At 59.9% G+C, this 52,254-nt stretch carries 45 protein-coding genes and 1 tRNA gene; 26 read left to right on the top strand and 20 right to left on the bottom strand.

Features of this window, described 5'->3' with window-relative positions; translation table 11 throughout:
- Positions 1 to 50: 50 nt before the first annotated feature.
- Positions 51 to 126 (top strand) — tRNA-Val (locus tag GWQ29_RS20315).
- 48 nt (positions 127 to 174) lie between these two features.
- Here GWQ29_RS20315 and GWQ29_RS20320 read toward each other — a convergent pair.
- A complete protein-coding gene (locus tag GWQ29_RS20320; RefSeq protein WP_275920196.1) occupies positions 175 to 2,280 on the bottom strand; it encodes a methyl-accepting chemotaxis protein in 2,106 nt (701 codons plus the stop codon).
- A 141-nt stretch (positions 2,281 to 2,421) separates the two neighbouring features.
- Here GWQ29_RS20320 and nadA point away from each other — a divergent pair, with 141 nt between their 5' ends.
- Positions 2,422 to 3,495, top strand: a complete 1,074-nt coding sequence (nadA, locus tag GWQ29_RS20325) for a quinolinate synthase NadA (protein ID WP_005313257.1) — start codon at positions 2,422 to 2,424, stop codon at positions 3,493 to 3,495.
- Between the two features lie 87 nt (positions 3,496 to 3,582).
- On the opposite strand, the gene GWQ29_RS20330 is transcribed toward nadA, so the two are convergent.
- Positions 3,583 to 4,449 (bottom strand): D-hexose-6-phosphate mutarotase, encoded by an 867-nt coding sequence (locus tag GWQ29_RS20330; RefSeq protein WP_275920197.1) that lies wholly within the window; start codon positions 4,447 to 4,449, stop codon positions 3,583 to 3,585.
- Positions 4,450 to 4,565: 116 nt separating this feature from the next.
- A complete protein-coding gene (gene gap / locus GWQ29_RS20335; RefSeq protein WP_005313250.1) occupies positions 4,566 to 5,561 on the bottom strand; it encodes a type I glyceraldehyde-3-phosphate dehydrogenase in 996 nt (331 codons plus the stop codon).
- Between the two features lie 345 nt (positions 5,562 to 5,906).
- On the opposite strand from gap, the gene malQ reads away from it, so the two are divergent.
- From malQ to msrB, 4 genes are all read left to right on the top strand, one after another.
- Positions 5,907 to 8,096 carry a 4-alpha-glucanotransferase gene (gene malQ / locus GWQ29_RS20340; RefSeq protein WP_275920198.1) on the top strand — a complete coding sequence of 730 codons (2,190 nt, stop codon included), beginning with the start codon at positions 5,907 to 5,909 and terminating at the stop codon, positions 8,094 to 8,096.
- An 82-nt stretch (positions 8,097 to 8,178) separates the two neighbouring features.
- A complete protein-coding gene (gene glgB, locus GWQ29_RS20345) occupies positions 8,179 to 10,356 on the top strand; it encodes a 1,4-alpha-glucan branching protein GlgB (protein ID WP_275910131.1) in 2,178 nt (725 codons plus the stop codon).
- Entirely contained in the window at positions 10,356 to 12,497 is a 2,142-nt protein-coding gene (glgX, locus tag GWQ29_RS20350; protein ID WP_275920199.1) for a glycogen debranching protein GlgX, read from the top strand. Before glgB ends, glgX begins: the two co-directional genes overlap by 1 nt.
- A 56-nt stretch (positions 12,498 to 12,553) precedes the next feature.
- Positions 12,554 to 12,940 (top strand): peptide-methionine (R)-S-oxide reductase MsrB, encoded by a 387-nt coding sequence (msrB, locus tag GWQ29_RS20355; RefSeq protein ID WP_059113056.1) that lies wholly within the window; start codon positions 12,554 to 12,556, stop codon positions 12,938 to 12,940.
- A gap of 166 nt (positions 12,941 to 13,106) precedes the next feature.
- Here the strand turns inward: msrB and GWQ29_RS20360 are convergent, their stop codons facing one another.
- Positions 13,107 to 14,357: a methyl-accepting chemotaxis protein gene (locus tag GWQ29_RS20360; RefSeq protein WP_159165617.1), complete on the bottom strand. Its 1,251-nt coding sequence runs from the start codon at positions 14,355 to 14,357 to the stop codon at positions 13,107 to 13,109.
- A gap of 100 nt (positions 14,358 to 14,457) precedes the next feature.
- Here GWQ29_RS20360 and GWQ29_RS20365 point away from each other — a divergent pair, with 100 nt between their 5' ends.
- The 5 genes from GWQ29_RS20365 (at position 14,458) to hemE (ending at position 21,603) form a co-directional block, all read left to right on the top strand.
- Positions 14,458 to 15,210 carry a potassium channel family protein gene (locus GWQ29_RS20365; protein WP_169046745.1) on the top strand — a complete coding sequence of 251 codons (753 nt, stop codon included), beginning with the start codon at positions 14,458 to 14,460 and terminating at the stop codon, positions 15,208 to 15,210.
- 152 nt (positions 15,211 to 15,362) lie between these two features.
- The gene (locus GWQ29_RS20370) at positions 15,363 to 15,968 is read left to right on the top strand and encodes a TIGR04211 family SH3 domain-containing protein (RefSeq protein WP_275920200.1); all 606 of its coding nucleotides are present in this window, start codon (positions 15,363 to 15,365) and stop codon (positions 15,966 to 15,968) included.
- A 268-nt stretch (positions 15,969 to 16,236) separates the two neighbouring features.
- Positions 16,237 to 19,401 (top strand): bifunctional proline dehydrogenase/L-glutamate gamma-semialdehyde dehydrogenase PutA, encoded by a 3,165-nt coding sequence (gene putA, locus GWQ29_RS20375; RefSeq protein WP_111587961.1) that lies wholly within the window; start codon positions 16,237 to 16,239, stop codon positions 19,399 to 19,401.
- Positions 19,402 to 19,592: 191 nt separating this feature from the next.
- Positions 19,593 to 20,372, top strand: a complete 780-nt coding sequence (gene nudC, locus GWQ29_RS20380) for an NAD(+) diphosphatase (RefSeq protein WP_265452475.1) — start codon at positions 19,593 to 19,595, stop codon at positions 20,370 to 20,372.
- A gap of 163 nt (positions 20,373 to 20,535) precedes the next feature.
- Positions 20,536 to 21,603 (top strand): uroporphyrinogen decarboxylase, encoded by a 1,068-nt coding sequence (gene hemE, locus GWQ29_RS20385; RefSeq protein WP_275920201.1) that lies wholly within the window; start codon positions 20,536 to 20,538, stop codon positions 21,601 to 21,603.
- Between the two features lie 88 nt (positions 21,604 to 21,691).
- On the opposite strand, the gene ppa is transcribed toward hemE, so the two are convergent.
- Positions 21,692 to 22,222, bottom strand: coding sequence for an inorganic diphosphatase (gene ppa, locus GWQ29_RS20390; RefSeq protein WP_005313216.1), 531 nt, complete (start codon positions 22,220 to 22,222; stop codon positions 21,692 to 21,694).
- Positions 22,223 to 22,456: 234 nt separating this feature from the next.
- Between ppa and mpl the strand changes: the two genes are divergently transcribed.
- Positions 22,457 to 23,827, top strand: coding sequence for a UDP-N-acetylmuramate:L-alanyl-gamma-D-glutamyl-meso-diaminopimelate ligase (mpl, locus tag GWQ29_RS20395; RefSeq protein ID WP_265431270.1), 1,371 nt, complete (start codon positions 22,457 to 22,459; stop codon positions 23,825 to 23,827).
- 58 nt (positions 23,828 to 23,885) lie between these two features.
- Positions 23,886 to 24,497 carry a flavin prenyltransferase UbiX gene (locus GWQ29_RS20400; RefSeq protein WP_275920202.1) on the top strand — a complete coding sequence of 204 codons (612 nt, stop codon included), beginning with the start codon at positions 23,886 to 23,888 and terminating at the stop codon, positions 24,495 to 24,497.
- Positions 24,498 to 24,579: 82 nt separating this feature from the next.
- Here GWQ29_RS20400 and GWQ29_RS20405 read toward each other — a convergent pair whose 3' ends face one another.
- Positions 24,580 to 25,194 (bottom strand): TetR/AcrR family transcriptional regulator, encoded by a 615-nt coding sequence (locus GWQ29_RS20405; RefSeq protein WP_011898368.1) that lies wholly within the window; start codon positions 25,192 to 25,194, stop codon positions 24,580 to 24,582.
- 200 nt (positions 25,195 to 25,394) lie between these two features.
- On the opposite strand from GWQ29_RS20405, the gene hpt reads away from it, so the two are divergent.
- The 3 genes from hpt to GWQ29_RS20420 all read left to right on the top strand — a co-directional run bounded on the left by hpt (position 25,395) and on the right by GWQ29_RS20420 (position 27,724).
- On the top strand, positions 25,395 to 25,925 hold the full coding sequence (gene hpt, locus GWQ29_RS20410; RefSeq protein WP_005313207.1) for a hypoxanthine phosphoribosyltransferase: 531 nt from the start codon (positions 25,395 to 25,397) through the stop codon (positions 25,923 to 25,925).
- A gap of 111 nt (positions 25,926 to 26,036) precedes the next feature.
- Positions 26,037 to 26,954, top strand: a complete 918-nt coding sequence (locus GWQ29_RS20415; RefSeq protein ID WP_005313204.1) for an ABC transporter ATP-binding protein — start codon at positions 26,037 to 26,039, stop codon at positions 26,952 to 26,954.
- Positions 26,951 to 27,724, top strand: coding sequence for an ABC transporter permease (locus GWQ29_RS20420; protein ID WP_005313201.1), 774 nt, complete (start codon positions 26,951 to 26,953; stop codon positions 27,722 to 27,724). The genes GWQ29_RS20415 and GWQ29_RS20420 overlap by 4 nt, the downstream gene beginning before the upstream one ends.
- A 50-nt stretch (positions 27,725 to 27,774) precedes the next feature.
- On the opposite strand, the gene GWQ29_RS20425 is transcribed toward GWQ29_RS20420, so the two are convergent.
- From GWQ29_RS20425 to thpR, 9 genes are all read right to left on the bottom strand, one after another.
- A complete protein-coding gene (locus GWQ29_RS20425) occupies positions 27,775 to 28,128 on the bottom strand; it encodes a putative quinol monooxygenase (RefSeq protein WP_275920203.1) in 354 nt (117 codons plus the stop codon).
- Between the two features lie 23 nt (positions 28,129 to 28,151).
- Entirely contained in the window at positions 28,152 to 29,006 is an 855-nt protein-coding gene (gene panC / locus GWQ29_RS20430) for a pantoate--beta-alanine ligase (RefSeq protein WP_059168926.1), read from the bottom strand.
- A gap of 127 nt (positions 29,007 to 29,133) precedes the next feature.
- Positions 29,134 to 29,928, bottom strand: coding sequence for a 3-methyl-2-oxobutanoate hydroxymethyltransferase (panB, locus tag GWQ29_RS20435; protein WP_087756443.1), 795 nt, complete (start codon positions 29,926 to 29,928; stop codon positions 29,134 to 29,136).
- Between the two features lie 15 nt (positions 29,929 to 29,943).
- A complete protein-coding gene (folK, locus tag GWQ29_RS20440; RefSeq protein ID WP_111588076.1) occupies positions 29,944 to 30,441 on the bottom strand; it encodes a 2-amino-4-hydroxy-6-hydroxymethyldihydropteridine diphosphokinase in 498 nt (165 codons plus the stop codon).
- 11 nt (positions 30,442 to 30,452) lie between these two features.
- Positions 30,453 to 31,928, bottom strand: coding sequence for a polynucleotide adenylyltransferase PcnB (gene pcnB, locus GWQ29_RS20445; protein WP_275920204.1), 1,476 nt, complete (start codon positions 31,926 to 31,928; stop codon positions 30,453 to 30,455).
- 121 nt (positions 31,929 to 32,049) lie between these two features.
- Entirely contained in the window at positions 32,050 to 32,961 is a 912-nt protein-coding gene (gluQRS, locus tag GWQ29_RS20450) for a tRNA glutamyl-Q(34) synthetase GluQRS (RefSeq protein WP_169046742.1), read from the bottom strand.
- 113 nt (positions 32,962 to 33,074) lie between these two features.
- On the bottom strand, positions 33,075 to 33,524 hold the full coding sequence (gene dksA / locus GWQ29_RS20455; RefSeq protein ID WP_005313182.1) for an RNA polymerase-binding protein DksA: 450 nt from the start codon (positions 33,522 to 33,524) through the stop codon (positions 33,075 to 33,077).
- A gap of 119 nt (positions 33,525 to 33,643) precedes the next feature.
- The gene (gene sfsA / locus GWQ29_RS20460) at positions 33,644 to 34,387 is read right to left on the bottom strand and encodes a DNA/RNA nuclease SfsA (RefSeq protein WP_275920205.1); all 744 of its coding nucleotides are present in this window, start codon (positions 34,385 to 34,387) and stop codon (positions 33,644 to 33,646) included.
- Between the two features lie 46 nt (positions 34,388 to 34,433).
- A complete protein-coding gene (gene thpR / locus GWQ29_RS20465) occupies positions 34,434 to 34,961 on the bottom strand; it encodes an RNA 2',3'-cyclic phosphodiesterase (RefSeq protein ID WP_275920206.1) in 528 nt (175 codons plus the stop codon).
- Positions 34,962 to 35,116: 155 nt separating this feature from the next.
- On the opposite strand from thpR, the gene hrpB reads away from it, so the two are divergent.
- The 3 genes from hrpB to GWQ29_RS20480 all read left to right on the top strand — a co-directional run bounded on the left by hrpB (position 35,117) and on the right by GWQ29_RS20480 (position 40,495).
- A complete protein-coding gene (gene hrpB / locus GWQ29_RS20470) occupies positions 35,117 to 37,582 on the top strand; it encodes an ATP-dependent helicase HrpB (RefSeq protein ID WP_275920207.1) in 2,466 nt (821 codons plus the stop codon).
- A gap of 153 nt (positions 37,583 to 37,735) precedes the next feature.
- Complete coding sequence (gene mrcB / locus GWQ29_RS20475; RefSeq protein WP_275920208.1) at positions 37,736 to 40,051, top strand: penicillin-binding protein 1B; 2,316 nt, start codon at positions 37,736 to 37,738, stop codon at positions 40,049 to 40,051.
- Between the two features lie 45 nt (positions 40,052 to 40,096).
- A complete protein-coding gene (locus GWQ29_RS20480) occupies positions 40,097 to 40,495 on the top strand; it encodes a VOC family protein (protein WP_275920209.1) in 399 nt (132 codons plus the stop codon).
- An 83-nt stretch (positions 40,496 to 40,578) separates the two neighbouring features.
- Here the strand turns inward: GWQ29_RS20480 and GWQ29_RS20485 are convergent, their stop codons facing one another.
- Complete coding sequence (locus GWQ29_RS20485) at positions 40,579 to 40,899, bottom strand: SMR family transporter (RefSeq protein ID WP_058395897.1); 321 nt, start codon at positions 40,897 to 40,899, stop codon at positions 40,579 to 40,581.
- Entirely contained in the window at positions 40,896 to 41,300 is a 405-nt protein-coding gene (locus tag GWQ29_RS20490) for an SMR family transporter (protein WP_063639046.1), read from the bottom strand. Before GWQ29_RS20490 ends, GWQ29_RS20485 begins: the two co-directional genes overlap by 4 nt.
- A 158-nt stretch (positions 41,301 to 41,458) precedes the next feature.
- Between GWQ29_RS20490 and GWQ29_RS20495 the strand changes: the two genes are divergently transcribed.
- Together GWQ29_RS20495 and GWQ29_RS20500 are read left to right on the top strand one after the other, a co-directional pair.
- Positions 41,459 to 42,340: a LysR family transcriptional regulator gene (locus GWQ29_RS20495; RefSeq protein ID WP_005313161.1), complete on the top strand. Its 882-nt coding sequence runs from the start codon at positions 41,459 to 41,461 to the stop codon at positions 42,338 to 42,340.
- 126 nt (positions 42,341 to 42,466) lie between these two features.
- Positions 42,467 to 44,047: a DUF3369 domain-containing protein gene (locus GWQ29_RS20500; protein ID WP_275920210.1), complete on the top strand. Its 1,581-nt coding sequence runs from the start codon at positions 42,467 to 42,469 to the stop codon at positions 44,045 to 44,047.
- An 83-nt stretch (positions 44,048 to 44,130) separates the two neighbouring features.
- On the opposite strand, the gene GWQ29_RS20505 is transcribed toward GWQ29_RS20500, so the two are convergent.
- Positions 44,131 to 44,658, bottom strand: coding sequence for a DUF2937 family protein (locus GWQ29_RS20505; RefSeq protein ID WP_275920211.1), 528 nt, complete (start codon positions 44,656 to 44,658; stop codon positions 44,131 to 44,133).
- 210 nt (positions 44,659 to 44,868) lie between these two features.
- Between GWQ29_RS20505 and GWQ29_RS20510 the strand changes: the two genes are divergently transcribed.
- Together GWQ29_RS20510 and GWQ29_RS20515 are read left to right on the top strand one after the other, a co-directional pair.
- The gene (locus tag GWQ29_RS20510; protein WP_275920212.1) at positions 44,869 to 45,579 is read left to right on the top strand and encodes a phosphatase PAP2 family protein; all 711 of its coding nucleotides are present in this window, start codon (positions 44,869 to 44,871) and stop codon (positions 45,577 to 45,579) included.
- A 262-nt stretch (positions 45,580 to 45,841) separates the two neighbouring features.
- Complete coding sequence (locus tag GWQ29_RS20515; RefSeq protein ID WP_275920213.1) at positions 45,842 to 46,744, top strand: sulfite exporter TauE/SafE family protein; 903 nt, start codon at positions 45,842 to 45,844, stop codon at positions 46,742 to 46,744.
- On the opposite strand, the gene GWQ29_RS20520 is transcribed toward GWQ29_RS20515, so the two are convergent.
- Together GWQ29_RS20520 and hemL are read right to left on the bottom strand one after the other, a co-directional pair.
- Entirely contained in the window at positions 46,659 to 47,474 is an 816-nt protein-coding gene (locus tag GWQ29_RS20520; protein WP_275920216.1) for a hypothetical protein, read from the bottom strand. The genes GWQ29_RS20515 and GWQ29_RS20520 overlap by 86 nt on opposite strands.
- A gap of 208 nt (positions 47,475 to 47,682) precedes the next feature.
- Entirely contained in the window at positions 47,683 to 48,969 is a 1,287-nt protein-coding gene (hemL, locus tag GWQ29_RS20525) for a glutamate-1-semialdehyde 2,1-aminomutase (RefSeq protein WP_275920214.1), read from the bottom strand.
- A gap of 235 nt (positions 48,970 to 49,204) precedes the next feature.
- Here hemL and clcA point away from each other — a divergent pair, with 235 nt between their 5' ends.
- The 3 genes from clcA (at position 49,205) to erpA (ending at position 51,808) form a co-directional block, all read left to right on the top strand.
- Positions 49,205 to 50,599: a H(+)/Cl(-) exchange transporter ClcA gene (clcA, locus tag GWQ29_RS20530; protein WP_275920215.1), complete on the top strand. Its 1,395-nt coding sequence runs from the start codon at positions 49,205 to 49,207 to the stop codon at positions 50,597 to 50,599.
- Positions 50,600 to 50,686: 87 nt separating this feature from the next.
- A complete protein-coding gene (locus GWQ29_RS20535) occupies positions 50,687 to 51,367 on the top strand; it encodes a DUF6776 family protein (protein ID WP_265463083.1) in 681 nt (226 codons plus the stop codon).
- A gap of 90 nt (positions 51,368 to 51,457) precedes the next feature.
- Positions 51,458 to 51,808 (top strand): iron-sulfur cluster insertion protein ErpA, encoded by a 351-nt coding sequence (erpA, locus tag GWQ29_RS20540; RefSeq protein ID WP_005313135.1) that lies wholly within the window; start codon positions 51,458 to 51,460, stop codon positions 51,806 to 51,808.
- Positions 51,809 to 52,254: the final 446 nt, after the last annotated feature.

Consider the following 52,254-nt stretch of genomic DNA (forward strand, 5'->3'; position numbering starts at 1 on the left):
TGGTCGCTGGTTCGAATCCAGCACGACCCACCATCATTTCCAGAATCCCAGGTCGTTTAGCTCAGCTGGGAGAGCACCTCCCTTACAAGGAGGGGGTCACTGGTTCGATCCCAGTAACGACCACCAGATCAAAAAGCCCGCAACGACGCGGGCTTTTTTTATGGTCGTTTGTCATCAGGTTCTCAAGCGGTCCAGCTGGGTTGCCAGTGCGGTTGAGGCCTGCTCCAGCTCTTCGCTCAAGCGATGGCTGGCACTGGCCTCCTGGCCAATGGTGGTGGCAGCATCACCAATGCGCATCAGATTCTGGTTGATGTCGTCGCTGACCGCACTCTGCTGCTCGGCGGCAGTGGCCACCTGGCTGATGTGATCGTGGATCTGCTGGATCTGGGCGACCACCCGGTTGAGGGCCTCGAACGCCTGTTCCGTGCCCTCGACCGTGCTGGCCGAGCGGGTGATGCCTGTGCTCATCAGTTGCTGGCTGCTGCTCACCTCGGTTTGCAGGCTGCCGATGAGCTGGCCTATCTCGTCGGTGGACTCCCGGGTCTTGTTGGCAAGGGCCCGTACTTCGTCTGCCACCACCGCAAAACCTCGTCCCATGTCTCCCGCCCTTGCTGCCTCTATGGCGGCGTTCAGTGCCAGCAGGTTGGTCTGCTCGGCAATGGCCCGGATCACATCCAGAATACGGCTGATATTGGTGCTGCGCTGGGCCACCAGCGCCACCGCCTTGTCAGCCTGATGCATGTCTTCAACCAGGGTATGGATCTCGTTGCGGGCATTGCTCAGGGTCTGCTGGGCGGTATTGATGTGATGGGTGGCGGCTTCTGACTCCTGGGCGGCCTGTTCCGCGTAACCCGCCACGCTGACCGCAGTGGTGCTCATCTGGTGCATGGCGCTGACCACGCTCTCCAGTTCTATGCTCTGCTCATCCAGACTGGTGCGCATGGTGTCGGCCGTCTGCTTCATGCCCTGTGCCTGCTGGTGTACCTGCTGGCCTATCAGTTTGCTGCCCTGCACCATGCCGCGCAGCTTGCCGAGAAAGGCATTGAGATGTCCTGCCAGCTCGATCAGCTCCTGGTGGGTGTCGATCTGCATCTGCTGGGTCAAATCTCCCTCGTTGCTGGAGAGGTGGGAGACATGGCGGCTGATGAGCGACAAGGGGGCCGTGATGGTCTGGATGAACCAGATGAGCAGACCCAGTGCCAGCAGGGTGATGAGTGTCACTGTGATCAGCTGCTGTCGCTGCGCCGCCTGCATCAGATCCCCCAGCTGAGTGCTGATGGTGTTGGCCTGACTCAGTGCCAGCGCCTTGGGTACCTTGATCAGCAGCCACCACTGGGTATCGGCCGCCTCGATCCGTACAGGTTGTTGCAGGATGAAGTCGGTATCGGTATCCAGGGTTTGTCCTGTGGGGGCGCTCAGCCCGACCTCCGTCAGCGGACGGCCCAGCTTGTCGGCATGGCGGTTGCTGCCGACGATGAGACCCATCTTGCTGACCAGGGTCACGTCGGCCTGATTGTCATACAGGCTTTTACCCAGGCTTTCTGCCAGTTGCTGGAAAATGGGCAAGTTCATGTCGACACCGGTTATGCCAACGAACTTGCCCTCCTTGAGGATGGGTACCGTCAGGCTGGTCATCAACATCTGGTTGCCCGGGCTTATCTCGTAGAGGTAGGGCTCCATCAGGCAGGGGCGACGAGTATCCCGGCCGCACAGGTACCATTCGCTGTTGCGAATACCGAATTCGTTGACCGAGGTGTCGTACTTGGCTTCGCTGGAGGCAGCGTCCACTTGCTGTTGCGAGACCTGGCCACCCTGGTCCCGGACGAAGTAGATCTCCAGACTGCCCTTGTCGGGCACTGAGTGGGATGCGCCGGACTGCCAGCTGGCATCCTGGCCATCATAGCCATCGGCTTCAAACTGGGCATAAATGGAGCTGATCCCGCTCGCCTGCTGCAAGCGGCTGCCCAGCAGGGTTTCGACCTGGGGACGGGAGAGGGCGCGATCAGGCTGAGCCATGCTGCCCTCGAGCTGGGCGGCGATCCCCAGCGGCACCTGATAGGACTGTTGCAACAGGGCCCCTATTTGTACTGCGTAGCGCTCGGCCTGGAACTGCAGAGTGTGAGAGACCTCCTGCTCCAGCGCACTGCGGGTCTGGGCCATGATGTCGCTGCGCAGGGATTGCAAGGAGGAGGATTGCATCAGTGTCATGGCCAGTCCACTGGACAGAAAGAGGCCCATGGTGAGCAACAGCAGCTTGGTTTTGAGAGAGCGTTGTTTCATTCGACAACTCCTTTTGGCAAGAATGACAACGAATTACTTGAGTATATTCGGACACTTGCGTATCACCGGATTTGTTGATGGGTTTGTGGCCGGCTTCTGGTTATAATTTTTGCCTTTCCGAGCCTTGATGGAACAGTCGCAATGAGCAATGCACTGAGCAATATCCCTCCGGTGGTCGAGATGGACTACCCGTTCCCGGTCAAACCGGCCCCGCTGACCGCCGAGCAGAAAACGACCCTGATCGCAGACATCAAGGCACTGCTGAAAGAGCGTCAGGCCGTGCTGGTTGCCCACTACTACACGGATCCCGAGATCCAGGCGCTGGCCGAGGCCAGTGGCGGTTTCGTCGGTGACTCTCTCGAGATGGCCCGCTTTGGTCGGGATCATGCCGCGCAGACCCTGATCGTCGCCGGGGTGCGCTTCATGGGGGAGACCTCCAAGATCCTGAGCCCTCACAAGCGGGTACTGATGCCGACTCTGGAGGCCGAGTGTTCCCTCGATCTGGGTTGTCCCATCGATAAATTCTCGGCCTTCTGCGATGCCCACCCCGACCACATAGTGGTGGTCTATGCCAATACCTCGGCTGCGGTGAAGGCACGGGCTGACTGGGTGGTGACGTCCAGCATTGCGCTTGAGATAGTCGAACACCTCGACAGCCAGGGCCACAAGATCATCTGGGGCCCGGACAGGCACCTCGGTGCCTATATCGAGAAGAAGACGGGGGCCCAGATGCTGCGCTGGCAGGGCCACTGCATCGTCCATGACGAATTCAAGGCCAAGGCCCTGCGCGAGCTCAAGGAGCAGAACCCGGATGCGGCCGTGCTGGTGCACCCGGAATCTCCGGCTTCCGTCATCGAGCTGGCCGATGCGGTGGGCTCCACCAGTCAGCTGATCAAGGCGGCCAAAGAGCTGCCCCAGCAGAAGCTGATAGTGGCGACCGATCGCGGCATCTTCTACAAGATGCAGCAGGCTTGTCCGGACAAGGAGATGGTCGAGGCGCCGACCGGTGGCGATGGTGCCACCTGCCGTAGCTGCGCCCACTGTCCCTGGATGGCGATGAACGGCCTGGTGGCGATCAAGGAGGCGTTGACCGATGGCGCCGAGCGTCACGAGATCCTGGTGGATGAAGCCCTGCGGGTGAAGGCGCTGATCCCGCTGGATCGCATGCTGGACTTCGCTGCGGAACTCAAGCTAAAGACTCGGGGTAACGCCTGAGTGCGCGAAGAGTTGAATAGAAAGGCTGAATAGAAGAGGGCACCCGTTGGGTGTCCTCTTTCGTTATGGGGTTCGCGAAGACGAAGATCAGATGATCACGGTAGAGAGGCTGTGCTCCTCATCCGGTGCGATAACGACGCCAGCCTCGGCCGTGATGGCCGCTTCGACGCAGAGCATGGTGCGGTAGCCATCGTCGCTCATGTCCGCCATGGCGGTGGCCCCTTCCAGCCAGGGGGTCCAGACCACGACGCTGTCGTTGTTGCCGCTCACCACTTTAGTTGTGCGATCGCCATCCTTGACCATCACCATGGCCTCGGCTTGGTGGTAGACCCGATCAATGGCAGCTGTGAGCGTCAGAGCGCCCTGCTGCTGCCCATCCTGACCCGTCAGCTTGTCGGCGTAAGGCTCACCCAGCCCGATCACGCTGACAGCCTCTGGGGTGCTTATCTGCAGATAGGTGTGCAAGGCGGCATTATAGGCGACGGGGGCTTTACCCGTATTGCGGGTAGTCAGCACCAGCGAGAGTTCCTTGCCTATCAGCACGTCCAGTTCCAGCTCGAAAGGGTGCGGCCAGAGGGCACGGGTTGACTCATTGTCACGCAGAGAGAGATGTACCAGGGTGCCATCGCCGTGATCGGAGACGCCGTCCAGGGTCCAGAGGGTAGTGCGGGCAAAGCCATGGGAAGGCTTGCCACTGCCAACGCGGGCTGGCGCCGGGCCAAACCAGGGCCAGCAGACGGGGATACCGCCGCGGATGGGCTTGCTGCCATCCAGCACTGCCTTGTCGCTGAGCCAGATCGAGGCGGGTTCACCGTGACGCTGGTAGCGCAACACATGGGCGCCAAACAGGCTGATCTCGGCCTTGGCATCGCCATTGTCGATGGTGAGCAGGGGTTGGCCAGCTGCGTTGTGGCTGAGGGTACAGTGGGCAGTCAGAGAGCGTATCGGTTGCATGAGGACTCCTGTGCTCGCGCACATTCATGAAGAGAGGGTCGGAAAATCCAGGGGCCGAAATACAAAAAGGCGGCCAATGGCCGCCTTTTTCAAGCTACTTGATTGCGCATCCCAAATTACTTGGAGATGTGAGCGATCAGGTCCAGAACTTTGCTGGAGTAGCCCATTTCGTTGTCGTACCAGGATACAACTTTAACGAATTTGTCGTTCAGTGCGATACCGGCTTTGGCATCGAACACGGAAGTCTGACGCTCACCCAGGAAGTCAGTGGAGACCACTTGATCTTCGGTGTAGCCCAGCACACCCTTCATGGAGCCTTCAGAGGCTGCTTTCATGGCTGCACAGATTTCGGCGTAGGTAGCGGCTTTCTTCAGGTTGACGGTCAGGTCAACAACGGACACGTCCGGAGTCGGTACGCGGAAGGCCATGCCGGTCAGCTTGCCGTTCAGTTCCGGGATAACAACGCCAACAGCTTTGGCAGCACCGGTAGAGGACGGGATGATATTCTGAGCCGCACCGCGGCCACCGCGCCAGTCTTTGGCAGACGGACCATCAACGGTCTTCTGGGTAGCAGTGGTAGCGTGGACAGTGGTCATCAGGCCGGATTCGATACCGAAGGTATCGTTCAGAACCTTGGCGATCGGAGCCAAGCAGTTGGTGGTGCAGGAAGCGTTGGAAACGATGTCCTGGCCAGCGTAGGTAGCGTCGTTGACACCCATGACGAACATAGGAGTGGCGTCTTTGGACGGGCCAGTCAGAACGACTTTCTTGGCGCCGGCAGCGATGTGCTTGCGAGCAGTTGCGTCGTCCAGGAACAGACCGGTGGCTTCGGCAACAACGTCAACACCGATGGCATCCCATTTCAGGTTGGCCGGGTCACGCTCAGCGGTAACACGTACGGTTTTGCCGTTAACAACCAGGTTGCCGTCTTTAACTTCAACGGTACCGTTAAAACGACCGTGAGTTGAATCGTACTTCAGCATGTAAGCCATGTAGTCAACGTCGATCAGGTCGTTGATGCCAACCACTTCGATGTCAGCACGCTCAGCGGCCAGACGGAACACGAAACGACCGATGCGGCCAAAACCGTTAATACCTACTTTGATAGTCATATTTGGTTACCTAACTGTTCAGTAGTCAAAGAAAATTCCGTTTGTAAATTTACTAGAACTCCCCTGTGAGTCAACCAACAATCTGTCTGAAATTGCGCTATATCATGAAAAACTGTGAAATTTATTTTCTGTTTATGTAACTGACTACCAGTTTTTGTCGAAATAACTATCTATTGGTCAGCGTCACAGAGATCAACAATAGTGCCTGCTCTGTCACACAACCAGCCCGGCAGATGTGTAAAAATGTGCGCGGTTTAGCATGGCCACAGAGCCACTGTTCAAGTACCACCCATAAAAATTAATCAAAATAGTATAGATAGAATCCACAGCGGGAATTCTCAAACTATGACCACCCTGATTGAACAGCTGGCTGCCGCCAAAGGTATCGCCAGCGAGTATGTTGATGCCTGGGGCCACCCGGCCCAGGTATCCGAAGAGAGCAAGTCTGCCATGCTGGGCGCCATGGGTTACCGCGTCGATGACGAGGCCGCCCTGACCGAGCAGTTGGAAGAGGAGCACCGTCAGCATTGGCTGCGCGCGCTGGATCCCGTCATGGTGGTCCGCAGCGGTGAGCCCATCACTCTTGAAGTCCGTCTGCCCATCGATTTCGTCAATGACGCCCTTACCTGGCAGCTTGCGCTGGAGCAGGGGACTGTGTTGTCCGGCCAAATCACCCCCATTGAGGGTGAGCTGGTTGGCGTGGCTGAATTCGAAGAGATGGAGTGTCAGGCCTACCAGGTTGCGCTGGATGTACAGCCAGCGCTTGGCTATCACCAGCTGACCCTGCTGGAAGAGGGCAATGATGAGCCGCTCGCCAGTATGCGTCTTATCGTCGCGCCCAAATCTTGTTACAAACAGGCTCCCATTGCCGATGGCCGCAAGGTGTGGGGGCCGAGCGTGCAGCTCTACTGCCTGCGCAGCCGTCACAACTGGGGGATCGGTGATTTCAGCGATCTCGGCCAGCTGGTCGAGAAAGCGGCCGCCTGGGGCGCCCACTTCGTGGGTCTGAACCCCATTCATGCCCTCTATCCGGCCAACCCCGAGAGTGCCAGCCCTTACAGCCCCTCTTCCCGTCGCTGGCTCAACGTGGCCTATATCAACGTGGAAGCCGTGCCCGAGTTTCTGGCCAACGATCGCCTCAAGGCGGAGGTTGCCAATCCGGCCTTCCAGCAGCACCTCAATGAACTGCGTGCCAAGAGCAACGTGGATTACACCGGGGTCATCGAGACCAAGATCGGCATGCTGCGTCAGGTATTCGACCAGGCCAGTTTCAGTGCCGAGCGCCAGGCAGGCTTCGATGCCTTCGTGGCGGCCGGTGGTGACAGCCTGCAACAGCAGGCGGCGTTTGATGCCCTGCAGGCCCACTTCTATGCCAAGGGCGAAAATGCCTGGGGCTGGCCGGTATGGCCGGAAGAGTTGCGCGATTACCACAACCCCGAGGTGGCTGCCTGGATGGCCGCGCACAGCCAGGATGTGAACTTCTATCTCTACTTGCAGTTCCTGGCCGATGAGCAGCTGGCGCAAGCCGATGCTCGCGCCAAGGCCGCTGGCATGGTGATGGGGATCTATCGTGATCTGGCGGTCGGCGTCTCCGAAGGCTCCACCGAGATCTGGGCCAACCGGGATCTCTACTGCCCGAAAGCCTCGGTCGGTGCACCGCCTGACATTCTGGGCCCGCTTGGTCAGAACTGGGGCCTGCCCCCCATGAACCCGAACCAGCTGTTTGAAGCGGCCTATCAGCCCATGGTGGATCTGTTCCGCGCCAACATGCGCTCCTGCGGCGCGCTGCGCATCGACCATGTAATGGCCTTGCTGCGCCTGTGGTGGGTGCCGCCCGGAGAGTCTGCCGCCAAGGGGGCTTACATTTACTATCCGGTCAACGATCTGCTGGGGATCCTGGCGCTCGAATCCCACCGCAATCAGTGTCTGCTGATTGGTGAAGACCTGGGGACTGTGCCGGAAGGCATAGACGTCACGCTCAAAGAGAACGGAGTTCACTCCTACAAGGTGTTCTTCTTCGAGCGATCCAAGGCCGATGGCGGTTTCATCTCTCCCGCTCACTACACCGAGCAGGCGATGTCGGCCCTGACCACCCACGACATGCCGACCCTGAAGGGCTTCTGGCATTGCGATGATCTGGCGCTGGGTCGCGAGTTGGGATTGTATCCGGATGAAGACGTTCTCAAGACACTGTATGCTGATCGCCACCAGGCAAAACAGCGGATCCTCGACAGCCTGCATGCCCATGGGGTCATCTCTGACGACATCAGTCATGACGTGAACTGGGTCGGCATGAATACCGAGCTCAACCATGGTCTGCAACTGCATATGTCCCGCGGCAGCTGTGCCCTGTTCAGCACCCAGCTGGAAGACTGGCTGGAGATGGACAAGCCGGTCAACGTGCCGGGCACCAGTTACGAATACCCCAACTGGCGTCGCAAGCTGTCCACCGATCTGGAGGATATTTTTGCCAATGAAGCGCTCAAGGCGCTGGCAGGCAAGATGAGCCAGGCCCGTGATGAGGCCAGTCGTTGAGCCACTGCCGACAAAACGTGACTCACTTACATCCGCTTCGGCCCTGGCCGGAGCGGATGCTCAGCTATGAAAGGAAATCTCGATGCTCGTTGAACGTTTGGTTGCTGCCCGCTGTGCCGATCCCTTCTCTCATTTAGGCCTGCAGGCCAATCCGGATGGGCCTGGCCTCAAACTGACCGCCTGGTTGCCGGATGCCCTTGAGGTGCGCGTCAAGGATCTCAAGTCGGGCAAAGTCGTTGCCACCCTGGCACCCACCGATGAATCGGGCCTTTTTGAAACTGTTTTCACCCGCCGTAAAAATCCCTTTCCCTATCAGCTGCTCGCCAGCTATCCCGATGCCAGTACTGAATTTGTCGACCCTTATCAGTTTCAGGATGCGGGTTGGGCCGGTCTGGCGGAACTGACCTCACAGCCGGAAAATATCTACCACACCCTGGGTGCGCAACTGCGCAGCGTGGAGCATCTTGGCGTGCAGGTGGAAGGGGTGCGTTTTGCCGTCTATGCGCCGAGCGCCACCGCCGTGAGCCTGATCGGTGATTTCAACTTCTGGGACGGCCGTCGTCACCCCATGCAGCGCAGCCAGTGCGGTCACTGGGTGCTGTTCGTGCCGGGCCTCAAGGCCGGGGATCGCTACAAGTTTGAACTCAAGGATCCTGCCGGTCATCGTCTGCCTCACAAGAGCGACCCTGTCGGTTTCTACTGCGAACAGTATCCGTCGTTCGCCTCAGTGGTGTATGACCACGATCAATACCAGTGGCAAGATGCCGCCTGGATTGCCAGCCAGCACAATGACAAGCGGGATCAGCCCCTCTCCATCTATGAACTGCATGTCGGCTCCTGGAAGCGCCACCCCAACGGCGACAGCCTGAGCTGGCGCGAGCTGGCGGTGGATCTGGTGTCCTACATCAAGGAGATGGAGTACACCCATATCGAATTGCTGCCAGTCTCCGAGCATCCGTTCAGCGGTTCCTGGGGCTATCAGCCGGTGGGCATGTTCTCTCCCACCAGCCGTTACGGCAGTGCCGATGACTTCAAATATTTCGTGGATCAGTGCCACCAGGCCGGCATAGGCGTCATCCTGGACTGGGTACCGGCTCACTTCCCGTCCGATGCCCACGGTCTGGCCCGTTTCGACGGCACGCCGCTCTATGAGTACGAAGATCCGCGCCGTGGCTGGCACCCGGACTGGAACTCCTACATTTACGATTTTGGCCGCAATACGGTGCGCCAGTTCCTGGTGGCGAGCGCCCTGTTCTGGCTCGACAAGTTCCACATCGACGGCCTGCGGGTGGATGCGGTCGCCTCCATGCTCTATCTGGATTACTCGCGCAATGCCGGCGAGTGGGTGCCGAACGTCGACGGTGGCAACCACAACTACGAGGCGATCAGCCTGCTGAAGTGGACCAACGAAGAGGTGTACGGCAAGTACCCCCACGCCATGACCATCGCCGAAGAGTCCACCGCCTTTGCCGGCGTGTCTCGTCCCACTTTCCTCGGTGGCCTCGGCTTTGGCTTCAAGTGGAATATGGGCTGGATGCACGACACCCTCACTTACATGCAGAAAGAGCCTATTCACCGCCGCTATCACCACAACGACATGACTTTCTCCATGGTTTACCACTATGACGAGAACTTCATCCTGTCGCTCTCCCACGACGAGGTGGTGCACGGCAAGCATTCCATGCTCTACAAGATGCCCGGCGACGAGTGGCAGCAATCGGCCAACTTGCGCGCCTACATGGGCTTCATGTATGCCCACCCGGGCAAGAAGCTCAACTTCATGGGCACCGAAATCGCCCAGAGCAACGAGTGGAACCACGATGCCCAGCTGCCCTGGCACCTGCTGCAGTATCCCAAGCACGGCGGTCAGCAGCGCCTGATCCGCGATCTCAACCACCTCTACCGTCATGAAGCTGCCTTGTATCAGGCCGATTATGAGCAGACCGGTTTCCGCTGGCTGGATCACAACGACGCCGACAACAGTGTCTTTGCCTGGTTGCGGGCCGACAAGCAGGGGGCCCACCCGATCATGGTGGCCTGCAACTTCACGCCGGTACCGCGCATCGCCTATCGACTCGGGGTGCCTGCCGCCGGCAATTACCGCGTGGTGCTCAACACGGATAGCGAGCATTACTGGGGCAGCAACTATGATGTGGGTCTGGTCTTCGTCGCCGAGCCAACCCCCTGGCAGGGATTGGGGCACAGCATAGTGCTGGATCTGCCGCCGCTCGCGACCTTGTTCATCAAACAGGAGTCTTGATGTTTGCAATGGAAAAGGGGCAGGACCACCCGCTGGGTGTCCTGCTTGATGAGACAGGTTGTCACTTCTGCGTCTGGGCCCCCCAATCGGACATGGTAGAGCTCTGCCTGTTCAACGAGCAGGAGCAGGAGCTGGTCCGGCTGGCATTGCCCGGCCGGCGCGGCCAATATCGCTTCGGCTATGTGCGCGGCGTCAAGGCCGGTCAGCGTTACGGTTATCGGGTACATGGTGCGCCCCAGGAGGGGATGCTGTTTGATCCGCAAAAGCTGCTGATCGACCCCTATGCCAGGGCGCTCAGTCGGGCGACTCATTGGGATGACAAACTGTATGAGGGCGACAGCGCCGCCATGGTGGCCAAGTCAGTGGTGGTGGATGACACCTTCGACTGGCAGGGGGTCGGCAAGCCGGGCATAGAGCCTGCGCGTACCGTCATCTACGAAACCCACGTCAAGGGGTTCACCCGCCAGCATCAGGGGGTGCCGAGCGAACTGCGGGGCACCTACCTTGGCATCTGCCATCCGGTGATCATCGAGCACTTGAAGTCCCTCGGCGTTACCTCTGTCCAGCTGATGCCGGTGGCTGCCTTCATGTCCGAGCCCAGGCTCGAGCAGTTGGGGCTCACCAACTACTGGGGCTACAACCCCATCGCCTTCTTTGCCCCCGAGCCGCGCTACAGCGCGGGGGAGGCGGTGACCGAGTTCAAGACCATGGTGCGGGAGCTGCACAGGGCAGGACTCGAAGTGATACTCGACGTTGTCTACAACCACACAGCCGAATCCGGTTTCGATGGCCCCACCTTGTCATTCAAGGGCTTTGACAATGCGGGCTACTATGCCTTCGAGGCGGGGGCTCACGGCCCCGACTACAGTCGTCATGCCAACGTCACAGGCTGCGGCAACAGCGTCAATCTGGATCACCCCAACAGCCTGCGGCTGGTGCTGGATGCCCTGCGTTACTGGGTCACGGAGATGCAGGTGGATGGTTTTCGCTTCGACCTTGCCGTCACCCTGGCACGGGAGGCGGGGGAGTTCGATCCCATGGGGGCCTTCTTCAAGGCCATGATGGCGGATCCCGTGCTGGCGCGGGTCAAGCTCATCGCCGAGCCCTGGGACATAGGGCCGTTCGGCTATCGCCTCGGCCAGTTCCCGAGCCAGTGGCTGGAGATCAACGACCGCTATCGCGACACTGTGCGCGCTTTTTGGCGCGGCGATGCCGGCAAGATGGGGGATTTTGCCACCCGGCTGGTGGGCTCGCGGGATCTCTTCCCGAAGAACTGGCGCGCTCCCCATACCAGCGTCAACTACCTCTGCTATCACGACGGTTTCACCCTGGAGGATCTGGTCTCCTACAACCAGCGCCACAACCAGGCCAATGGCGAGGACAACCGGGATGGCCACGGCAACAACCTCTCCAGCAACCATGGTGTCGAGGGGCCGACCCTGGATCCCCGTGTCAACAACCTGCGTCAGCAGCAGAAGCGCAACCTGATTGCCACCCTGCTGCTCTCCCAGGGTACACCGCACTTCCTGGCCGGGGACGAGATGGGCCGCAGCCAGCTGGGCAACAACAACGCCTATTGCCAGGACAACCAGATCAGCTGGGTCAACTGGCAGTGGCGACCGGAGGATGAGCGGCTGCTCGCCTTCACTCAGCAGATGATGGCGCTGCGGGCGGAGTCCACCGTCTTCTCCAACCTGCAACTGAGCGACGACAGCTGGAACGGGGCCCCCAGCAGCTGCCACCAGGTCAACTGGTATCACCCGGATGGCCATCAGCTCACCGATCAGGACTGGCACGCCCCCATGGGGCAGGCGTTCGCCATGGACATCGGCATGATTGACTGCGGCGGGGAGCGCTGGTTCGTGCTGTTCAATGCCAGCGACTACGACATCCAGTTCCGTCTGCCGCCACCCGGGGATGGCATGGAGTGGATCCAGACCATAGACACGGCCACCAATGACGGCCTGCCCTTCCTGCCCGATGACATCAAGCGTCAGGTGGCGGTTGGCCGCGCCCACTCCCTCAAGTTGCTGGAGCGGGTTTCGTTGCCGGCGGTTGCCTTGGCCAAAGAGGAGGTCGCCGTTACACCGGATGTTGCCACCGTGTTGCCAACGGGATCACAGTTCCCGCTGGCGGGGTAGAGCAAAGCGGCCTGACTGGGTATGCTGGGCGCCGTGATTAATGGCAAGGAGTCGGTATGAGCAACAACAATCCCGAGCAGTGGCGCAACAAGCTGAGTTCGGAACAGTTTCGCGTCTGCTGGGAGAAAGGCACCGAGCAGCCCTACAGCGGTGCCTTGCTCCACAACCGCAAGAGTGGTGACTATCTCTGCGTCTGCTGCAAGAGCGTGCTGTTTCACTCGGATGCCAAGTTTGACTCCGGCTGCGGCTGGCCCTCGTTCGATCGAGCCATCGAAGGCACAGTGACCTACACAGAAGACAGCAGCCACGGCATGAAGCGGGTGGAGATCACCTGCAGCCAGTGCGGCTCCCATCTGGGTCACGTCTTCCCCGACGGACCGACCGAGACAGGCCAGCGTTACTGCGTCAACAGCCTGAGTCTGGATTTCGACCCGGATGCCTGACGGGCTCACCCACTGATATGAAAAACGGCACCTCTGTTAACAGAGGTGCCGTTTTTTTGTGTCCTTACCGCCGCCGCATTGCCGGAGGCCTGCCTGGGCCAGACCTGGGTTTTCCGGCATTCGGTAGCGGGCACCATGAGCCCACAGGTTGGCTCACGTGATGCCATCAGGCCAGCTTGAAGGCCTGAATATGGGTATCCAGGGTCTGGCTGTGATGTTCCACCAGCTCGGAGGCTTCCTGCAGCTCCCGCAGTACCACCACTGAACCTTCCACGACTTGTTTTACCTGCTCCAGATTGCCGCTCATTTCCTCGGCCACCGAGCTCTGTTGCTCGGAGGCGGCCGCGATCTGGCGATTCATGTCCGCCACACCCTGTACCCGCTGCACTATGGTGGCGAGCTGATCGCCGGCCTGGGTCACCTGCTCCACCCCCTTGTCGGCCTGTTGCACGCTCTGGGCCATCAACTCGGCAGCCTGGTGGGCATTGCCCTGCAACTGCTCGATCATCTTCTGGATCTCGACGGTAGCCGCCTGGGCCCGATTGGCCAGCTCGCGCACCTCGGAGGCGACCACGGCAAAGCCGCGACCCGCTTCACCGGCACGGGCGGCCTCGATGGCGGCGTTGAGGGCCAACAGGTTGGTCTGCTCCGAAATGCTGCGAATGGTATCCACCACTGAGCCTATCTGCTCGACCCCCTGTTCCACCTGATTGACCACGTTGGAGGAGCGCTGGATGTTGCCGGAGAGGGTATCAATGGTGCTGACGGTCGCCGCCACGCAGCGGCTGCCCTCTTCGGCCAGCAGGCTGGTTTCGGCGGTGGCATGGGAAGCTTGTTCCGCATGGGCGGCCACCTCGCGGATGGCACCCACCATCTGGCTCATGGCGCTGGCCAGTTGTTCTATCTGGGTGAACTCTTCGTTGATGGCCTCGTTGGCCTCTTCCATGCAAAGGGTGACCTGGGAGGCGATGTCATTGAGCTCCTTGCAGGCGACGCGCTGGGTGCCGAACACCTCCTTGAGGTTCTCCTGTGAGTGGGCCACGGCCTTGGCGATGTCGCCGAACTCATCACGAGACTTGAGCAGCACCTTGTGGCTCAGATCCTTGCGGGCGAAACGCTCAAGCAGGCCCACCAGATAGTGCACCTGCTTGACCATGAGGCGGGAGCCGGTCAGCAACAACACGACGAAGACGATCCCCATCACGGCGGTTTCCATCACGCCGCTCCAGAGCAGGCGATCGGCAATGGCGTTAGCCTTGTCCGCGTCGATGCCCTCACTCAGCAGTGTGGTTTCCAGATTGCTGGCATCGAACCAGAGCTTGGCCAGCAGCAGCACAGTACTGAACACCATGAGCAGTACCACTTTGGGTACCAGCCGGATATTGCTCATTCGCCTCTCCAGCGGGTTTAACTGCATAATTTTTCTCCTTTTAATGACCGGTTTTCCTTTGCCCTCAGGACTATCGGCATTATCTTCCTTTTTATTAATTCGCACCGTGCCTAAAGTAGGAAAATGTATGCGACATCACTCTTCTGGCCTGAGATCCATGGATCTGCTCATGGCCCTGCTCTCCATCGTCTCAGTGGTGCTGGTGGGATTCCGCTGGCTGGGGACTCGCCACTTCACTCCCGAGACGCTCTCCCTCTTTTATGATCTGGACAGTTTGATCTGCTACGTCTTCCTCGCCCATTTCACCTATGGCTGGTTCCGTGCCAGTGACAAGCGAGCCTTCTTCAAGGCGAACTGGTTCTATCTGCCGGGCAGTCTGCCCATGGTGGAGCAGTTGCGCTGGGCCAGGTTGATCCAGCTCTACCGGGTGATCCAGCTGCTGCGCAGCAACCCTGACCTGCTCGCCATAGTGCGCAGGGGGCGAAACGAGAGCCGTCTGGCCGGGATACTGCTGATCTTTTTCCTGCAAATCGGGGTGGGCACGGCACTCATCTACTGGGTCGAGGGAGACAGACCCGGCAGCCAGATCCACAACGCCTATGACGCCTTTTGGTGGACCCTGGTGACGCTCTCTACTATTGGTTACGGCGACATAGTGCCGCAAACCGAGGAGGGGCGTTTCGTCGCCAGCCTGATGATCATCTTCGGGGTCGGTCTGTTCAGCGCCCTGAGCGGCTTCATGGCCAGCCTGTTCCTGCAACACGGGCGGGGTGACAACGAACTGGAAAAGTGGCGCCATCAACAGAGTGCGCAGCAGGATCTGCTGCTTCAGGAGCTGCGTGCCCTGCGCGAAGAGGTGAAGGCACTGAAACAGAAATAGCCTGCGACGTCCGGAATGGTCGCGTGAGTGAGGGGCAAGTTGCGAGTCAGCTCTCAGCTCGGGGGGAAGCGCTTTTCTTTGCTTGTCCTTTGACCCGCTGGCGGCTTAACATTCGGCCTGTCACCTAACCAAAAGAAGAGAACCGATCGACCATGCGCGCCCTTCTCGGGATCCTTATCTGCTTGTGTGCCCAACAGGCACTGGCCGACACCCGTTATGTCTCAGACAACATCTTTACCTTCATCCACAATGGTCCGGGTACCCAGTTCCGGATCCTCGGCAGCGTCAAGGCGGGTGAACCGCTGGAAGTAAAGGCGGTGAACAACGAAGCCGGTTTCACCCAGGTGGTGGATGGCCGTGGCCGTGAAGGCTGGATCAAGAACGCCGAGCTGCAGGGCGAGATCAGCCTGCGCGAGCGTCTGCCCCAGGTCCAGCAAGAGCTGGAAGATCTCAAGGCTCGCCTGCAGAACCTCAACGGTGACAATGAAAAACGCTTCACCGAGAAGGATGGCAAGATCGCCGAGCAGAGCAAGGAGATCGACAGCCTGAAGGCCAAGCTTGCCAGCCAGAGCGAGGAGATGGGTAACCTCAAGGAGCAGAACGAGGCTCTGACCCGCAGCTATGACAACCAGGAGCACGACATGCAGATGGACTGGTTCATCCGCGGTGGTGCCATGGTGGGTGGCGGCATCCTGCTTGGCATACTGTTGCCCATGCTGCCCCGCCGCCGCAGTCGCGGTGAGCGCTGGATGAACTGACGGTTCCTGTCGGTCGGATGAAGAGGGGTCGCAATAGCGGCCCCTCTTTTTTGCCTCGCATAAAATTGTATACAAAATAAGGCGATAAACTTGTCTGTCTCGCCGTCTCCTGGTCTGAATACAGGCTAAATTTGCCAGTCAGCGATTTTTGTTAATGGCAGGCAACAATTTCATTTCATCTATGGGTGGATATTGTATACATTATCGGCGTTTCGGCGGCACGACCGCCTTCGTCGATATAGCCTGCGGGCGTACAGGAAGACCCCCTATGTTCAAAGCTACTCAAGTGCTTGCTGCTGACTACATTCCCTCCGATCTGGCCGCTTTGCGCGAAGCCATCACCCAGAATTACGTGGTGGATGAAAACGCCTATCTGGCTGAGCTTTCCGCCATGTTGCCGGGGGATGGGGCCTCGCTGGAGCAGGTGACCCAGCGCGCCCGCGCCCTGGTCACCAAGGTACGCAAGGAGAGTGGTTCGGGAGATGGCATCGATGCCTTCTTGCAGGAGTACAGCCTGGATACCCAGGAGGGGATCATACTGATGTGCCTGGCAGAGGCCCTGCTGCGCATCCCCGATGCAGAGACCGCCGATGCCCTCATCAAGGACAAGCTCTCCGGTGCCAACTGGTCCTCCCATTTTCGCAAGAGCGACTCCACCCTGGTCAATGCCTCCACCTGGGGCCTGATGCTGACCGGCAAGATCATCAAGCTGGACAAGAAGCTGGACGGCAATCCGGCCAACATGCTGGGGCGCATGGTCAACAAGCTCGGCGAGCCTGTGGTGCGTTCCGCCATGTATGCCGCCATGAAGATAATGGGCAAGCAGTTCGTGCTGGGGCGCGACATGAAAGAGGCCCTCAAGGCGAGCCGCAAGTCCCGGGAGAAGGGTTACACCCATACCTATGACATGTTGGGGGAGTCCGCCCTGACCCTGGCCGATGCGGACAAGTATTTCGGCGACTACCAGCGCGCCATCGAGGCGGTCGGCAATGAGCGCATCAGCGACGGCGGCCCGGCGCCGTCCATCTCCATCAAGCTGTCGGCGCTCCATCCGCGCTATGACGTGGCGAACCGCGAACGGGTGCTCGGCGAAATGAGCGAGCGGTTGGTGGGTCTGGTGCGCCTGGCCCGCGACAAGGACGTGGCCATCAGCATCGATGCCGAGGAGATGGACCGCCTCGAGCTGTCACTGGATCTCTTCGAGCAGCTCTACCGTTCTGACGCCAACCGTGGCTGGGGCAAGCTCGGCATGGTAGTACAGGCTTACTCCAAGCGTGCTCTGCCGGTGCTCTGCTGGCTGACGGCGCTGGCCCGGGAGCAGGGGGACCTGATCCCGGTGCGGCTGGTGAAGGGCGCCTACTGGGACAGCGAGCTGAAATATGCCCAGCAGGCTGGCCTGCCCGGCTACCCGCTCTTTACCCGCAAGGCGGGTACAGACATCTCCTATCTGGCCTGCGCCCGCTATCTGCTGAGCGAGCCGACCCGTGGTTTCATCTCTCCCCAGTTTGCGACCCACAACGCCAATACCGTGGTCTGCATTCTGGAAATGGCCGGTGATCGCCAGTTTGAGTTCCAGCGCCTGCACGGCATGGGGGAGGAGTTGCACAATGCCGTGCTGAACGACCATCCCGGCCTGCACTGCCGCATCTATGCCCCGGTCGGTGCCCACAAGGATCTGCTGCCCTATCTGGTGCGTCGCCTGCTGGAAAACGGGGCCAACACCTCCTTCGTTCACAAGCTGGTGGACCCGAACACCCCGGTGGATTCACTGGCCGAACACCCGCTGCGCACCCTCAAGCGCTACACCAGTCTGGCCAACGATCGCATTCCACAGCCGGTGAATCTGTTCAGCGACCGCAAGAACTCCAGCGGCGTCAACATGAATATCGTCTCCATCCAGCGTCCCTTCTTCGCCCGTTTGAAAGAGCTGGAGAGCAAGCAGTGGCTGGCTGGCCCCATCGTTGATGGCGAAACCCTCAAGCGCAGCGAAGCCCGTACCGTGCTGAGTCCGCAGGATGTGAGCCAGCTGGTGGGCAAGATCCACTGGGCCGACGTACAGGCGGTAGAGCAGGCGCTGGCCTCGGCTCATGCCGCCTTCCCGCGCTGGCGCGAGACGCCGGTAAGCGTGCGTGCCGCTGCGCTGGAAAAGCTGGCAGACCTGCTGGAAGCCAACCGCGAGCAGTTCATCTCCTTGTGTACTCGCGAGGCGGGCAAGCTATTGCAGGATGGGATCGACGAGGTGCGCGAGGCAGTGGACTTCTGCCGTTACTACGCGCTGCAGGCCCGTGGTTTGATGGGACAGGCGACCCTGCTGCCCGGCTACACCGGTGAGCAGAACGAGCTGTTCCTGCAGGGCCGGGGCGTCTTCGTCTGCATCAGCCCGTGGAACTTCCCGCTGGCCATTTTCCTCGGGCAAGTCGCGGCGGCGCTGGCCACCGGCAATACCGTCATCGCCAAACCGGCGGAGCAGACCGGCCTCATCGCCCATCTGGCGGTGACCCTGGCTCATCAGGCGGGCATCCCGGGCGATGTGCTGCAACTGCTGCCGGGCGATGGCGCCACTGTGGGGGCCAGGCTGACGGCGGATGCCCGCATTGGCGGCGTCTGTTTCACCGGCTCCACCGAGACCGCCAAGCTCATCAACCTGACGCTGGCCCAGCGTGATGGCGCCATACTGCCGCTCATCGCCGAGACAGGCGGCCAGAACGCCATGATAGTCGACTCCACCGCTCTGCCGGAGCAGGTGGTGCGCGACGTGGTGAGCGCCGCCTTCCAGAGTGCCGGTCAGCGCTGTTCCGCCCTGCGGGTGCTCTACCTGCAGGAGGAGATAGCGCCGCGGGTGCTGGAGATCCTGACCGGCGCCCTGCAGGAGCTGAAAGTGGGCAATCCGGCCGAGCACAACACGGATGTGGGGCCCGTCATCGACGCCGAGGCCAAGGCCGGGCTGGATGCGCACCTGGCGCACATGATCCCGCGCTCACGTCTGATCGCTCAGGCCCCCATGCCATCCGCAACGCTGGCGGGTCACTTCGTGCAACCGACGGCGCTGGAGATTGGTTCCATCCGTGAGCTGGTGAAGGAGCAGTTCGGTCCCATCCTCCATGTGGTGCGCTACGCTGCCCGTGAGCTGGACAAGGTGATTGCGGATATCAACGGCACCGGCTACGGCCTGACGCTGGGGATCCACAGCCGCAACGAATCCCACGCCGAGGAGCTGGCCAGCCGCATCAACGTGGGCAACGTCTACATCAACCGCAACCAGATCGGCGCCATGGTCGGGGTGCAGCCTTTTGGTGGTCAGGGCCTCTCCGGCACAGGACCCAAGGCGGGCGGTCCCCACTACCTCGGCCGCTTCGTCACCGAGAAGACCCGCACCATCAACACCACTGCGGTGGGCGGCAATGCCTCCCTGCTGGCGATGGGCGATGCCTGATTGGCGTTGAGGTCTTTGTATCAAGGCTGCCTGCGGGCAGCCTTTTTCTTGGCCGTGGAGTGGGGCGGATCCGCCATCTTGGGGTCGCCAAGGTGCCTGCCCGGCCGTAATATGGTCGCCACTTGTCCGTGCCTTGCACACTGTTTTCGACAAGGGATTTCAACCTGATTTTCAACGAGAGTCTGCATCTGATGCCATTAACCGAACAGGCCCGCTGGTTCGTGCTGGGGGGCGATCACCTCGTCCTGCTGGATGAACAGGGCCATATTCCGCAAGGCCCCCGAGCCTGTTTGCCTGCCCATTTTCACCCGGCGTCATTCGAGCGTTTCGATGAGTGGGATGGCCTGCCCTGCTATTTGCTGGACCTGGGGGCAGATGCCGATGCCAGCCATTTCACCCCGTTGCGCCAGCTGATGGTGGCGGGGGATGAAGAGGGATTTCGTCTCGCGGGCCGCGCCTGGCAGCTGGCTACCTTTCGGCGCAGCCACCGCTTCTGCGGCGAGTGCGGTGCCGCCATGACCCCCAAGGCGGGTGAGTGGGCCCAGGTGTGCCAGCTTGGCCACACCGTCTATCCGCGCATCTCCCCCTGCATTATCGTGGCGGTGCGCAAGGGGCCCGCCATCTTGCTGGCGGCCCATCGCCGTCACTATCAGGTGGAGGACCCCATGTATACGGTGCTGGCAGGCTTCGTGGAAGCGGGGGAGAACCTGGAGCAGTGCGTGGCGCGGGAGGTGTTCGAGGAGAGCGGCATCCGGGTGCGCAACGTGCGCTATGTGGCCAGTCAGCCCTGGCCCTTCCCCCACAGCCTGATGATGGGGTTTACCGCCGACTACGAGAGCGGCGAGATCCGGGTACAGGACGATGAACTGGTGGCAGCTGATTTCTTCACCGCCGACCGGCTGCCACGGTTGCCGCCCCATGGCACCATAGCGCGGCGTTTGATTGAGCAGAGCCTGGCCGAAGAGGGTTGAGGTCGGTCTGACCTTGTCATCAGGGTAAAAACGGGGCGCTTGTTTGCGCCCCTTCACATCTTTGCGCTTGCAGCGGCCCGGCCGCATCTTTGGGCCGTCCCCCGCCGCGTACAAAGTGGTATCATATCCGCCATTTTATGCATGACATGACTCAGGAACTGGGATGAAAGAGCTGAAGAACGATCGATACCTGCGTGCCCTGCTGCGCCAGGACGTGGACATGACACCAGTATGGATGATGCGCCAGGCTGGCCGTTATCTGCCGGAATACAAGGCGACCCGCGCCGTCGCGGGGGACTTCATGTCCCTGTGCCGCAACGCCGAGCTGGCTTGTGAAGTCACCCTGCAGCCCCTGCGCCGCTATCCGCTCGATGCCGCCATCCTCTTCTCCGACATCCTGACCGTGCCCGACGCCATGGGGCTGGGTCTCTATTTCGAGCAGGGTGAAGGCCCGCGCTTCGAGCGACCCATCAAATCCATGGCCGATGTGCAGGCGCTGCCCATTCCGGATCCGGAAGACGAGCTCGGCTACGTGATGAATGCGGTGCGCACCATACGCCGCGAGCTCAAGGGCGAAGTGCCGCTCATCGGCTTCTCCGGTAGTCCCTGGACCCTGGCCACCTACATGGTGGAGGGGGGCAGCTCCAAGGCCTTCACCAAGATCAAGCAGATGATGTATGCCGAGTCGCAGACACTGCACCTGCTGCTGGACAAGCTGGCCGACAGCGTGATCGGGTATCTCAATGCCCAGATCAAGGCCGGTGCCCAGTCCGTCATGGTGTTCGACACCTGGGGCGGCGTGCTGACCCCGCGGGATTACCGCGACTTCTCCCTGCAATACATGCACAAGATCGTCGATGGTCTGATCCGCGAAAACGAAGGTCGCCGCGTACCGGTCACTCTGTTCACCAAAAACGGCGGCCAGTGGCTGGAGCAGATCGCTGCCACCGGTTGCGATGCCCTGGGGCTGGACTGGACCATAGACATAGCGGACGCCAAGCGCCGGGTCGGTGACAAGGTGGCGCTGCAGGGCAACATGGATCCTTCCATGCTCTATGCGGCACCTGCGCGTATTCGTGAAGAGGTAGCCACCATACTGGCGGGCTTTGGCAGCGGCAACGGCCACGTCTTCAACCTGGGGCACGGCATCCATCAGGATGTGGATCCGGAACACGCGGGCGTGTTCGTCAACGCGGTGCACGAGCTTTCTGCTCAATACCACGGCCGTTGAGGCGGGCAAAAGCCCTAAAAAATTAAGGCGCCAATGGCGCCTTAATTTTGGGTATTGGCCCACAGTGGCCCTTTAACGAGAGAGACGCTTACTTGGCTGCGTAACGCTCGGCAGAGGTAACGATCTCGGCTTCGGCAGCGGCCTTGTCGCCCCAACCTTCAACCTTGACCCACTTGCCTGCTTCCAGCTCTTTGTAACGCTCGAAGAAGTGCTGGATCTGGGCTTTCAGCAGCTCGGGCAGATCGTTCACATCCTTGATGTGGTCGTACTGCTTGGTCAGCTTGGAGTGCGGAACGGCCACGATCTTGGCATCTTCGCCAGATTCGTCGGTCATCTTCAGCACGCCAACCGGGCGGCAACGAATGACGGAGCCAGCCAGCAGCGGGTAAGGAGTCGGCACCAGCACGTCGACCGGATCCCCATCCAGAGACAGGGTGGCGTTCACGTAACCGTAGTTGCACGGGTAGAACATAGGGGTAGACATGAAGCGATCAACAAAGATGGCACCGCTGTCCTTGTCGACTTCGTATTTGATCGGATCGGCATTCTGCGGGATTTCGATGATGACATAGATGTCGTCGGGCAGGCTCTTGCCAGCCGGTACCAGGTTCAGGCTCATGACGTTTCCTTCAGTGTTGGAGTCAAGTTTGCAGGCCGATATTATAGCGATGTCGCGTCAAATGACCATATTTCGAGGGCACTGTGACAGAGTTGGCTGATGTCGCGTAGCCTGGGTGTGCCAAATTGCTGCCACCGTCTCCGGGGTTGGTTATTTCTCGTCGCGACCGCGGCTTGTGCCGCAACCTCAACAACCCCTAGAATGCGCACTCCCTTTACTGGAAAAGGCAGCGGTATGCATATTCACATTCTCGGGATCTGCGGCACCTTCATGGGTGGCCTGGCGGTGTTGGCAAAACAGCTTGGCTATCGGGTGACCGGCTCGGATGCCAACGTCTATCCCCCCATGAGTACCCAGCTCGAGCAACAGGGCATAGAGTTGACCGAGGGTTATGATCCCTCCCAGCTCGATCCGGCACCGGATCTGGTGGTGATCGGCAACGCCATGAGCCGTGGCAATCCCTGTGTGGAGTATGTGCTGGATCGCAATCTGCCCTATATCTCCGGTCCCCAGTGGCTGCTGGAGCATGTGCTGCAGGATCGCTGGGTGCTGGCCGTGGCGGGCACCCATGGCAAGACCACCACCGCCAGCATGCTGGCCTGGGTGCTGGAGTACGCCAAGCTGGAGCCGGGTTTCCTTATCGGTGGCGTGCCGGGCAACTTCCCGGTATCAGCCCGCCTGGGCTCTGCGCCCTTCTTCGTCATCGAAGCGGACGAGTATGACTGCGCCTTCTTCGACAAGCGCTCCAAGTTTGTTCACTACCATCCGCGTACTCTGGTGATGAACAACCTGGAGTTCGATCACGCTGACATCTTCCCGGATCTCGCTGCCATCCAGCGCCAGTTCCACCACCTGATGCGCACGGTGCCGAGCAATGGCCGGGTGCTGTTCCCTCAGGCCGATGACAACCTCACTGCGGTGCGCAAGATGGGCTGCTGGAGCGAAATCGAGCTGGTGGGTCAGGACGACGCCAAGTGGAAGGCGGTCAAGCTGACCGACGACGGCTCCGCCTTCGAGGTGTGGCTGGATGGGAGCAAGCAGGGCGAGGTGCACTGGGAGTGTATCGGCGAGCACAACGTCAACAACGGTCTGATGGCCATCGCCGCTGCCCGTCACGCCGGTGTCATGGTGGAGCACGGCATAGCCGCCCTCTGCCAGTTCAAATCCCCCAAGCGGCGGATGGAGCTCAAGGGCGAGGTGGCGGGCATCAGTGTCTATGACGATTTTGCCCACCACCCCACCGCCATAGAGACCACCCTCGGCGGTCTGCGCGCCAAGGTGGGCAAGGCCCGTATCCTGGCGGTGCTGGAGCCACGCTCCAACACCATGAAGCTGGGAGTCCACAAGGAGGAGCTGGCAGCCTGTTTCGACGGTGCCGACGAGGTGTTCTTCTTCCAGCCACCCAACATAGGTTGGGATCTCGGGGAGGTGACCGCTCACATGAGCCGTCCGGCCAAGGTGTTCAACGAGCTGGAGACCCTGATCAACCGCCTGGTGGCCGAGTGCCGCGACGGCGATCATATTCTGATCATGAGCAACGGTGGTTTCGGCGGCATTCATGACAAGCTGATCGCCCGTCTCAAGGATTACCACGGCGAACTATGATGTCGTTGCTGATCCCTTGCGGTTGTTTGTTCCCATGCCAGAAGAGCCAAGGACCATCATGCTGAAACAAGTTACCCTGGCGCTGACCGGCGCCTCCGGAGCTCCTTATGCCCTGCGCCTGCTCCAGTGTCTGGTGCAGGCGGACTATCGGGTTTATCTGCTGGCCTCATCGGCGGCCAGAGTCGTGCTCAAGACAGAGCTGCAGCAGGATTGGCCCGGCTCGCCGAAAGAGCTCTCTGCCTATCTCTGCCGCCAATATGGCGCCAAAGAGGGTCAGATAGTGGCCTGCGGCAAGGAGGAGTGGTTCTCGCCGGTGGCCTCGGGGTCGGCGGCCCCGAAACAGATGGTGGTCTGTCCCTGTTCCATGGGGACAGTGTCGGCCATTGCCAACGGCGCCTCCGACAACCTGCTGGAGCGGGCGGCGGATGTGGTGATCAAGGAGCGCGGCCAGCTGATCCTGGTGCCCCGCGAGAGCCCCTTCTCCGCCATCCATCTGGAGAACATGCTCAAACTGGCGCGGCTCGGGGTGACCATAATGCCGGCCGCACCCGGTTTTTATCATGAGCCCAAAAGCATCGAGGATCTGGTGGACTTCATGGTGGCGCGGATCCTGGATCACCTCGGGATCGAGCATGGCCTGACAGAGCGTTGGGGTTACGCCAAATCTTGAGGCGAGATGTGAACAAATAGCAGACAAACAAAAGCGGCGCCGACCTGAACAGTCCGGCGCCGCTTTTTATTCACGAGGCGGGTTATGCAGCCTGGATTGGGGCCGTCACGTACTTGAACAGAAAATCGGTCACATCTTCCCGTGAGGGGCGTTGTGGCTGATTGATCATCTGCATCATGACGTAACCAAAGCCGGTCAGGGAGCGAGCCAGGTCCTGGGCGGACAGCACACTCTGGATCTCACCGGCATCCATGGCTTGTTGCAAGTGGGGCGCTATGCGTTCCAGCGCCTTGTCCAGCAACTTGGCGTAACGGGGCCAGACCTCTTCCCGCACCGATGAGCTCCACTCCAGCCAGATACTGGCGTGGTCGGGCTGATCGTAAGCGGCGTCAACAAACAGCTTCACATGACGGTGAATGCTCTCTTTGACCGGGCCCTGGCCGGTATAGGCCTGTTCCAGCATCTGGTGAACGAAACGTTCGATCTCGGCCAACACCTCATCCACCAGCTCTTCGCGGGTGTTGAAATAGTTGAACACGGTAGCTACCGAGACTTTGGCCTGTTCTGCAATTTCGGCGTGACCCGCACGGCCAATGCCGCGACGGGAAAACACTTCGATGGCACATTCCATCAATTGATTGCGCCGAGCTTCCGGAGAAAGCCGGGTTCGACGTCTAATTTCTGCGCGTGGTTCCATAGTTTTTTCATCTAATAGTTATTGATTATGGTGTTTATAGTATTGTCACCGATAATGCCCGAGGGCCTGCTAACTCTATCAATTAAAATAAGCCGATAAAAGCATCACGTATGCCTGACGCCTTTCGGCTTGGATGGTAGAATCCTCGGTTTTGACGTTAATGAACGGCCAAATCCCCTTTGGCCATGAGGGAGTAAGTGATGAAACACACTGTCGAGGTGATGATCTCCGAGGCCGATGTTGCCGCCCGGATCGCCAAATTGGGTGAAGAGATCACCGCCCGTTATCAGGGTTCTGACGAAGTGGTCATGATTGGCCTGCTGCGTGGTTCCTGCGTCTTCCTGGCCGACTTGTGCCGCCAGACCCCGCTGCCCATTACCCTGGATTTTATGACTGCCTCCAGCTACGGCTCCGGCATGCGCAGCACCCGTGACGTTCGTATCCTGAAAGACCTGGATGATGACATCAAGGGCAAGGATGTGGTGATCGTCGAGGACATCATCGACACCGGTTACACCCTCAACAAGGTGCGTGAAATCCTGTCACTGCGCGAGCCGAAATCCCTGGCCATTTGCACCCTGCTGGACAAACCGTCCCGCCGCGAGGTGCAGGTGCCGGTGGACTGGATCGGTTTCTCCATTCCGGACGAATTCGTGGTGGGTTGTGGTATTGACTACGCCCAGAAGTACCGCAATCTGCCGTTTATCGGCAAAGTAGTTCCGCAAGAGTAAGCAAGGTCCAGGAAGATCACGGGCGAGGTGGTCTAGCGCCATCTTCTGTCTGCAGGCGGCCTTGGCCGCCTTTTCTGTATCGAGATGGGATCCGCCATCACAGAGGTTGCAATGAACGCATTGGAAATCAGCGGCCTGAAAAAGACCTATCAGGGGGGCGTCGAAGCCCTTAAAGGCATAGATCTCACCGTCAAGCAGGGGGATTTCTTCGCCCTGCTCGGCCCGAACGGCGCGGGCAAGTCCACCACCATAGGTGTCATCAGTTCACTGGTGAACAAGAGCGCCGGCAAGGTGAAGGTGTTTGGCTACGACATCGACAGCGATCTCGAACAGGCCAAGGCCCAGCTCGGCCTGGTACCGCAGGAGTTCAACTTCAGCCAGTTCGAGAAGGTGAGTCAGATAGTCACCCATCAGGCCGGTTTCTACGGCGTGCCCAGGGCGGAAGCCAAGATCCGCGCCGAGAAGTACCTGCGCCAGCTCGATCTGTGGGACAAACGCGACATGCCGGCCCGCACCCTCTCCGGCGGCATGAAGCGCCGGCTGATGATAGCCCGCGCCCTGATGCATGAGCCCAGACTGCTGATCCTGGATGAACCGACCGCCGGGGTGGATATCGAGATCCGCCGCTCCATGTGGACCTTCCTCAAAGAGCTCAACGAACAGGGCGTAACCATCATTCTCACCACCCACTATCTGGAAGAGGCCGAGATGCTGTGCCGCAACATCGGCATCATCGACAAGGGTCGGCTGATCGAGAACACCAGCATGAAAAACCTACTGGGCAAGCTGGGCCGCGAGACCTTCATGCTGGATCTGGCGCCGGGATCCGCCGTGCCAAACGTGCCCGAGTTCAACGGCCGCATGCAGGATGAACGCACCCTGGAAGTGGATCTGGAAAAGAGCCAGTCCCTCAACAGCCTGTTCGAGCAGTTGTCTAGCCAGCAAGTGCAGGTGCTGAGTATGCGCAACAAGGCCAACCGACTGGAAGAGTTGTTCGTCAACCTGGTCGAGGAGGGGAGAAAAGCATGAATTTGACCACCTACTACATCGCCTTCAAGAGCATTCTGGCCAAGGAGATAAGCCGCTTCACCCGGATCTGGATCCAGACTCTGGTGCCGCCCGCCATCACAATGAGCCTTTACTTTGTCATCTTCGGCAACCTCATCGGCTCGCGCATCGGTGACATGGGGGGCTTCAGTTACATGGAGTTCATCGTGCCCGGTCTCATCATGATGTCGGTGATCACCAACTCTTACTCCAACGTCGCCTCCTCCTTCTTCAGCGCCAAGTTCCAGCGCAACGTGGAAGAGTTGCTGGTAGCCCCTGTGCCCAACTACATCATCATCGCCGGTTACGTGGGTGGTGGCGTGGCGCGGGGTATCTGTGTCGGTCTCATCGTCACTCTGGTGTCGCTGTTCTTCGTGCCGTTGCAGATCCATCACCTGTTCAGCGTCTGCTTCACCGTGCTGCTCACCTCGATCCTGTTTTCCCTGGGCGGCCTCATCAATGCGATATTTGCCAAGACTTTTGACGACATCAGCATCATCCCCACTTTCGTGCTGACGCCGCTTACCTATCTGGGCGGGGTGTTTTACTCCATCAGCCTGCTGCCGCCCTTCTGGCAGGGGGTCTCCCAGGTGAACCCTATCATCTACATGGTGAACGCCTTCCGTTACGGCTTCCTCGGTATCTCCGATGTGCCGCTCGGCACCGCCTACCTCATCATCATTGGCTTCATAGTCGCGCTCTACGGGTTGGCCTGGTGGCTTATTTCCCGGGGGACCGGATTGCGGCACTGAGTTGCAACCATGAAAAAGGCGCCTGTTGGCGCCTTTTTACTGCATGAGGGTTAGCCCCGGAGGAGGGGAGCGTCATATTGCGCCGGTTCGTCGCTGTAGACGCAGACGTTCCACTTGGCAGCCAGGCCATCCTCGGCCAGGCAGTAACGCTCGAAGAAGGATTTGATCTCGGCGCGCTGGCAGTGGGCCTCGAAGCTGGCCATGTCACGCCAGATCTCATTGAAGACGATGGGGAAGCTCTCCCCTTCGGCAAAGGGGCTGGGGATATGGCGGGTGACAATGTACTGCTGGCAGCCATCTTCCCGCAGCGTGTTTGGCTCGAGTGTCTGCAACACCTGAAACAAGGCCTGCTCCTGGCCGGGCTTGGGCAGGAACTGGGCGATGCAATAAACCTTCTTGGACATGTAGTTCTCCTGATCGGGGTTGCTCAGACGCTGAGCGTCACCACTCGGTTGTCGATGAGACGGGCCTTGCCCAGGTAAGCCGCCATCAGGATCACCAGATGCCGGCTCTTGTCGGTGGCCGACTCCAGGGTAGTGGCATCGACGATGTCGATGGCGTCGGTGCGAAAACCTGCGTTGTCGAGACGCTGGCTGGCCTGGGCCACCAAGGAGGGCAGGTGGTGATCGCCTCCTTCAATCTGCTCGGCAATCCAGTTCATGGTACGCGCCAGCTCGGGTGCCAGCGCACGCTCGGCCGTCGTCAGATAGCCGTTGCGTGACGAGAGCGCCAGACCGTCTTCGGCCCGCACCGTGGGCACGCCGACGATCTCGATGGGCATGGCCATGTCGGCCACCATCTTGCGAATGAGCGCCAGCTGCTGGTAATCCTTCTGGCCGAAACAGGCGACATCCGGTTGTACCAGGTTGAACAGCTTGGTCACTACGGTACTGACGCCACGAAAATGGCCCGGGCGCAGCGCCCCTTCCAGCAAGCCGGAGAGACCCGGCACTTCGACGAAGGTCTGGCTGGCCAGTCCCTGCGGATACATGATCTCCGGCGTCGGGGTGAACACCAGGTCGACGCCGGCAGCTTCCAGCGCAGCGCAATCCTGCTCCAGGGTGCGCGGATAGTTGGCGAGATCTTCGGCTTTGTCGAACTGCATCGGGTTGACGAAGATGCTGACCACCACCTTCTCGGCGTGGCTGTGCGCCTGCTCAACCAGGGTGAGATGGCCCTGATGCAGATTGCCCATGGTGGGCACGAATGCGATGGAACGCCCTTCACGGCGCCAAAGGCTAATCTGTTCACGTAAAACGAGAGGATTGTTAACGACCAACATCAGCAGTGCACCTTCGGATTAATCAAAGAGATATGGGTTAATAAATCAAAGGGATACGGATTAAATCAGCCTGCCATGAATGGCGAAACGGGGGCTTTCGCCCCCGTTGCCGTCCATGAGGCCTGGATCAGTTGAAGCTGTGCTCCGGACCGGGGAAGGTACCCTCGCTCACCTGTTGCACATAGAGCCGGATGGCGGCATGCATGTCACCGGTTTCGGCCAGGAAGTTCTTGGTGAACTTGGGCACATAACCGGAGGTGATGCCGAAGGCATCGTGCATCACCAGGATCTGGCCGTCGGTGGCCGGGCCTGCACCAATGCCGATCACCGGGATCCGCAGTGCCTTGGTGATGCGCTCGGCCAGGGCGACCGGCACGCACTCGAGCACCAGCAGCTGGATGCCGGCTTCTTGCAGGCAGAGCGCCTGACGGTAGATCTCCTGGGCCTGATACTCGTCACGCCCCTGCACCTTGAAGCCGCCAAACACATGGACGGACTGGGGTGTGAGACCGAGGTGACCACAGACAGGCACGCCGTTGCGGGTCAGGTGGCGAATGCTGTCACACAGCCAGTCGCCCCCTTCCATCTTCACCATGCGGGCACCGGCCGCCATCAGGCGAGCGGCTGTCTGGTAGGTCTGCTCCGGGGTGGCATAGCTCATGAACGGCATGTCTGCGATGATCAGTGCATTGCTGGCACCACGAGTGACACAACGGGTGTGATAGACCATTTCATCCACGCTGACGGCCAGGGTATCCTGACCCCCTTGCAGCACCATGCCCAAGGAATCGCCGATGAGCAGCACGTGGGCGCCCTCATCGTCGAACAGCTTGGCGAAGCTGGCATCATAGGCGGTGATGGCGGTGATTTTTTGGCCGTCCTGCTTCATCTTCAGCAGGCTGGCTGTGGTGATCTTGCTCATAACGTTTCAGGGCTCCTAAACGTCTGCACCGGGGGCAATGATGGCAAGATCATTGGTCGGGCAGCGGGCAACCAGTTCCGCGAGCGGGGTGCCGCACGGCAGCACCAGAGCGGGCGCAATCTCGGCCAGGGGCAGCAGCACGAACTCCCGCTCCTTCATGCCGTAATGGGGAACGACGAGGCGCTCGTGCCCTATGATCTGATCGCCATAGAGCAGCAGATCCAGATCCAGGGTTCTCGGGCCCCAACGCTCATCCTTGCGCACACGTCCCTGTTCCAGCTCGATTTTTTGCAATTGATCCAGCAAGGCCAAAGGGCCTAGCCGGGTCGTCAGCCGCACTACGGCATTGACGTAGTCCGGCTGATCCGCAGGGCCCATGGGGCGGCTGCTGTAAAATGAGGAAGCCTGTTGCAACTCGGACTCCGGCAGCGCCGCCAGTGCGGCGACGGCGCGGCGAGCCTGACCGAGTGGGTCAGCCAGATTGGAGCCGATGGCAACGAAGACTTCGGTCATGACGCTGGTGGTCACTGCGCCGCTTTCGGTTTGCGACGGCGCGGGCGACGACGGCTGCGACTGTTGCTATCACGTTTCTCGCCGTCACCGCTGCGGGGTTCACCGGCTTGGGCATGCTCGCCGCTCGCAGGGCGGCGGGTTGCTTCCCGTTGCAGTTGCGGGCGTACGTCAGGGTTGGACTCCACATAACGTTCCCACCAGCTGGCGAGCTCGCCAAGGCCTCGCTCGACCCGGTTGCGCAGCAACAGGAAGTCGTAGGCGGCGCGGAATTTCGGGTGCTCCATGGCACGCTCGGGATGACGGCCCTGACGGCGGGTCAGGCGCTGCTGCAGTGCCCAGATGTCGCGGACATCCGTGGTGAAGCGGCGTGGTACTGCGATGATACGTACCTGATTGTCCAGCACCTCGTTGATCGCCAGCATGAAGGCGTCGTGCCAGGGCAGGCCGCTTTCGTTTTCCAGCACGCGGGCACGGGCTTCGACACAGCCCCATAGCAGGGTGGCGTAGAGGAAGGCGGGGGTGACCCGTTTGTCTTCCCGCACCCGGGTATCGGTATCGATCAGCGCCAGCTCGATGAACTGCTCGAACGGCGAGGTGCCGTGCGGGGTGAACAGGACGGCCACTTGCGGGAACAGCGGCTGGAACAGCCCGTATTCACGCATCAGCTTGTAGGTCGCCAGACCATCACCAGCCAGGAACAGCTTGAGCGTCTCCTCAAACAGACGGGCGGGCGGAATATCCTGCAGCAGCGGGGCCAGCTCCTTGATGGGGGCGGCGCTGCGCGGGCTGATGGTCATGTCCAGCTTGGCGGCAAAACGCATGGCGCGCAGCATCCGCACCGGATCCTCGCGATAGCGGGTCTCGGGGTCGCCGATCAGCTCCAGTTTGCGCTGGGCGAGATCCTCTATGCCACCTTCGAAATCGTGCAGGGTGAAATCCCGGGCACTGTAGTAGAGGGCATTGACGGTAAAGTCGCGGCGCTCGGCATCCTCTTCGATGGTGCCGTAGACGTTGTCGCGCAGCAGCATACCTTCATCAGACTGGGCCGATACATGCTTGCTGGTATTGACCTGATGGTGGTGACCCCGGAAGGTGGCCACTTCGATCACGTCACGACCAAAGACGATGTGGGCCAGGCGGAAGCGGCGGCCAATCAGGCGGCAGTTGCTGAACAGCGCCTTGATCTGCTCCGGCGTTGCGTTGGTGGCAATGTCGAAATCCTTTGGCGTTCTCCCGAGCAGAATGTCCCGGACACCTCCGCCGACCAGGTAGGCATCATAGCCACCCTTGTTCAGGCGATAGAGCACCTTGAGCGCATTCTCGCTGATCTCTTTGCGCGAGATAGGGTGCTGGTCACGGCTTAAAGTACGACGCTGCCCGGTTACGTGGGCTGGGATGGGAGACTCCACCGACTGCTCGCCGTCTTCCTTGCCGAGCACCTTGCGGCAAAAGTTTGCGATCTGGGAAAAAATGGTACACCTCTTCATGACTTCTAAATTGACGGGAGGCCAAAAAATAGCGGCCTATCATAGCTCAGGCCTGACCAAATGAAAAACGATGTGCTTCATTCAACAATTTCAGGCTTGGCTAAATAAAAATTTGTGCTGTCTATGTCAGAGAGCCCAGGCTGATCTTCTCTCTGGATGGGACTTGGTCGAGCCGCCAGTGGGCAATACCCCAGCTAATCATCTCGTCAATCCTGCTTGCCATCAGCTCGGGTGGCGGGCATTGGCCGAGAAACGTGAGTGCCTGCCACAGGGCTGGCCTGACCTCATCCAGCGCCAGTGCCGGAGCATGGTTCTGCTTCGACAGTTTGTGGCCATCCGCCAGCACCGCCAGCGGCAGGTGTACCCAGGCGGGCACGTTTGCCCCCAGGGTCTGGTAGAGGGCAATCTGGCGCACCGTGGGCTCCAGCAGATCGGCGCCGCGCACTATCTCAGTGATGCCGCAGTCCATGTCATCTACCACCACAGCCAGGTTATAGGCATAGAGGCCGTCCCGGCGGCGAATGATGAAGTCCTCATCGGCAAGACCGGCGGGCACAGAGACGTGTCCCTGCAGCGCATCGTCGAAATGGTAGACGGGATGGCGCTGGCGCAGCCGGGCGGCGCAACCTTCTGCCGCCAGCCCCAGTGCGCGGCAGTGACCGTTGTAAAAGCCGCCACCTGCCATGATCTCGCGCCGGGTACAGCGGCACCAGTAGAGATCCCCTGCCTGATAGAGCTGCGCTATGACGTCGTCATAGCGGCCGTGGCGCTGGCTCTGGTACATCACCTCCCCATCCCACTCAAGGCCATGGGCCTCCAGTGTCTGCAGGATAAGAGGGGCGGCACCGGCCATCTCCCGTGGCGGATCTATATCTTCGATCCGCACCAGCCAGCGTCCTTGTTGCGCCCTGGCCTGCAAGAAACTGCCGAGCGCCGCTATCAGGGAACCAAAGTGGAGCGGGCCTGACGGGGAGGGAGCAAAGCGGCCTATATAAGGGCGAGTCTGGGGAGACGGGACTGTATTCACGGACATGGCAATTCGGGCAAACGGTTCATTGAGGCTGCATTCTGGGACGCCCCAGCGAAAAGCTCAATAAAAAAGGGAGCCTGCAAGCTCCCTATTTTCAGTTATGCCAGTGGTCGGTATCAACCGGCCATCTGTTTTTCCTTGATTTCAGCGAGTGTCTTGCAGTCGACACAGAGGTCGGCTGTCGGACGGGCTTCCAGACGACGGATGCCGATCTCGATACCGCAGTGTTCGCAGTAACCGAAGTCATCGTCTTCGAGCAGCACCAAGGTCTTCTCAATCTTCTTGATCAGCTTGCGCTCACGGTCGCGGGTACGCAGTTCAAGAGCGAACTCTTCTTCCTGCGCGGCACGATCCACGGGATCCGGAAAGTTGGCTGCCTCATCCTTCATATGGTCAACGGTGCGGTCAACTTCCTGCATCAGTTGATTGCGCCAGGCTCCCAGGATCTTGCGAAAATGTGCCTTTTGTTGGTCATTCATGTACTCCTCACCCGGTTTTTCCTGGTAAGGCGCCACACCCGCAACGGCCAGGGGGCCCAGAGATTTCCTGTTTTCGCCTGTTGGCATGCCCTGTCTCCTAATTCAGCACGCTACCCGTGCCATCCATAAATTGAGGGCGACATCTATAGCAGAAGGGTAACGCGTAGGCAAACAAGCCGTACCAATTATGTTACCCACACCTACATTTATTCGCTGCCCTCGGGTAGCAGGTGACAAGATTCAAACGGGATAAAATCTTGGGCCACCATGCTCTGCACCCCAACATGGGGTCGATAGCATAAAATTTCAACCCCTGCCGTCATTGCTTGCTCAATAAGCAGACTATAGTGCGGATCTATGTGTGCTGCAGGGCGCATTCTCACGATTCCGGAGTGTAAAACCATAAATAACAGCACGGCTCTGTGACCTGCTGCCTTCATGACCATCAATTCACGCAAGTGCTTGGCACCGCGGACAGTGACCGCATCGGGAAAGTAGCCCATGCCGGGCTGCTCCCGCTCATCGAGCAGGGTTACCGACTTGACCTCTATGTAGCAATCCGGCTTGCCGTCATCTTCCAGCAGCAGGTCGATGCGACTGTTTTCTTCGCCATATTTCACCTCGGTGCGCAGCCTTGCATAACCGGTGAGCGGAGCCAGTGCCCCTTGTTCGATCAGCTCGCGGGCTATCTGGTTGGCGCGCGCCGTGTTGACGCAGATGAAGTGGCCCGCCGGGCTCTCGGCGATCTCCCAGCTATGGGGCAGCTTGCGCTTGGGATTGTCGGAGGTGGAGTACCAGATCCGGGTACCAAGGTCGGCGCAGCCGGTCATGGCGCCGGTATTGGCGCAGTGAATGGTGATCACCTCACCATTGTCGAGCTGCACATCGGTCAGGAAGCGCTTGTAGCGGGAGATGAGCTGCCCGGACTGCAGGGGGGGATCGAAGATCATGGTGCGGTTCTCTTTTTTATAGGCAGGAAGCGAGGGCGGGCGACTGTCACGACGCCATCTTCTCTCTGGCGCGCAGGGGCCAGCAGGCGAGCGGTTCATAGCGAACCCCGTCCGGCGCCGTGACCGACTGATAGAGGCAGAAGTGGTCTGCCTGCAACACAAAGTCAGGTGCTGGCAGATCTGCGGGGGCCTCGCCCGCCTTGCGTGACAGGGTGACGTGGGGGCGATAGCCCTGCTCGCCGTTGCCAAGCCCCAGCTTTTCACCGTGACGGCGCAGGGCCCTGGCCAGTACATTGAGCTCGTTGGGCCATGCTTTGGGGCCCACCCAGGCCGCCTTGGCGCGGCTGAACCAGCCGGTTTCATCGAGGGTGATGACAAGGGGTGGACAGTGCTGACGTTCAGCGGCGGCCATCAGGCGGGCAGTGGTGACCTGATCCGCTTCACCCAGAAAGGCCAGCGTCAGGTGGAGGTTGGCGGCGGGGACCGGCTGGCCCGGCCAGGGCAGTTGATCGCGCCAGGCGACGATATCGGCGGCCAGCGCCTCGGCGGGCAGGGCAAAGAAGAGTTTGGCCATTCGGGTGAGGGTGCCTCTTTGATGCGGACGGGTGGCCCATTCTATGGCAGCCGTCCGCTCTTGTCTCGCCGGCCGACATCCACTCACGGTGGCCGGGCAGGCTGTGGCAGAATAGGCGCCGTTTTACGGCTTGCAACAAGAAGGTGCTGATCCCTTTGTCTTCTCTCCCCATAGTGTCGGTGCTGCCCGCACTCTTTGCCGCCATCGACAACCACGCCAGCGTGATCCTGCAGGCGCCCCCCGGCGCGGGCAAATCGACCCTACTGCCTCTGGAGCTGGTGCGCCAGAACCGGTTGCCCGGTCGCATCATCATGCTGGAGCCCAGACGTCTGGCGGCGCGCAACATAGCGGGCTTTCTAGCGCGCCAGCTCGGGGAGAAGGTGGGCGAGCGCATTGGCCTGCGGGTACGCGGCGAGAGCCGCACCAGTTCAGCTACCCGGCTCGAGATCGTCACCGAGGGGGTGCTGACCCGGATGTTGCAGCAGGATCCCGAGCTCAGCGGCATTTCCCTGGTCATTTTCGATGAGTTCCACGAGCGCAGCCTGCATGCGGATACCGCGCTGGCGTTTGCCATCGAGAGCCAGCAGGGGCTGCGGGATGATCTCAAGCTGCTCATCATGTCCGCCACCCTGGATGGCATGGCGCTCGAGAGTCTGTTGCCCCATGCTCCCGTCATCCGCTCCGAAGGGCGCGGCTTTCCCATCGACTACCACTACCGTCCCGCCAACCGTCAGCAGTGGCTGGATCCTCAGGTGGGCGCAGTGGTGCTGGAAGCGCTGGCCAGCCATACCGGCAGTGCTCTGGTGTTCTTGCCAGGCCAGGGGGAGATAGAGCGGCTGGCGCAATGGCTGGAGGGGCGCTTGCCGGATGACGTGCGCCTGGCCCCCCTCTATGGCCGCCTCGACATGGCGGCCCAGCAGGCAGCCATCGAGCCGGCCCCTGCGGGTCAGCGTAAGCTGGTGCTCACCACCAATGTGGCTGAGACCTCCCTTACCATCGAAGGCATCAGTTTGGTCATCGACAGCGGATTGGAGCGGCGCGCCAGCTTTGATTTGAAAAGTGGCGTCACCCGGCTGGAGACCCGCCAGATCGCCAGGGCGTCGGCCACCCAGCGGGCGGGCCGTGCTGGCCGTCTCGGTCCCGGGGTCTGCTACCGACTCTGGAGCGGCGAGGTGCAGGAGCGGCTCGCCGAGCAGAGTCCGCCCGACATTCTGACCCAGGAGCTGACAGGTCTGCTGCTGGATGCCGCCCAGTGGGGGGCAAAAGTAGAGAGCCTGCCGCTGCTGGACATGCCTCCCGCCGCCGCCGTGGCCAGCGCCCAGCGGTTGCTGGTCAGCCTGGGCGCCATGACGCCGGAGGGTGAGCAACAACTTACCCCCGCCGGCCGCGCCATGGCGGCCTTCGGCACGCACCCTCGGTTGGCGCGCATGCTGCTGCGAGCCCGCGAGCTGGAAGCAGAGGGTCTGACAGGGATTGTCGCCGATGCGGCTTTCCTGGTAGCGCTGCTGGAAGAAGATCTGCGAGGATCGGAGCGCCTCTCCGTGCTGTTTCATCGCCGACAGGGCGCCCTGCGTCAGGGGGCGGCCCGCTGGTTCGAACGCCTCGGTGTCAGGTCCGACGCTTCTCAACGCCAATCCCGAGGGGAGTGGCTCGGGTTGCTCTGCGCCCTCGCCTGGCCGGATCGGATCGGCAAACTGCGTAGCGGCAGCCGCTATCAACTCAGTGGTGGGGTGAGCTGCGATCTGGTAGAAGGTCATCCATGCCAGGGACAAGGGGCCCTGATCGCCATCGAGATGGGGCAAAACGATCGTGGCAGTCGCATCTTCATCGCCGAGCCGGTGGAGCTGGACGAGCTGGCGCGCCAGCTGCCGGAGCTGGTAAGCGAGCGCCAGTGGTTCGACTGGGACGAGCGGGAGGAGCGGGTACGGGCCGAGCGCCAGCAGGTGATCGGCGAACTGGTGCTGAGCCAACGGCCGCTGACCGACCTGACCGATGAACAGAAGGGGCGCTGTTTGCTGCAGGGCATACGTCGCAAGGGGCTGCATGTGTTGCCCTGGGATGAGCAGAGTGAAGGGCTGCTGGCCCGATTGCGTTGCGCCCGCGACTGGCTGCCGGATGATGGCTGGCCTGCCATGGACGACGAAAGCCTGCTGGCGGGCCTCGAGGCGTGGTTGCTGCCTGTGGTGAGTGGCATGACCCGGCTGGAGCAGCTAAAAAGGCTCAATCTCTGCGACGTGCTGCGTCAATCCCTGTCCTGGCCGCTGCCCAAACGGCTGGATGAGGCGTTGCCGAGCCATTTCACGGCACCGACCGGCAGCCGGGTACGCATCCGTTATCAGCCGGGCCAGGCGCCTGTGATCCCGGTGCGTATTCAGGAGATGTTCGGGCAAGGCACAACCCCGTGCGTGGCCGATGGACGGGTGGCGCTGGTGGTGGAGTTGCTCTCCCCGGCCCAGCGGCCGCTGCAGATCACCGCCGATCTCGCCGCCTTCTGGGCGGGCTCCTACGCCTTGGTAAAAAAAGAGATGAAGGGGCGTTATCCTCGTCACTACTGGCCGGATAACCCGCTGGAAGCCATGCCAACCAGGGTCACCAAGAAGAAGATGGGATTGCAGGATTAACCTCTCCCATTAAGGTCAGAGCCATATCAGGGGCCTGACAACAGAGTAAAAACGAGTTCAGGGACGAAAGCCTTGGTTTTCGTCGGGTCGACGGCATGGGTCGATCGGTAATCATGCCCGCGATGGCGATATAACGAATAGCAAAGAGGATTCATGGCAACGCAACGACGCAAGCGCACACCCAAGAAGGTGGCGCCCAAACGCACCATCTGGCGCAAGCTGTTCTGGCTTGGCTTCAAGCTCTCCCTGGTGGTGGCGGCCTTCATGGTGGTATTTGGCATCTATCTCGATACCAAGGTGCGCGAGCGCTTTGACGGGGAGAAGTGGCAACTGCCGGTGATGGTTTACAGTCGTCCGCTGGAGCTCTATCCCAGCCAGCGCCTCTCCCAGGCTCAGATGCTGCGCGAGCTCAACATGCTGAGCTACAAGCAGGTGCGTCAGCCCCATACTCCGGGCGAGTACGCAGTGAGTGGCAATCGTATCGAGCTCATCCGCCGTCCATTCGCCTTCCATGACGGCGCCGACGGTGCCCGTGGCCTGCGCCTTACCTTCAGTGGCGCTCGCCTGGAAGGGATCCAGTCGCTGGAGAACCAGCGTCAACTCGGTTATGCCCAGATGGACCCGGTACTGCTCGACCGCCTCAATACCGAGGATCGGGAAGATCGTCTGCTGGTGCGCATCGCCGAGGTGCCGGACAGCCTGCTCATCACGCTGCTGACCACTGAGGATCGCGACTTTTACCAGCATGGCGGCGTCTCGCCGGTGGCCATCATGCGTGCCATGGTGGTCAACGTGCTGGCCGGTCGCACCGTGCAAGGGGGCAGTACCTTGACTCAGCAGCTGGCCAAGAACTTCTTCCTGACCCGCGAACGCAGCCTGTGGCGCAAACTGCAGGAAGCCTATATGGCGGTGCTGATTGACTACCGCTATAGCAAGGACGAGATCCTGGAGGCCTATCTCAACGAGGTCTATCTGGGGCAGAACTTCTCCCAGGGGGTGTATGGCTTCGGGCTCGCTTCCTACTTCTACTTCGGCATTCCGGTCAACGAGCTGGACATCGATCAGGTGGCCCTGCTGGTGGGGCTGGTGAAGGGACCCTCCTATTACGATCCCTGGCGCTTCCCGGAGCGGGCCAAAGCCCGTCGTGATCTGGTGCTCAAGCTGCTGATGGATCACGGCAGCCTGCAAGCGGCAGAGTACGAACTGGCCAGCAAGCAGCCCCTTGGCATCATTACCCGTGGCCAGATGAGCTATGGCCGAACCCCGGCCTTCATGGGCCTGCTCAAGCGCGAGATCCAGAGCCGTTTCGGGCCTGATCTGCTCAAGCAGTCCGGCCTCAAGATCTTCACCAGCCTGGATCCCATCGCCCAGCATGCCGCCGAGCAGGCGGTCGCATCGGGACTGGCACTCATCGAGAAGCAGCGTGGCAAGAAGAAGCTGGAGGCGGCCATGGTGGTCTCCGACTGGCACAAGGGTGAAGTGGTTGCACTGGTGGGGGGCCGGGATCCGCGCTACGCCGGTTTCAACCGGGCGCTGGATGCCCGCCGGCAGATTGGCTCTCTGGTCAAGCCTGCCGTCTATCTGACCGGCCTCTCCAACGGCCTGACGTTGGCGAGTCCGCTCAAGGACCAACCGATCCGCATCCGTGGCAAGGATGGCCAGCTCTGGACACCGCAGAACTATGATCGCAAGTTCCGCCAGAGCGTGCCCTTGATGGATGCGCTGGCCAGCTCCCTCAACGTGCCAACTGTCAACCTGGGTCTGCAAGTAGGGCTGGAGAAGGTGGTGGACACATTGCACAAGCTGGGGGTAGAGCAGGAGATCCAGCCCTATCCGTCGCTGGTGTTGGGTGCTGTGGCACTCTCACCCATGGAGGTGAACCAGATGTATCTGCCCATCGCCAACCAGGGGATGACCCAGCCCTTGTCGGCCATCCGCGCCGTGGTCAACAGCGATGGCAGTACTCTCTATCAACATGATCAGACCGCCAAGCGGGTCACGGACGAGCAGGCCAGCTGGCTCACCCTGTTTGCCATGACCAAGACGGTGAGCCAGGGCACGGCCCGCTCACTCAACGCCAAGTTCCCCGGTGCCACCATGGCGGGCAAGACAGGCACCACCAACGAGCTGCGTGACTCCTGGTTTGCAGGGCTGGACAACAACGAGCTGGTCAGTGTCTGGGTGGGGCGTGACGACAACACACCGGCGGGGCTGACAGGCTCCAACGGGGCCCTGCAACTGTTTAGCGGTTACATGGGCCAGCGTGGCGTCAACAGCCTTGCCATCAAGATGCCGCAAGGGGTGAGCTGGGCCAACTTCTCCCGCGCCAGCGGGGCCAGAGTGGCCAGTGATTGCCCGGGCAGCCTGCAGGTGCCTGCCAAGCTGGCCGGACTGGCCGAGCCCATGAGCTGCAGCAGCCCGTCGCCCCGCAGCGCACTGGATGACTGGTTCGGTGGTTTCTTCAACTGATAGATGAAACGGGCAGCGCAGGCTGCCCGTTTGACTGGAGTCCTCATGTCTTTGCCATTGTTTGACGCCATCCACCATGTGGCCATCATCGCCAGCGACTACGACCGCTCGCGTCACTTCTATCACCAGGTGTTGGGGCTGCCCATCATTGCTGAAACCCTGCGTGAGGCGCGCCAATCCTGGAAGCTGGACTTGGGGCTGCCCGATGGCAGTCAGCTGGAGCTGTTCAGCTTTCCGGCTCCCCCTGAGCGTCCCTCACGCCCGGAGGCCTGTGGCCTGCGCCATCTGGCGTTCAGGGTGAGCGACCTGGACAGGGTCGTGCGGCATTTGCAGCATCATCAGATAGAGGTGGAGCCGGTGCGGGTGGATGAATTGACCGGCAAACGCTTTACCTTTTTCTCCGATCCAGACGGTCTGCCGCTGGAGCTGTACGAGGTGAGCTAGCGTTTCTGTGATGCCGTCGCTCCCAGTAAAAAAGCCGCCCGGTCTGTGACCGGGCGGCTTTTTTCATTGTGGGGTCAGGTTCATCAAGCCGTGGTCAGCAGCGCCACTGCGACAGCCATGACCACTATGCCGACCCAGCCGATGGGCTTGAGGCGCTCGCCAAACAGCAGCAAGCCACCAAGCGCCGTACCGAGAATGCCGATGGCACCCCAGGTGGCATAAGCGACAGCAAGGTCAATCTTGCCGGTACCCACGGCTTCGGAGAGCAGGGTGAAGGCGCAGAGCACCAGCAGAATACCGAAGAAACCCCAACCCTTATGACGAAAACCCACCGAGCGATTGATCGCCATGTTGGCGCCAATATCCAGCAGGGCGGCGCCGAGTATGATGACTATCGGGCTCATACCGCACCTTCAATCTTGACGGGGGCAATGGGTCTGCGGCGACGGGGGGCCGGATCATCATGGGTCTCACCCATTGTCACCATAACAATACCCACTATTGCCAATGCCAGACCTATCAACTCCTGCGTGTTGAGGTCATAACCCAGGAACAGGATGGAGATGATGGTGATCAAGCCGATCCCCAGTCCTTCCCACAGGGCAAACGCAATACCAATGGAGATTGTTTTGGCGGCTTTGGCCAACAACATGTAAGAGACGGTGATCAGGATCCACATCGGCAGATAGTTGATCCAGCCGGCATCATTGGCGGGGATCATGGCCATGCTTGAGGTGCCCGCGACCTCGGTGAAAATGGCTGCCGTCAAAAATATTCGGGCTAAAAGCATTCGACTGAGTAACATAAAATTTCCTTCTGTGGCTAAGACGGATGAGAGGATAACCCTAGTGATACTTGAGTCAGGAATCGCTGAGCGTCGATTATTCAGACGCTAATGGTTTGCCTTGCCAAACGGAGGCGAGGTAATGTGAACGTTGGATAATCTGCCATCAGCCCGTTGTCATGAAGCTTTATCAGATACAACTCTTTGTCGAATCAGCTAACAGTGGCTCCATTGCTAACACGGCTCGTCGTCTTGGCAAAAGTCGCAGTGCGGTCAGCACGGCGATTGCGGCGCTGGAGGTAGAGCTTGGCGTCGAACTTTTTGAACGGGGTGCCAACCAGAGTCGATTGACCGAGATCGGTGAGCTGGTGCTGGATGATTGCAAACGGCTGTTGCAGGCCGCCAACAGCCTCAAGCTCAAGTGCGAGCACTATGCCTCCGGCGCCGAGGTGGCGCTGCGGGTGGCGCGGGATGATGCCATTCCCGAGCTGGTGTGGCGCGACATGCTGGGGGCGCTGCGCCGCCAGTTTCCCGGCACCAGTATCTCGCTGGTGCTGGCTTCTCCCCCTGAACTGCCAGCGCTGGTGGAGGAGGGGTTTGTCGATGCCGCCTTCGGTCTCATCACGGAGGAGCAGGAGCGCAGCGGTCTCAATATTGATGTGCTCAACCCTATCCGTACCCTGATGGTGGTGGCACCCAGCCACCCGTTGGCCAGTCTGAAGCGGGTATTGCAGCAGGATTTGACCGGCCATACTCAGGTCACCCTCTCCTACGTGGACGAATTTTCGGTCAAGAGCCTGCTCCCTATAGGGGGTCAACATATAGGTCTGTCGAGCTTCGAACTGATGCGGGATGCTGTGCTGGATGGACTGGGGTGGGCCGTGCTGCCTTCTCCCTTGATCCAGAGCCAGCTGCGGCAGGGGGAATTATTGACCCTGAAGCACAAATTCAGTCTGCAATGGCGTGACTACGGCGTCTATCTGTCGGAAAACGCCTATCATGGCAAGGTACTGGCGTGGTTGAAGAAGGCGATTCAGGCCTACCTTGAACCTTTTGAATAAGCTGGCAAGCGTTATTGCCTTCTGGCCATTGGCGAGGGGGAGAACGCAGCGGGTTCTTGTGATCCATCACGGCCTGATGGTACATACTGTCAATACACTCATGCAGCGCCTGGAGGCGTGAACGATATGAGCAGTGCCCAAGACAAGGACGAAATCTGGCTGGATGACGACATCATAGAGCTGGATGATGATGAGGCCGTGGTGGTCAAGGCGATCAACCCCTGGCAGGTACTGATCGTGGACGATGAACCGGACATTCATCATGCTACCCGATTGGCGCTTTCCAACATTCAATACAAGTCCCGCCCCCTCGAACTGCTCAATGCCTACAGTGGCGCCGAAGCGGCTCAAATGCTGCTGGCCAATCCACGTATCGCCCTCATCTTGCTGGATGTGGTGATGGAGACCGAAGATGCCGGTCTACGATTGGTACACCAGATCCGCAACGAGATGCACAACAGCCTGGTGCGCATAGTGCTGCGCACCGGCCAGCCCGGTCAGGCCCCTGAGCAGCGGGTGATCCTCGACTACGACATCAACGACTACAAGACCAAGACTGAGCTGACGGTGCAGAAGCTCTTCACTACTGTCATAGCGTCTTTACGCTCCTACGAGACCCTCTGCGCCATCGACAAGAGTCGCCAGGGGCTTGGCAAGATCCTGGAAGGTGCGGGGGATCTCTATCATCTGCACTCCCTGCGGGAATTTGCCTCCGGCGTACTGAAACAGATCAGCGCCATTCTGGATGTTGGCACTGAAGGAGCCATCTGTGTCGAACGCAGGCCCGATTCTCAGGAACTGGAAGTGCTGGCGGCCACAGGTGACTATGAATCTCTGCTCAATGGTGTATCCCTTGCTGCCTTTCCTGCGTTGAACGACTCTGTGATGAGTGCGCTGGCCAACCGTCGAAACCGCTTTGAGCACCCGCAAGATGCCCTCTATATCGCGGCCCAGAATGGTCGCGAGTTCGTGCTCAACTTCACGCCGACCCAACCTCTCGATCCTCTGGAGTGCGATCTGCTGGATGTATTTTGCCAGCGGATTTCAGCTGCTTACGACAACCTCTATCTCTACAACCAGCTGCTGCGTGCCCAGGAGGCAACAGTGGTGGCGCTCGCTGCGCTGGCGGAGTTTCGTGACTCTGATACCGGTGAACATGTGCTGCGAGTACAGAAACTCTCCGATGCCATAGTGGCCGAGATGCAGCAGGCGGGTGCTTACCCCAATGAACTGACTCCCGGCTTTGTCGACATGATCGGCATGGCCAGCATATTGCACGATGTCGGCAAGGTCGGCACACCGGACCACATTCTGCACAAGCCTGGCCGGTTCGAGCCGGATGAGCGGGTCATCATGGAGCAGCATGCAGACATAGGGGCCAGCATATTGCACAAGGCGGGCGAGATGGTGGAAGGCACCAGCTACCTGTCGCTGGGAGCCGAGATTGCCCGTGGTCATCACGAGCACTTCGATGGCAAGGGCTACCCGGAGCAGCTGGCCGGCCAGCAGATCCCGTTGTCAGCACGTATCGTGGCCGTGGTCGATGTGTTTGATGCTCTGCTCAGCAAGCGCCCCTACAAGGAGCCCTGGTCGCTGGCGCAGACCATGGAATATATCCAGTCCCGCTCCGGCAGTCAGTTCGATCCTCATGTGGTCCAGGCGCTCAATCGGCTGGTGACGGAGTCGCGATTGCCATACGAGTTGTGAGCGTGACAGTGCTGGCGAAAAAGCAGAAGGGGCCATCAGGCCCCTTCTGCTTTGGTCTCTGTAGCGATTTTTATAGGTTGCAGTTAGCTCAGGGCATGGCGCGATCTCGGTTGTCGCTTTCGAAACGGCAACAGTATGAGGCCGAGCAGCAGGTCTCCCAGCAAGGCCGCGATGAACCCCACCGACATGCCACAGATGATGGCGGACTGTTTGAGCGGCACCAGATAGCTGTAGTTTTGCAGGGTATCTTGCCAGAGTTGGGGATCGGCGCGCAGCAGCAGGTGTGTCAGCTGCTGATACCAGGGATGATCCTTGAAAGCACTCTCCTGCAACAGCATCTGCTGCTGGCTCACCAGATGTTGCAGACTGACGGCATCCCGGGCGAATACGGGGTCCGGGTTGGTGCGATAGTGGTTGACCAGGGCGGTCAGATCGCCGTTGAAGTGCTGATCCGCCGTGCCCTGAAATGGCACCAGGCTGAGGTTGGCCTGTTGCAGGCGTGCATCCAGCCGCTGGTAATAGAGGTCGATCAGACCCGGTACCTGAACGCCGGCCAATAAACCCAGGGCAAACAGCATAATGCGAAGGTAGCTGCGCATATTCCTCATCATCTCGTTAAAAAAGAGCTCTCATACTAGCTGCAAGCCTGGTTCAGACCAAGGTAGTGTTCCGTCATCCAGTGGAGCTTGTGTCGATATGGCGCCTTCACAGCCCGGTTGTAATAGCGCCTTGTCCGGTTATCCCCTCTCCAATGCTAAGGATTCAAAGCGCACCCATTATGTTCTAGAATGCCGCGTTTTTTCTGGGAGAGGAGAGTCTGCATGAGCAAGTTCGTGCCGTGCTATTTGATTGGGGGCCTCATTGCCATCAGTTGGGCCGCCTTGCCTGCCCATGGCCCCTGGGATCAGTGGGATCTTGCCGTCTTTCATCTGGTCAATGGCTGGCTGGGCCAGTCTTCGTTGTGGGCCGATGTGGTGGCCGTGACCAATAATCGTCTGTTTGACCTGCTCGTATTGGGCTGCATGGGGCTCATCCTGGCGATGTGCTTTTTCCGTTCTGAGGATGGGGAGCGTCGTCGCCTTGTTGCCATGGGGATCGTCATGTTGTTGGGGGCCCTGGTTATCAACCAGTTTGGTCACCTGCTGCCGGTCAGTCGTCCCAGTCCTACCCTGACCGTTGCGGATGCACTGCGAGTCACCCAGCTCAGCACGATCCCGACCAAGGATTCCTCCAGCGACAGTTTCCCCGGCGATCATGCCCTGTTTTTGATGATCTTTGCCGGTTTCGCCCTGCGTTATCTGTCACCCTGGGCTGGGGGGCTGGCCATCTTGATGGTGCCGCTGTTCTCGGCGCCCCGTATTTTGTCTGGTGCCCACTGGTTGACGGATGTCTATGTTGGCGCCTTGGGCCTGACCCTGCTCTGTTTGCCCTTGTTGTTGCTGACTGGGTTGTCGGATGGGTTGATCGGCTGGCTTGCCTTCAGGCTGTCTTTGGGGTCACGGCGGCGCAGTACCGGGCATCCGTCCGACTAATATCAAAAAAAGAAGGTCGGTTTACACCGGCCTTCTTTTTGGCTACTGCCCATCGATGACTGTGGTCGTCGCGAAATGACCATGACTACCACCGATGGCCCCAGGCCTGCTGGCCCTCATGGATAAGTATTAGCAGAGTCATTCGAACTCGCTTGCCTGAGCTTTATCCAGACAATCGTTTGCATGGGGGCGTGATTGATTCTGGTCAGGACTTTTAATTTCCGCTGCCTTAGAATCGCCGGCCCTTGCAGGAGAGGTCGGTATGCTAATTAATCTTTTACGCCTGATATTCATCGTCTGTGCCCTGGCGTTCGTTTTCATGCTGGTACGGGCCTGGTGGCATAAACGGCAACAGGGCTCACTGGAGCCAACCCCGTTCTGGCCGGTGGCCGCCATCGGATTTGTTGCCAATTTTCTCGATACCCTGGGGGTTGGCAGCTTTGCCGTGAAGACAGCCTGCTTCAAGCAGTTCAAGTTGATCGACGATCGGCTGCTACCCGGTACCCTCAATGGCCAGTGCGTGCTGCCGACGGTTGCCCAGTCCCTCATCTTTATCGGCGTGGTCAAGGTGGACCCGATCACGCTCATTAGCATGATGGTGGCAGCCGCTGCGGGGGCGGCATGGGGGGCGCGTCATGTGGCTTCATTTGATCGTCAGACCATACGGCTGGTGATGGCTGTCTCTCTGTTGGTGGTGGCCGGCTTTATCTTTGCGGGCTTGCTGGGTCTGTTCCCCCTCGGCGGCGATGCCATGGGGCTGACAGGTTACAAGCTGGGAATTGCCCTGCTCGGCAATTTCATCTTCGGGGTCTTGATGAATGTGGGGATCGGGCTGTTCGCCCCCTGCATGACGCTCGTCTATCTGCTGGGGATGAACCCCATGGCGGCGTTTCCCATCATGATGGGATCCACCGCCGTGCTCAGCGTCTTCTCGGCGGGCACCTTCATTCGCAAGGGGGCCTTTGATGCCAGGGCCGTGCTGGCAGTGGCAATTTTTGGCCCCATCGGCGTGGTGCTGGCTGCCCTGCTGGTACAGTCCATGGACATGGAAATGTTGAAGTGGCTGGTGGCCTTTATCGTCATCTATACCTCCTGGACCATGTACGCCTCCTGGCGGGCAGAGCGACGCAAGGCTCAACCCCGGCTGGTGGAGATCGCAGGTTAGCCTGGACCAGTGCTGCCTCGGCTTTGGCCCCCAGAAACACATAGAGCCCCAGTGCCAGCAGCAGTCCCACGGCACATCCCATCACACCTACCGCAGGCCAGAGCAGTTCGCTCTGGCCAAGCGACCCTTTGAACAGCAGCAACAATCCCTCTATGGAGACCGCAATCAGGATGGCGGCGATAAAGCGGGTGATGGTGCGGCGAACGGCGCTGTGGCGAAAGATGTCCTTATGCAGCAGCACCTCCTCCTCCAGAATCGTCTTGCCCAGATCGAATACCGCCAGCGCCAGGGTCAGGAATATGATGGCGCTAAAGGCACCTAGCTGGTTCTGCTGCTCCCCGCACAGCAGCAGATAGAGCTGCTCCAATCCATGCCATATCAGGGTGGCGACGATGAGAAACAGCGCCATGCTCAGCACCACATAGACAGCCTTGAACCAGGGCATGGCGCGGCGCCGCTCACGATCGCCCATCAGCCAGGCAATCAGCTGGTTGAGGCAAAGTGTCAGTTCCCGACCATGACCCTGCACAACCAGACGTAGCTGAGCCTGTGGCGCGGGTACGGGGGGAAGGATCCTCGCAGACTCACTGCTCTGGCCTATGGTCAGAATAAAGGGGTAGCCCTTTAGGGAATCACGGGGGGCGGTGAGCAGCCCCAGCAACAGGGGGGCCAGTTCGGTTTCGTATTCCTGATAGCGCCGCAGCACATCGATGGGGCTCATCTCTGCCATATGGACCTCGGTCAAGTGGGCTCCTGCTGAAGATGTGCAAATAGTGGGCCCGTTTTATGACAGGGATGGTATGGGATATTGCACCAGGGGATGACAAAACAGAGGGGATGAGCAGAGAGCTGCACCAGAAAGAGGCGCTGGGGGAAGTCAGACACATCAGATAGAGAAAAGGGCCTGTAAAGGGCCCTCTCGTTAATCTCTGGCTGGATTAACCCGCCAGTTTGGCGAAGCTGCGTTCGGCGGCGGCCAGGGTATGTTCGATCTCCTTGTCGCCGTGGGCCAGTGACAAGAAGCCTGCCTCGTAGGCACTCGGCGCCAGGTAAACACCCTCTTCCAGCATCAGATGATAGAAGCGCTTGAAACGTTCCATGTCGCAGCGGGTAACCTGCTCATAGCGGGTGATCTCCGGCTCGTTAGTAAAGAAGAAGCCGAACATGCCGCCCACATAGTTGATAGCGAGCGGGATACCGTGCTTGGCGGCAGCGGTTTTCAGCCCCTCGGCAACCCGGGCAGTCTTGGCATTCAGCTGCTCATAGAGCCCCGGCTCCAGCAGCAGATCCAGCATGGTCAGGCCCGCGGCCATGGCGACCGGGTTGCCGGAGAGAGTACCCGCCTGATAAACCGGACCGGTCGGGGCTATATGCTGCATCACCTTCTTCTTGCCGCCGAAAGCGCCAACCGGCATGCCGGCACCGATGATCTTGCCGAGAGTGGTAAGGTCCGGGTCTATGTTGTAGTAACCCTGAGCACCGCGCAGCGAGACACGGAAGCCGGTCATCACCTCGTCCAGGATCAATAGGGCACCGAACTCGTCGCAGATGGTGCGCAACCCTTCCAGAAAACCGGGCACAGGCGGGATGCAATTCATGTTGCCGGCGACCGGCTCGACTATGATGCAGGCGATATCGCAACCGTACTGGGTGAAGGCTTTTCGCACCGAATCGAGGTCGTTGAACACGCAGGTCAGGGTGTGTTTGGCAAAGTCGGCCGGCACGCCCGGGCTGTTGGGCTGACCCAGAGTGAGGGCGCCGGAGCCGGCCTTGACCAGCAGGGAATCGGCGTGGCCGTGATAGCAGCCTTCAAACTTGACGATCTTGTCGCGACCCGTGTAACCGCGAGCCAGCCGGATGGCGCTCATGGTTGCCTCAGTGCCGGAGTTCACCATCCGCACCTGCTCCATGGAAGGTACAATCTGGCGTACCTTCTCGGCCATCAGCACTTCGATCTCGGTGGGCGCACCATAGCTCAGACCCTTCTCCACTGCCTTGATGACGGCAGCCTTGATGGCCGGGTGGTTGTGACCGAGCAGCATGGGGCCCCAGGAGCCGATGTAGTCCACATAGGCCTGACCATCCACGTCATAGAGGTAGGCACCATCGGCGTGATCGATGAAGCGGGGTGTACCGCCGACCCCATTGAAGGCGCGGACCGGTGAGTTGACGCCACCCGGAATGGTCTGGCGGGCCTGTTCAAACAGCTGATCTGATTTTGACATGGATCATCCTTAATGGGATTTTGGTCGTCGCACAGGCGCATGCGGCCTATTGCGGCTCGGCAGCCAGGGGGAGCTGGGGTATGCTTTGCGCTCTCGTTACCTGGCCCAGGCCTGCCCCGTGCTAAATGAAACGGGCCGACTATAGCAGAAAGGCTCTGTGCTGGGCAGCCGGGCTGTCTGCCAGGTGCTCCGCACCAGGCAGACAAATGTGGTCTTTCCAACATGGTGCAACAAGATGGCACAACAAGTTATCTCCTCTTCTGACGCTCCCTCTTATCCACGCAGCCCCGCCTTGCTGCGCATGATCCATCAGGACAAGATGCCACTGCTGGTGTTATTGCTGGCGGCCCTGGTCGGTACCTTGGCAGGGTTGGTGTGCGGGCTGTTCGAATCCGGTGTGCACTGGCTGGCCGAGCAGCGACTCGAGCTGCTGGCCGACCGCAGCTGGTGGCAGCTCGGTCTGCTCGGATTTGGCTTCAGCGCCTTGCTGGGTTTTGTCGGTTACTTTCTCACCCATGCCTTTGCTCCGGAAGCGGGCGGCTCAGGGATCCCTGAAATCGAAGGGGCCATGGATGATCTGCGTCCGGTACGCTGGTGGCGGGTGCTGCCGGTCAAGTTCTTCGGCGGCATCTGTACCCTGAGCTCCGGCATGGTGCTGGGGCGGGAGGGACCCTCGGTGCAGATCGGTGGCAACCTTGGCAAGATGGTGGCGGATATCTGCCGGCTACCCAAGGAGCATGGTCATGCTTTGCTGGCCGCCGGTGCCGCGGGTGGTCTGGCCGCCGCTTTCAATGCACCGCTGGCCGGGATCCTGTTCGTGATGGAAGAGATGCGGCCGCAGTTTCGCTACTCCTTTCTGGCCATCAAGGCGGTGGGGATCTCCGCCATCATGGCAACCCTGATGCTGCAGAACATGAAAGGGCAGGGGGCGGTGATCACCTTGCCCCACTACGATGCCCCTGCACTGAAGGCGCTTTGGCTGTTCCTCTTTATGGGGGCTATCTTCGGGGTGCTTGGTTTTGTCTTCAACAAGCTGGTGCTGGCCTGCCAGGATGGCTATCTGGCACTGCACCAGAACAAGCGTCATCGCTTCGTGGCCATCGGCATGCTGGTGGCGGGGACCTTTGGCGTACTGTCGCTGTTTGCGCCATCGGTGACAGGCGGAGGGACAGAGCTCATCCCCCATCTGATGGGCGGAGAGTATGCAATGGCGACCCTGTTCCTCATATTCTCTGTACGGCTGGTGGCCACTCTTATCTGCTTCTGCTCTGGCGCCCCAGGTGGCGTGTTTGCTCCGACTCTGGCCCTTGGCACCCTGTTTGGCGTGGTGTTTGGTCATCTGTTTCATGCGGCTTTTCCGGAGCTTGGCATCGAACCCGGCGCCTTTGCCATCGCCGGCATGGGGGCCTTGTTTGCCGCCACTGTGCGTGCTCCCATCACGGGGATAGTGCTGGTGACCGAGATGACCGATAACTATCAGCTGATCCTGCCCATGATGATCACCACGGTCGGAGCAACTCTGGTGGCCCAGTGGCTGGGGGGGCGCCCCATCTATTCCCAGATCCTAGAGCGAACTTTACGGCTTGCTGCGCGTCAAAAGCGGGGAGACAGCGGCGCTACTGCCAGTTAACTCCTTGTATGTCAGCGCGAATCCGGTTGGGTCGCGTATAGTGAAGGGAGCATGGCCGCTGTATGGCGTAGTAATAAAAGAGGCCTTATGTCCCAGATATTGAAGTTGTTGACTGTGCTGTGCGTGGGGGCGCTCATCGGTTATTTCGTCGGTAATCGACAGGAGCTGGCCCAGAGCAGCCTCCTGTCGGTGCAGCAAGAAACCCTGGAGCGTCAGGGCAAGGCGATAGGTCAGCTCAAGAGCGACCTTGCCATCAAGGATACCCTGCTGGCCACACAGAGGGCCGCGTTCGAGCAATTGCAAAAGACGCTCAAGGAGCAGGAAGCCCAGGTGCAGGAGCAGAAGCGCCAGTTGGCCTTCTTCGAGCGGATCATGCGACCCACGGGTGAACAGGTAGGGGTGGTGATCGATAACCTCACATTGCAGGAGACCAGTATCCCCGGCCGTTATCACTACCGCTTGGCGCTGACCCAGCCAGCCAAGAAGCGGGAGCTGTTCCGCGGCCAGGTACAGATAAAGGTAGAGGGCAGCCTGGGTGACAAACCAAAGACCCTCGGTAGCCGTGAGCTTGGCATGAAAGTGGGCGAGGGGCGCTATGCCTTGCGTTACTTCCAGCTGCTGGAGGGCAACTGGCAGCTGCCGGAAGGCTTTATACCGGACCGGGTGCGTGTCACTATTGGCAAAGAGGGCAGACAGCCGGCCCAGGAGCTGCTGGCCGAATGGGGTGACCTGATCAAACCCCTGGTTGCTCCGCCTGCTGCGCAGTAAGAAGATTGGTGAATACTTGAACTAAACAGTCGGGTATTAGATAATTTCGCGGTTTCCATGTTTGTGGATTTAACGGTTGTGAGGTCAGTAATGAGTGCAGTAGCAGAAGCCCCGTTGCCAATCCAGATGACGGATGCGGCAGCCAACAAGGTGAAGAACCTGATCACCGAAGAAGAAAATCCCGAGCTCAAGTTGCGGGTGTACATCACGGGTGGTGGCTGCTCCGGTTTCCAGTACGGTTTCACCTTTGATGAGAAGATCAATGAAGGGGACACTGTAGTCGAGAAGAGTGGCGTCACCATGGTGATCGATCCCATGAGCCTGCAATATCTGGTAGGCGGCAGCGTGGACTACACCGAAGGCCTGGAAGGTTCCCGCTTCACAGTGACCAACCCCAATGCCAGCACGACCTGTGGCTGTGGTTCCAGTTTCTCCATCTGATTTGCCGTAACAGCGCGATTGAAGGGCCCAACAGGGCCCTTTTCTATTCATCCCTCTCTGCCTTCCTATATAAAGCGTCGCATCCTTATAAAGGCATCAACGGAGTTCTTGGCCTGTAAAAAGGAAATGGAGATTCTTCTGAGGCACATAAATGGATGCATCTTGCACGATCTGGCTATTGATTAAACACTTGAACGTCTTCCTCAATAAAACACAGTGTTTTTGCTTGCCAGAAAGATTCAGCTCCCTATAATGCGCCCCTACCAGCACGGCGGAACACGCCAACCTGATGAGCCAGTTTCCTTGTGAAGCCGGCGCAGAAAGAAAAGCGAAAACAACCGCTTGACTTTCGAAGTGAGGAGCGTAATATGCGCCTCCTCAACGCGACAAGCGTGACGCTCTTTAACAATTTGAATCAAGCAATCTGTGTGGGCACTCACAGCATC

The sequence above is a fragment of the Aeromonas sp. 2HA2 genome (assembly GCF_029237345.1).
Lineage (GTDB): Bacteria > Pseudomonadota > Gammaproteobacteria > Enterobacterales > Aeromonadaceae > Aeromonas > Aeromonas salmonicida.

What these genes read in the sequence shown, in the direction of transcription:
- panB (WP_087756443.1), bottom strand. Translation starts at nt 29,928, where the DNA reads ATGAGCAAGATCACCACAGCCAGCCTGCTGAAGATGAAGCAGGACGGC.
- GWQ29_RS20400 (WP_275920202.1), top strand. Translation starts at nt 23,886, where the DNA reads ATGCTGAAACAAGTTACCCTGGCGCTGACCGGCGCCTCCGGAGCTCCT.
- mpl (WP_265431270.1), top strand. Translation starts at nt 22,457, where the DNA reads ATGCATATTCACATTCTCGGGATCTGCGGCACCTTCATGGGTGGCCTG.
- glgX (WP_275920199.1), top strand. Translation starts at nt 10,356, where the DNA reads ATGTTTGCAATGGAAAAGGGGCAGGACCACCCGCTGGGTGTCCTGCTT.
- GWQ29_RS20425 (WP_275920203.1), bottom strand. Translation starts at nt 28,128, where the DNA reads ATGTCCAAGAAGGTTTATTGCATCGCCCAGTTCCTGCCCAAGCCCGGC.
- msrB (WP_059113056.1), top strand. Translation starts at nt 12,554, where the DNA reads ATGAGCAACAACAATCCCGAGCAGTGGCGCAACAAGCTGAGTTCGGAA.
- GWQ29_RS20505 (WP_275920211.1), bottom strand. Translation starts at nt 44,658, where the DNA reads ATGATGAGGAATATGCGCAGCTACCTTCGCATTATGCTGTTTGCCCTG.
- hpt (WP_005313207.1), top strand. Translation starts at nt 25,395, where the DNA reads ATGAAACACACTGTCGAGGTGATGATCTCCGAGGCCGATGTTGCCGCC.
- GWQ29_RS20415 (WP_005313204.1), top strand. Translation starts at nt 26,037, where the DNA reads ATGAACGCATTGGAAATCAGCGGCCTGAAAAAGACCTATCAGGGGGGC.
- gap (WP_005313250.1), bottom strand. Translation starts at nt 5,561, where the DNA reads ATGACTATCAAAGTAGGTATTAACGGTTTTGGCCGCATCGGTCGTTTC.
- GWQ29_RS20490 (WP_063639046.1), bottom strand. Translation starts at nt 41,300, where the DNA reads ATGTTACTCAGTCGAATGCTTTTAGCCCGAATATTTTTGACGGCAGCC.
- GWQ29_RS20515 (WP_275920213.1), top strand. Translation starts at nt 45,842, where the DNA reads ATGCTAATTAATCTTTTACGCCTGATATTCATCGTCTGTGCCCTGGCG.
- pcnB (WP_275920204.1), bottom strand. Translation starts at nt 31,928, where the DNA reads ATGAAGAGGTGTACCATTTTTTCCCAGATCGCAAACTTTTGCCGCAAG.
- malQ (WP_275920198.1), top strand. Translation starts at nt 5,907, where the DNA reads ATGACCACCCTGATTGAACAGCTGGCTGCCGCCAAAGGTATCGCCAGC.
- hemL (WP_275920214.1), bottom strand. Translation starts at nt 48,969, where the DNA reads ATGTCAAAATCAGATCAGCTGTTTGAACAGGCCCGCCAGACCATTCCG.
- GWQ29_RS20480 (WP_275920209.1), top strand. Translation starts at nt 40,097, where the DNA reads ATGTCTTTGCCATTGTTTGACGCCATCCACCATGTGGCCATCATCGCC.
- glgB (WP_275910131.1), top strand. Translation starts at nt 8,179, where the DNA reads ATGCTCGTTGAACGTTTGGTTGCTGCCCGCTGTGCCGATCCCTTCTCT.
- GWQ29_RS20485 (WP_058395897.1), bottom strand. Translation starts at nt 40,899, where the DNA reads ATGAGCCCGATAGTCATCATACTCGGCGCCGCCCTGCTGGATATTGGC.
- GWQ29_RS20500 (WP_275920210.1), top strand. Translation starts at nt 42,467, where the DNA reads ATGAGCAGTGCCCAAGACAAGGACGAAATCTGGCTGGATGACGACATC.
- panC (WP_059168926.1), bottom strand. Translation starts at nt 29,006, where the DNA reads ATGTTGGTCGTTAACAATCCTCTCGTTTTACGTGAACAGATTAGCCTT.
- dksA (WP_005313182.1), bottom strand. Translation starts at nt 33,524, where the DNA reads ATGCCAACAGGCGAAAACAGGAAATCTCTGGGCCCCCTGGCCGTTGCG.
- folK (WP_111588076.1), bottom strand. Translation starts at nt 30,441, where the DNA reads ATGACCGAAGTCTTCGTTGCCATCGGCTCCAATCTGGCTGACCCACTC.
- GWQ29_RS20535 (WP_265463083.1), top strand. Translation starts at nt 50,687, where the DNA reads ATGTCCCAGATATTGAAGTTGTTGACTGTGCTGTGCGTGGGGGCGCTC.
- nadA (WP_005313257.1), top strand. Translation starts at nt 2,422, where the DNA reads ATGAGCAATGCACTGAGCAATATCCCTCCGGTGGTCGAGATGGACTAC.
- GWQ29_RS20320 (WP_275920196.1), bottom strand. Translation starts at nt 2,280, where the DNA reads ATGAAACAACGCTCTCTCAAAACCAAGCTGCTGTTGCTCACCATGGGC.
- erpA (WP_005313135.1), top strand. Translation starts at nt 51,458, where the DNA reads ATGAGTGCAGTAGCAGAAGCCCCGTTGCCAATCCAGATGACGGATGCG.
- thpR (WP_275920206.1), bottom strand. Translation starts at nt 34,961, where the DNA reads ATGGCCAAACTCTTCTTTGCCCTGCCCGCCGAGGCGCTGGCCGCCGAT.
- clcA (WP_275920215.1), top strand. Translation starts at nt 49,205, where the DNA reads ATGGCACAACAAGTTATCTCCTCTTCTGACGCTCCCTCTTATCCACGC.
- GWQ29_RS20520 (WP_275920216.1), bottom strand. Translation starts at nt 47,474, where the DNA reads ATGGCAGAGATGAGCCCCATCGATGTGCTGCGGCGCTATCAGGAATAC.
- gluQRS (WP_169046742.1), bottom strand. Translation starts at nt 32,961, where the DNA reads ATGTCCGTGAATACAGTCCCGTCTCCCCAGACTCGCCCTTATATAGGC.
- GWQ29_RS20420 (WP_005313201.1), top strand. Translation starts at nt 26,951, where the DNA reads ATGAATTTGACCACCTACTACATCGCCTTCAAGAGCATTCTGGCCAAG.
- nudC (WP_265452475.1), top strand. Translation starts at nt 19,593, where the DNA reads ATGCCATTAACCGAACAGGCCCGCTGGTTCGTGCTGGGGGGCGATCAC.
- hemE (WP_275920201.1), top strand. Translation starts at nt 20,536, where the DNA reads ATGAAAGAGCTGAAGAACGATCGATACCTGCGTGCCCTGCTGCGCCAG.
- ppa (WP_005313216.1), bottom strand. Translation starts at nt 22,222, where the DNA reads ATGAGCCTGAACCTGGTACCGGCTGGCAAGAGCCTGCCCGACGACATC.
- GWQ29_RS20495 (WP_005313161.1), top strand. Translation starts at nt 41,459, where the DNA reads ATGAAGCTTTATCAGATACAACTCTTTGTCGAATCAGCTAACAGTGGC.
- putA (WP_111587961.1), top strand. Translation starts at nt 16,237, where the DNA reads ATGTTCAAAGCTACTCAAGTGCTTGCTGCTGACTACATTCCCTCCGAT.
- GWQ29_RS20510 (WP_275920212.1), top strand. Translation starts at nt 44,869, where the DNA reads ATGAGCAAGTTCGTGCCGTGCTATTTGATTGGGGGCCTCATTGCCATC.
- GWQ29_RS20370 (WP_275920200.1), top strand. Translation starts at nt 15,363, where the DNA reads ATGCGCGCCCTTCTCGGGATCCTTATCTGCTTGTGTGCCCAACAGGCA.
- GWQ29_RS20330 (WP_275920197.1), bottom strand. Translation starts at nt 4,449, where the DNA reads ATGCAACCGATACGCTCTCTGACTGCCCACTGTACCCTCAGCCACAAC.
- GWQ29_RS20405 (WP_011898368.1), bottom strand. Translation starts at nt 25,194, where the DNA reads ATGGAACCACGCGCAGAAATTAGACGTCGAACCCGGCTTTCTCCGGAA.
- sfsA (WP_275920205.1), bottom strand. Translation starts at nt 34,387, where the DNA reads ATGATCTTCGATCCCCCCCTGCAGTCCGGGCAGCTCATCTCCCGCTAC.
- mrcB (WP_275920208.1), top strand. Translation starts at nt 37,736, where the DNA reads ATGGCAACGCAACGACGCAAGCGCACACCCAAGAAGGTGGCGCCCAAA.
- GWQ29_RS20360 (WP_159165617.1), bottom strand. Translation starts at nt 14,357, where the DNA reads ATGCAGTTAAACCCGCTGGAGAGGCGAATGAGCAATATCCGGCTGGTA.
- GWQ29_RS20365 (WP_169046745.1), top strand. Translation starts at nt 14,458, where the DNA reads ATGCGACATCACTCTTCTGGCCTGAGATCCATGGATCTGCTCATGGCC.